At 70.7% G+C, this 41,812-nt stretch carries 33 protein-coding genes and 1 pseudogene; 29 read left to right on the forward strand and 5 right to left on the reverse strand.

Features of this window, described 5'->3' with window-relative positions; all coding sequences use genetic code 11:
* The first annotated feature begins 170 nt into the window (after positions 1–170).
* Positions 171–1,652, forward strand: coding sequence for a sensor histidine kinase (locus ACF08W_RS03840; RefSeq protein ID WP_392278301.1), 1,482 nt, complete (start codon positions 171–173; stop codon positions 1,650–1,652).
* Between the two features lie 80 nt (positions 1,653–1,732).
* Complete coding sequence (locus ACF08W_RS03845) at positions 1,733–2,437, forward strand: response regulator (protein ID WP_385215984.1); 705 nt, start codon at positions 1,733–1,735, stop codon at positions 2,435–2,437.
* Positions 2,438–2,596: 159 nt separating this feature from the next.
* Here ACF08W_RS03845 and ACF08W_RS03850 read toward each other — a convergent pair.
* Positions 2,597–2,878 (reverse strand): annotated as a pseudogene (locus ACF08W_RS03850) (phosphatase PAP2 family protein); the annotation flags it as partial.
* On the opposite strand from ACF08W_RS03850, the gene ACF08W_RS03855 reads away from it, so the two are divergent.
* Positions 2,856–3,035: a hypothetical protein gene (locus tag ACF08W_RS03855; RefSeq protein WP_385216088.1), complete on the forward strand. Its 180-nt coding sequence runs from the start codon at positions 2,856–2,858 to the stop codon at positions 3,033–3,035. The pseudogene ACF08W_RS03850 and the gene ACF08W_RS03855 overlap by 23 nt on opposite strands.
* A 628-nt stretch (positions 3,036–3,663) precedes the next feature.
* Here ACF08W_RS03855 and ACF08W_RS03860 read toward each other — a convergent pair.
* Both ACF08W_RS03860 and ACF08W_RS03865 read right to left on the reverse strand, forming a co-directional pair.
* Positions 3,664–5,094 (reverse strand): endo-1,4-beta-xylanase, encoded by a 1,431-nt coding sequence (locus ACF08W_RS03860; protein WP_392278302.1) that lies wholly within the window; start codon positions 5,092–5,094, stop codon positions 3,664–3,666.
* A gap of 786 nt (positions 5,095–5,880) precedes the next feature.
* Complete coding sequence (locus ACF08W_RS03865) at positions 5,881–6,957, reverse strand: lytic polysaccharide monooxygenase (RefSeq protein ID WP_392278303.1); 1,077 nt, start codon at positions 6,955–6,957, stop codon at positions 5,881–5,883.
* 869 nt (positions 6,958–7,826) lie between these two features.
* On the opposite strand from ACF08W_RS03865, the gene ACF08W_RS03870 reads away from it, so the two are divergent.
* Together ACF08W_RS03870 and ACF08W_RS03875 are read left to right on the forward strand one after the other, a co-directional pair.
* Positions 7,827–10,418, forward strand: coding sequence for a glycoside hydrolase family 9 protein (locus tag ACF08W_RS03870; protein ID WP_392278304.1), 2,592 nt, complete (start codon positions 7,827–7,829; stop codon positions 10,416–10,418).
* Entirely contained in the window at positions 10,415–11,572 is a 1,158-nt protein-coding gene (locus ACF08W_RS03875; RefSeq protein WP_392278305.1) for a glycoside hydrolase family 5 protein, read from the forward strand. The genes ACF08W_RS03870 and ACF08W_RS03875 overlap by 4 nt, the downstream gene beginning before the upstream one ends.
* Before the next feature lie 174 nt (positions 11,573–11,746).
* Here ACF08W_RS03875 and ACF08W_RS03880 read toward each other — a convergent pair whose 3' ends face one another.
* A complete protein-coding gene (locus ACF08W_RS03880) occupies positions 11,747–12,778 on the reverse strand; it encodes a LacI family DNA-binding transcriptional regulator (RefSeq protein ID WP_385215970.1) in 1,032 nt (343 codons plus the stop codon).
* Positions 12,779–12,919: 141 nt separating this feature from the next.
* Between ACF08W_RS03880 and ACF08W_RS03885 the strand changes: the two genes are divergently transcribed.
* From ACF08W_RS03885 to ACF08W_RS03975, 19 genes are all read left to right on the forward strand, one after another.
* Positions 12,920–14,221, forward strand: a complete 1,302-nt coding sequence (locus ACF08W_RS03885) for an ABC transporter substrate-binding protein (protein WP_392278306.1) — start codon at positions 12,920–12,922, stop codon at positions 14,219–14,221.
* A gap of 32 nt (positions 14,222–14,253) precedes the next feature.
* Positions 14,254–15,189, forward strand: a complete 936-nt coding sequence (locus tag ACF08W_RS03890) for a carbohydrate ABC transporter permease (protein WP_385215964.1) — start codon at positions 14,254–14,256, stop codon at positions 15,187–15,189.
* Complete coding sequence (locus tag ACF08W_RS03895) at positions 15,186–16,007, forward strand: carbohydrate ABC transporter permease (RefSeq protein ID WP_385215960.1); 822 nt, start codon at positions 15,186–15,188, stop codon at positions 16,005–16,007. Before ACF08W_RS03890 ends, ACF08W_RS03895 begins: the two co-directional genes overlap by 4 nt.
* Complete coding sequence (locus ACF08W_RS03900; RefSeq protein WP_392278307.1) at positions 16,004–18,475, forward strand: glycoside hydrolase family 3 N-terminal domain-containing protein; 2,472 nt, start codon at positions 16,004–16,006, stop codon at positions 18,473–18,475. Before ACF08W_RS03895 ends, ACF08W_RS03900 begins: the two co-directional genes overlap by 4 nt.
* Positions 18,476–18,636: 161 nt before the next feature.
* Positions 18,637–19,671, forward strand: coding sequence for a 3-oxoacyl-ACP synthase III family protein (locus tag ACF08W_RS03905; RefSeq protein WP_385215949.1), 1,035 nt, complete (start codon positions 18,637–18,639; stop codon positions 19,669–19,671).
* A 2-nt stretch (positions 19,672–19,673) separates the two neighbouring features.
* Complete coding sequence (locus tag ACF08W_RS03910) at positions 19,674–21,614, forward strand: HAD-IIIC family phosphatase (RefSeq protein WP_385215946.1); 1,941 nt, start codon at positions 19,674–19,676, stop codon at positions 21,612–21,614.
* The gene (locus ACF08W_RS03915; protein WP_352279086.1) at positions 21,611–21,838 is read left to right on the forward strand and encodes an acyl carrier protein; all 228 of its coding nucleotides are present in this window, start codon (positions 21,611–21,613) and stop codon (positions 21,836–21,838) included. Before ACF08W_RS03910 ends, ACF08W_RS03915 begins: the two co-directional genes overlap by 4 nt.
* Positions 21,835–22,635, forward strand: coding sequence for a 2-oxo acid dehydrogenase subunit E2 (locus tag ACF08W_RS03920; protein ID WP_392278308.1), 801 nt, complete (start codon positions 21,835–21,837; stop codon positions 22,633–22,635). The genes ACF08W_RS03915 and ACF08W_RS03920 overlap by 4 nt, the downstream gene beginning before the upstream one ends.
* A complete protein-coding gene (locus tag ACF08W_RS03925) occupies positions 22,632–23,732 on the forward strand; it encodes an alpha/beta hydrolase (protein WP_392278309.1) in 1,101 nt (366 codons plus the stop codon). The genes ACF08W_RS03920 and ACF08W_RS03925 overlap by 4 nt, the downstream gene beginning before the upstream one ends.
* Complete coding sequence (locus tag ACF08W_RS03930; RefSeq protein ID WP_385215936.1) at positions 23,729–24,523, forward strand: thioesterase II family protein; 795 nt, start codon at positions 23,729–23,731, stop codon at positions 24,521–24,523. The genes ACF08W_RS03925 and ACF08W_RS03930 overlap by 4 nt, the downstream gene beginning before the upstream one ends.
* Before the next feature lie 136 nt (positions 24,524–24,659).
* Positions 24,660–25,193, forward strand: a complete 534-nt coding sequence (locus ACF08W_RS03935) for a flavin reductase family protein (protein ID WP_385215933.1) — start codon at positions 24,660–24,662, stop codon at positions 25,191–25,193.
* 189 nt (positions 25,194–25,382) lie between these two features.
* The gene (locus tag ACF08W_RS03940; protein WP_352279078.1) at positions 25,383–25,601 is read left to right on the forward strand and encodes a DUF5988 family protein; all 219 of its coding nucleotides are present in this window, start codon (positions 25,383–25,385) and stop codon (positions 25,599–25,601) included.
* Positions 25,602–25,742: 141 nt separating this feature from the next.
* Positions 25,743–27,386, forward strand: a complete 1,644-nt coding sequence (locus ACF08W_RS03945) for an ABC transporter substrate-binding protein (RefSeq protein ID WP_392278310.1) — start codon at positions 25,743–25,745, stop codon at positions 27,384–27,386.
* A 32-nt stretch (positions 27,387–27,418) separates the two neighbouring features.
* Entirely contained in the window at positions 27,419–28,354 is a 936-nt protein-coding gene (locus ACF08W_RS03950) for an ABC transporter permease (protein WP_392278311.1), read from the forward strand.
* Positions 28,351–29,208, forward strand: a complete 858-nt coding sequence (locus ACF08W_RS03955; RefSeq protein WP_352279075.1) for an ABC transporter permease — start codon at positions 28,351–28,353, stop codon at positions 29,206–29,208. The genes ACF08W_RS03950 and ACF08W_RS03955 overlap by 4 nt, the downstream gene beginning before the upstream one ends.
* Positions 29,201–31,087: a dipeptide ABC transporter ATP-binding protein gene (locus tag ACF08W_RS03960; RefSeq protein ID WP_392278312.1), complete on the forward strand. Its 1,887-nt coding sequence runs from the start codon at positions 29,201–29,203 to the stop codon at positions 31,085–31,087. Before ACF08W_RS03955 ends, ACF08W_RS03960 begins: the two co-directional genes overlap by 8 nt.
* Positions 31,088–31,096: 9 nt before the next feature.
* On the forward strand, positions 31,097–31,393 hold the full coding sequence (locus tag ACF08W_RS03965) for a DUF6059 family protein (protein ID WP_385215919.1): 297 nt from the start codon (positions 31,097–31,099) through the stop codon (positions 31,391–31,393).
* Between the two features lie 116 nt (positions 31,394–31,509).
* Complete coding sequence (locus ACF08W_RS03970) at positions 31,510–31,983, forward strand: nuclear transport factor 2 family protein (RefSeq protein WP_352279070.1); 474 nt, start codon at positions 31,510–31,512, stop codon at positions 31,981–31,983.
* A gap of 185 nt (positions 31,984–32,168) precedes the next feature.
* Positions 32,169–33,203, forward strand: coding sequence for an LLM class flavin-dependent oxidoreductase (locus ACF08W_RS03975; protein ID WP_385215915.1), 1,035 nt, complete (start codon positions 32,169–32,171; stop codon positions 33,201–33,203).
* A 170-nt stretch (positions 33,204–33,373) separates the two neighbouring features.
* Here ACF08W_RS03975 and ACF08W_RS03980 read toward each other — a convergent pair whose 3' ends face one another.
* Positions 33,374–33,973, reverse strand: a complete 600-nt coding sequence (locus ACF08W_RS03980; protein WP_352279067.1) for a helix-turn-helix domain-containing protein — start codon at positions 33,971–33,973, stop codon at positions 33,374–33,376.
* 229 nt (positions 33,974–34,202) lie between these two features.
* Here ACF08W_RS03980 and ACF08W_RS03985 point away from each other — a divergent pair, with 229 nt between their 5' ends.
* From ACF08W_RS03985 to ACF08W_RS04005, 5 genes are all read left to right on the forward strand, one after another.
* Positions 34,203–35,696: an MFS transporter gene (locus tag ACF08W_RS03985; RefSeq protein ID WP_352279065.1), complete on the forward strand. Its 1,494-nt coding sequence runs from the start codon at positions 34,203–34,205 to the stop codon at positions 35,694–35,696.
* Positions 35,697–35,815: 119 nt separating this feature from the next.
* Positions 35,816–37,018 (forward strand): acyltransferase family protein, encoded by a 1,203-nt coding sequence (locus ACF08W_RS03990; protein ID WP_392278313.1) that lies wholly within the window; start codon positions 35,816–35,818, stop codon positions 37,016–37,018.
* An 81-nt stretch (positions 37,019–37,099) separates the two neighbouring features.
* A complete protein-coding gene (locus tag ACF08W_RS03995) occupies positions 37,100–38,335 on the forward strand; it encodes a cytochrome P450 (protein ID WP_392278314.1) in 1,236 nt (411 codons plus the stop codon).
* 76 nt (positions 38,336–38,411) lie between these two features.
* Entirely contained in the window at positions 38,412–39,917 is a 1,506-nt protein-coding gene (locus ACF08W_RS04000; protein WP_392278315.1) for an FAD-dependent monooxygenase, read from the forward strand.
* Between the two features lie 66 nt (positions 39,918–39,983).
* Positions 39,984–41,812: type I polyketide synthase (locus ACF08W_RS04005; RefSeq protein ID WP_392278316.1), on the forward strand; the 1,829-nt coding region annotated here is incomplete at its 3' end.

The raw sequence follows: 41,812 nt of genomic DNA on the forward strand, positions 1-41,812 counted from the left end.
AGTGCTGTCCTGCATGGCGCCGGCCATGGTCAATGACCTGGGACGACCGCTACGGAAGCTCCACATCAGCCGGACGACGACCGCCCCGGACGCGTTTCCGGGCCCCGGGCGGTTTCGGACATGACTTTCGACAGATCCGCTGAGGCGGCGGTCCTCGTAGGGTCGTGGGCATGAGGATGAGTGGGGCGGCGCTGCCCGTGGTGGCGTCGGTGTGTGTGGGGCTCGGTGTCACGAGCCTCTGGTGGGCGCTGCCGGCGATCGGTTTCTCCTTTCTGGCCGGGCTGCGGACGGAGCGGGTGCGGCCGGCGGCGGTGGTCTTCGCCGTCCTGGTGGCGGCCGGGGTGCTGGTGGTCGGCTTGGTGCCCTCCTGGCTCGTGCTGGGCCTGCGGTTCGTCGTGCTTGCCGTGAGCACCGGGATGGGGCCGTGGCTGCTGGGCCGGTTCTGGCGGCAGTCACAGGAGCTGGTGCGCGCCGGGTGGGAGCGCGCCGAGCGACTGGAACGCGAGCAGCAGTTGGTCGCCGAGCAGGCCCGGCTGCGGGAACGGGCCAGGATCGCCCAGGACATGCACGACGCTCTTGGACACGACCTCAGTCTGATCGCCCTGCGCGCCGGGGCGCTCAAGCTTGCCCCCGGTCTCGCCCCGCCCCATCGGGACGCCGTCCAGGAGATCCGGGCGGGTGCGGCCGCCGCCGTGGAGCGGCTCGGCGAGGTGATCGGCATCCTGCGCGACGGGGACGAGAGCGACGTCGGCGCGCCTGCGGTCCGGGGACCGGCCGACTCGGACATCCCGCATCTGGTGGCGGACGCGGCCGCCGCCGGTCTTGACGTCCGCTCGGAGATCACCGGCGCCCCGGACGGGTTCTCGCGCGCCACGGAGCACGCCGCGTACCGGGTGGTGCAGGAGGCGCTGACCAACGCGGCCAAGCACGCGCCGCGATCGGCCGTCGTCGTGGAGGTGGCGTACTCGGCCGACGGCGCCCGCATCCGGGTGGCCAACGGCCCCGCGCCCACGCCCGCCGCCCCCGCACCGGCGTCGGCGGCGCCCGCGCCAACCCCGCGTGGCGCGACTCCCACCCCTGCCTCCGCCCCGCCCTCTCCAGTTCGAGCCGGTGGTGGGCGCGGTCTTGTCGGGCTGACCGAGCGCGTCCGGCTCGCGGGCGGCACCTTCGCCCACGGCGTCCGCCCGGACGGCGGGTTCGAGGTCGTGGCCGCGCTGCCGCGCCGGGCCACCGGGCCCGTCCCGCCCGCCGCCCCGCCGTCGCCGGTGCGCGAACTGCGACGGGCCCGGCGCAGGGTCGGCCGGACGCTGGCCGGCGTGGTGCTCGTCCCGATGGCGACGGCCGCGCTGCTGACCGTGGCGCTGCGCGTGTGGACGGTCTATGTGGTCAGCCTGTCGGTGCTGGACCCGGAGGTCTACGCCACCCTCCAGGTGGGGCAGGACCAGGCTTCGGTCGAGCGGCTGCTGCCGGGCCACCGGCTGCCGTACCACCCGTCGAGCGGGGCGTCGACGCCCGCGCCGCCGTCCGGGGAAGGGGTCTACTGCACGTACTACGCCATCACCGCCGAACTGTTCGTGGACCGGGCGGGCGATGCCTACCGGCTCTGCTTCCAGGACTCCCGGCTGGTCTCACGGGAGGTGCTCCGCTCCTGACGCCCGCCGCCCCTCCCCCCTCCCCTCACCACCTCCCTTCCCTCACCACCTCCACACCGAGCGACCGACAGGAGCCGCCGATGACCACCGCACCGATCCGGGTGCTGCTCGCCGATGACGAACCCATGATCCGAGCGGGACTGCGCGCCGTGCTCACCACCGACCCGGGTATCGAGATCGTCGCCGAGACCGGGGACGGCCGGGAGGCCGTCGAACTGGTCCGGCGCCACCGGCCGGACGTCGCCGTCCTGGACATCCGGATGCCCGGGACGGACGGCATCACGGCCGCCGCCGAGATCCGCCGCAGCGGGCTGGCCGGCGGAGTACTCATGCTGACCACCTTCGGTGAGGACGACTACATCCTGCGCGCGCTCAGCGGTGGCGCGAACGGATTCCTGATCAAGTCCGGCGAGCCCGAGGAGCTGCTCGCCGGAGTGCACGCGGTGGCCGGAGGGGCGGCCTACCTCTCACCCAAGGTGGCCGCCCGGGTGGTCGCCCACCTGGCCGCCACCGGGGCCGGAGGCCCCGCCGACCGGCGTGCCGGCGCCCGGGGCCGGGTGGCCGCCCTGACCACCCGCGAACGGGACGTGCTGACGCTGGTCGCCGCCGGGCTGTCCAACGGTCAGATCGCCCGTCGACTGGGAGTGGTGGAAGGTACGGTGAAGGCCCATGTGAGCTCCATCCTGGCGCGACTGGGCGTGGCCAACCGGGCGGCCGCGGCCGTCCTCGCCCACGAGGCCGGGCTGGCCCTCGGCGAGACCTGCGTGGGCGGCCTGCGGGACTGAAGCCTCCGCGCCCGGGGCCGGTGGCGCCGACAGCAGCCGTCCGAGGCCCGGTACACCGGTCAGGGCCGACACGGCGGTGGTGGCCGCCGGCCGCAGAGCAAGGACCGCAGCCGCCGTGACCGTGGCGCCGAGCGCGGCGCCGGCGAGGACGTCGTGGGGGTAGTGCACCCCGGCCGCCACCCGCAGCACGGCTGTGGCCCCGCCGACGGGTACGACCAACAGGGCCCAGCGCGGGCGCAGCAGCACCAGCCCGGTCGCCAGCGCGACCGCCAGAGTGGCGTGGTTGCTGGGGAACGACCAGTCACCCGACGGCGGACACCCGGCGACCGCCGTGCTCGGCAACTCGACCAGTGCCCGGCATGGCCGCTCCTCGTCGAGGAGTACCTTCAGCAACTCGCTCGCCCCGTAGGCCAGCACTGTGCCGAACCCGACCAGCGCCACCCCCGCGACTTCCCCGGCGGCCCGTCGGGCCCGAGCCGTCCACCAGCACAACGCCAGCAGCAGCCCGAGCACCAGCAACCCGGCCTCGGTGGCCGGCTTCAGCAGCGCGGCCAACGCCTGCGGGGCATCGCCGACGGCCTCCGCCACCCGCCGGTAGCCGTCGGCCGACCACCCGGCCGATACCTGCGTCGGCCCCGCCCCACCACCCCGCTCCGGCGCCAGCCACGCCACCGCCCCGGCCCCCGCGCAGAGGACGGCCGCGGCAAGGACGGGCCTGGACCCGGCAGCGCCGCCTGTCGCGCCGGTCCTCCTTGAATTCCTGTGCGTGTATGTCATGGCCCGGACGGTAGAAGCCGAAGCGCTGTTTCCACCCGACCCGAAAGTCAAGTGGGCCCCTGACGATCGTCAGGGTTGACAGCACGTCGAAATCCTCCGGCAGGCTGGACCGTCCATGAGCAGCGACGCGGGCGCGGCAGCCGTCCCCGCCCCGTTATGTCCTTCGCGGTGATGAGAGGTCCGAGCACTGGCTTCGTTCGAGCCGGAAGAGCTCTCCGTCTACTGCCCCGGCGGGAGGGAACCGGCACCTATGACGGGCGTCGTACGGAGTCCACCCGTCGTGGCCCCGGCGGGCGCCGGATCCGGAGCGGGCAGGACAGCCGATCGCCCGGGCCGCCGCCGCGGTAGCGGCGGCGGCCCGGGGCCATCAAGGGTGCCTTCCCGGAGGGGCGGGAGAAGCCGCACTGCCGGCTCTCACGGTTTCGCCCTTTCGTCGGTTGCAGGTCCCGTCAGGTGCGGGTCCAGCGTTGGTTGCTGCTGTTCGAGCAGGAGTAGAGCTGGATCAGGGTTCCATCGGCGGTGCCGTTGCCGACGGCGTCGAGGCAGAGGCCGGACTGGACGCCGATGATGGAGCCGTTGGAGTCGAGGCGCCATTTCTGGTTGTCGCCGCCCCAGCAGCTGTAGATCTGGACTTTGGCTCCGTTGCCGGTACCGGCGGCATCCAGGCACTTGTTGCCGTAGACCTGGAGCTCCCCTGCGGCGGTGGAAACCCACTGTTGATTGGTGTTGCCGTTGCAGCTCCACAGCTGCAACCGCGTGCCATCGGCGGTGCCGGAGTTCGGCACGTCCAGGCACCGGCCCGAACCGACACCCCTGATCTCTCCGGAACCGGACGGCGGTGTGGACGAGCCGCCGTTGAGCGCGTTGAGGACGGAGGTGTAGGCGGACTTCTTGCTGCCGTCGTTGTTGAACAGCAGCGGTGTCTGCTCCGATCGCCAGGAGTCGCTGTCGCGCACGCCCCAGACGGTGATGCCGAGGCAGCGCGGGACGGCCAGGCAGTCGTTGGTCACGGCGGCGAACGTCGAGGCGGGGGCGCCCTGGATGTCGAGTTCGGTGATGGCCACATCGACGCCGAGGGCGGCGAAGTTCTGGAGGGTGGTCCGGAAGTTGCTGTTGTAGGGACTGCCGCTGTTGAAGTGCGACTGGAAGCCGACGCAGTCGATCGGCACGCCGCGCTGCTTGAAGTCCCGGACCATGGCGTACACGGCCTGGGTCTTGGCCCAGGTCCAGTCCTCGACGTTGTAGTCGTTGTAGCAGAGCTTGGCCGCCGGGTCGGCGGCGCGCGCGGTGCGGAAGGCGACCTCGATCCAGTCGTTTCCGGAGCGCTGGAGGTTGGAGTCCCGCCGGGCCCCCGAGCTGCCGTCGGCGAATGCCTCGTTCACGACGTCCCACTGGGTTATCTTGCCCTTGTAGTGGGCCATCACGCCGTTGATGTGGTCATTCATCGCCTGGCGCAGTGCGCTGCCACTGAGGTTCTGCATCCAGGTGGGCTGCTGGGAATGCCAGGCCAGGGTGTGACCGCGTACCTGCTTGCCGTTCTGCACCGCCCAGTTGTAGACGCGGTCGGCGGAGGTGAAGTCGAACCGGCCCTGCTGCGGTTCGGTGGCGTCGATCTTCATCTCGTTCTCGGCCGTCACCGAGTTGAACTCGCGGCCGGCGATCGTCGTGTACGCCGAGTCACCCAGCTTGCCCGAGGCGATGGCGGCGCCGAAGTACCGGCCGCTCTGTGCCGCCGCGCCGCCCAGCGTGCTCTCGGCGGCGTGCGAGACCGGCGGGGCCACCAGGGTCGTGACCACACCGAGGACACCGACGACCAGTGTCAGCAGCAGGCTGCGGATCTTCAGGCGGACAGGAGGTCTGGGAAGGGGATAGGAGCCCATGACTGTGCCTCCAAGCTAGAAATCACTGAACGGCGGGTAAGGAGAGCCCCATTCGCGCCCGGTCGGCGGACGGGACGGCCCGGAGCCCGGGCAGCACCGCATCACCGCACACCGCGGTCACGGCATGGGCGGGGACGGTTCATGGGCTCCCCGAGACCGGGGGACCGGAGTGTCCGTACGGTCGGCCGCCCAGACAGGAATGATTGAGGGGATGGCATGCATCGTCAATACCATCGACAGAAAACATTTCCTCGTTCGTTCCGAAAGTTTCGAACCCGACTGAGATGAACGGTTCACCCTGGCACGGCCGTCGGCGGATGCCATGCAGTCGGGGCCGGAGCGAGGGTGCGGATGACCGGCGAGCGGTGGATTCGGCCGGGGCTGCGCTGCGCGACCAGTGGGTCGGCCGGCCATGCGTCGGCCTTCGAACAGCGGATCCACGAGGTCACGCCGACCGGAGGGGCCTGTGGCCGCAGCAAGGAAGTGGTGCGGCGGTGCGGGTGCCGGAGGTCTGTTCTCTCCGGTCCGGCACGTCGGCACCGGCGCGGACTGCTGAGCTCTCGGCGGCTGTGCAGGCTACCCGCCCGGCGTCGAGCGCGATGCGGATCGGTCACCGCATGCCGGGGCGTGTGGCGTAGTCGTGCGCGGCTGCCGAAAAAGTTTCGGAGCGGGCAGAGGCATGCGCGAGAGGCGTCCACGCTGTTCATCGGCTCGGCGATCGAGTGTCACGCACGACAGAGGCCGGTTCCCGCCCACTGCGGGAACCGGCACTGCGCGCATCAGCGGCTACGGGGCTACGCAGCCGATCGAGCCGACCGGGAAGTTGTTGCCGGTCGATGTCGCCGTGAACCCGAAGGTGACACTGCCTTCCGGTTCGATGGTGCGGTTGTGGTCGAGGTTCCTGACCGTGAGCGTCCCATCCGGTGCTGTGGTCAGCGCGCCGTTCCACACACTGCCGACCTTGGTGTCCAGACCGGGTTTCCACTGCACGGCCCAGCCCTCACGCGCCGTCGTCCCGTGGTTCATGACCTCGACGGAGCCCTGGAAGCCGCCGTTCCAGGAGTTGGTCACGCTGTAGGAGGCCATGCACCCGGTGTGCGGGTCCGTAGGGGTCGGAGTGGGCGTCGGATTCGGAATGCCGCCCGAGCCGCGGATGCCGGTCACCTCGCCGTTGCCGCCGTCGAAGACGATGTCCGAGCAGGAGAAGAAGTTCTCCTGGCTGTCCGAGCGCACCCACTGGATGAACATGACCGCGTCGCCCGAGCGGCCCGAGGGCAGGTTCAGGTCCCAGTAGTAGTGGCCGCCCTCCGTCCCGGGCCCACCTGCCTGCGGCGGGTCGGTGACGGTCTGGATCAGTTCCAGGTCGTCCCAGCCCAACTCGGTGCTGGGCGAGTAGCCGGGCTTGGACAGGTACACCCGGAAGGAGCCCGGGTGCGCTGCCCAGTTGCTGTGCTTGACCTGAATCGTCTTCCCGGACGTCAGGTGCGTCCGGGGCCAGTCGGAGCGTGGGGCGTTGTAGGCGGTGAAGTTGTACGGTGACCGGTCACCCGCACTGCACAGCTTTCCGTCCGGGACGTAACCCGCCCCTCGTCCGCCCGCGTTGGAGTCGAGCACGGCGAACCAGTTGTACAGCGCCGTCGCGCCGCTCTCGTCGAGCGCGGCCCTGCATGCCGGGTTCGTCGGGTCCAGAGCTCCGGTGTCGGTCCTGGCGTCGAGCATGCAGAGGTAGGTACGCGATCCCGGTGTCATCGTGACGCCGTGTGCCTGCGCGTTGCCCTGGCCCATTAATGTCAGGCCGATTCCGCTGAGCAGGGTCGCGAACACCGTCGCCAGGGAGGCGAACAGTTTTTTGCGTCGGGCCATGAGGTCTCCTGTGCCTGTGTGGGATGGATTTCCGGTTGTGCTTCTCTCTTGCGGTCGCCGTCGGTCGAGGCGTCTCGGGGTATTTGGGGCAGGAGGGCGCCGGCCCCGGCGAGTGCGGTGGTTGGGATCGTCGTGGCCGGTGCGGGCCAGGGCCGTCGGTCCTGCCGGAGGTGAAGCTGCCGGAGCCGGGCCGCGGCCGCAGAGGGGGACCGGCTGCCGCACCGCAGGAGTCGACGACGCGGACCGGGAGGCGCGGTGCGGCGAGCATGACCGTGGTCCGCGCCCTGTACAGAGGCGGGTGATGGGGCGGGGCCGAGGGGCCGACGCCTACAGGAGCGATGGGCGGGCTGCGCGTGGGAGTGGGGGAGTGCGGTGACGCTCGCATGCGGGGCCTCCCTGGGAGGGGCGACCGGATGGGGCGACCGGATGGGACGAATACGGATTCTGCGGCGACCGGCTGCCGGCCAACAATGGGAGCGCTCCCACCCGTTGACACCACAGGACTGTAGGAGGATTGCCGTGCTCCTGACAACCCGTCGGTCGCCAGTCCGCCTTCGTCCCCGTCGGTGCGACGGTGCCGGGCCTCGCCCGCTCGGGGAACGGGCGGCCGTGGCGGGTCCGGGGGTTCGCCCATCACGACTCCGGCGGGGCGGCGAATTCTGTCCAATCGCTTGACGGAGCGTCCTGCGGCCTCGAACTTGGTGGGAGCGCTCCCACTCCTGTCCGTACCCCGCCGGACGCAAGCCGGTGCCCCAGTCGCCGCGTGCTCCGGCCCCTCCCGTAAGGACTTCGGCGTGCCGAGACACCAGTCGCTCGCTCCCCGCCCGTCCCGTTCGTTCCGCCGATCGGACCGCTCCAGACGCGTCAGCGTGTGGGTAGGTGCCGTAGCCACCGCAGGGCTGCTGGCCGGCACCCTCGCAGCACCCGTCGGCGCGGCCCAGCCCCCCGACGAGGCCCCCGAGCTCATCGTCAACGGGGACTTCTCCGCCGGCACCGCCCCCTGGTGGTCGACGGCCAACAGCCCCGTCACCGTCTCGGACGGACGCCTCTGTGCCGACGTACCCGGGGGCACGGCCAACGCCTGGGACGCCATCGTCGGGCAGAACCGGCTCGCCCTCGCCGCCGACGAGGAATACACCCTGAGCTACACGGCGACATCCACCGTGCCGGTCACCATCCGCACCAACGTGCAGATGGAGACCGAACCGTGGACCACGGAACTCGCCACCACGCAACCGGTCGGGGCGACCGCCGAACGCGTCACCGAGACCTTCACGGCCGGAACCGACCACGATGCGGCGCAGCTCGTCTTCCAGATCGGGGGCAGTGCCGAGGCATTCACCTTCTGCGTCGACGACGTGTCGCTGCGCGGCGGGACCGCGCCGCCACCGTACGAACCGGACACCGGATCCCCGGTCCGGATCAACCAGGTCGGATACCTCACGCACGGCCCCAAGTCCGGCACCGTCGTCACCGACGAAAGCGACCCGCTGCCCTGGACACTCGACTCGGCCGCCGGAACACGCGTGGCCGAGGGCATCACCACTCCGGCGGGCGTGGACGCCTCCTCGCGGCAGAACGTCCACACCTTCGACTTCAGTGCGGTGACGACCCCGGGGGACGGATACACCGTCACGGTCGCGGGGAAGAAGAGCGAGCCGTTCGCCATCGGCGACGAGCTCTACGCTTCGCTGCGCACCGACGCGCTCGCGTACTTCTACCACAACCGGAGCGGCATCGAGATCGACGCGGACATCGTGGGCGAACGGTACGCGCGGCCGGCCGGTCATCTCGGTGTGAGCCCCAACCAGGGCGACAACGACGTACCGTGCCGGCCGGGCGAGTGCGACTACCGCCTTGACGCCGCCGGGGGCTGGTACGACGCCGGTGACCACGGCAAGTACGTGGTCAACGGCGGTATAGCGGTGGCCCAGTTGATGTCCGTCTTCGAGCGGACCCTGTACGAGGAGAACGCCGACGCCGAACCGCTCGGCGACGGCGGACTCCGGCTGCCCGAGCACGGGAACGCCATCCCCGACATCCTCGACGAGGCGCGCTGGGAGCTGGATTTCCTCATGCGGATGCAGGTGCCCGCAGGAGAGCCGCTGGCGGGCATGGCCCACCACAAGCTGCACGACAGGGCGTGGACCGGACTGCCGCTCAGGCCGGACCGCGACCCCCAGCCCCGTGAACTGCATCCGCCGACCACGGCGGCCACCCTCAACCTGGCGGCCACCGCGGCCCAGTGCGCCCGCCTCTTCCAGGTCTACGACGCGGACTTCGCCGCGCGGTGCCGGGCGGCCGCGCGCTCCGCGTGGACAGCGGCCAAGGCCCATCCGGACGTCTTCGCCGATCCGCAGGACGCCACGGGCGGCGGCGCCTACAACGACGACGACGTACGGGACGAGTTCTACTGGGCGGCGGCGGAACTCTTCCTCACCACCGGCGAGGACGGTTACCGCCAGGAACTCCTCCGTTCCCCGTTGCACGGTGACACCGAAGCGGTCTTCCCGCGCGGCGGCATGTCCTGGGGTTCGGTCGCCGGGCTCGGCGCCTTGGACCTCGCGAGCGTCCCGGGCGGGCTGTCCGCCGAGGAACTCGCCACGGTACGCCGCACGGTGACCGAAGCCGCCGACGGATACGCGGCCGACTCGGACGGGGCCGCGTACGGTCTTCCGTACGCCCCCGACGACGGGCGCTACGTATGGGGATCGAACAGTCAAGTCGCCAACAACATGGTCGTCCTGGGCTCGGCGTACGACCTGACCGGCAGGACCGCCTACCGTGACGCCGTACTGCGCGGACTCGACTACCTTCTGGGCCGCAACGCGCTGAACCAGTCCTATGTCACCGGGTACGGCGAGCGGGACTCGCGCAATCAGCACCACCGGTTCTGGGCCAACCAGCTCGACCCCGCCCTGCCGCATCCCGCACCGGGTTCCCTGGCCGGCGGTCCGAACGCCTCCATCGAGGACCCGGTCGCGCAGGCCAAGCTGAAGGGCTGCGCACCGGCGATGTGTTACATCGACGACATCGAGTCCTGGGCCACGAACGAGATCACCATCAACTGGAACGCTCCGCTCGCCTGGGTCGCGTCCTTCGTGGATGATCTGGGCGACGGTGAGCCCGCGAAGAGTCAGTGCGAGGTGACCTACACCTCGCAACGCTGGAGCAACGGCTTCACCACCCACGTCGCGCTGAAGAACACCGGCGACCACACGGTCCGGCCCTGGCGGCTCGACTGGTCCTTCGCCGACCAGCAGCAGGTGACCGACGCCTGGGGCGCCGACATCGGACGGACCGGCCCGCGGGTCACCGCCGAAGCCCTGAACTGGAACGCCGCTCTCGCGCCCGGCGACACGGTGCGGTTCGGCTTCAACGGCCGGCCCACCGGTCTCGTGCACGACCCCCAGGTCTTCAGGCTGAACGGCAGGGCCTGCGGGACGGCATCACGACGATGAGCGGCCGACCCGTCCCACCGCGCACGAGGAGAATCGCTGTGAACCGATTGCTGACGCTACTGACCATCTGCGCGATGGTCCTGGGCCTGACGGCCCTGCTCGGCCCCCAGGCGGTGGCCGCCGCCGGATGCGGGGGCGGCCACCTGGCCAACGGTGTCGCCTGTACCAGCTCCGTGGCGGACTCTTCGCCCGCCGACCCGCCCGCGAAGCGCACCGGCACCCCCGTGGACATCAACGGGAGACTCCACGTCTGCGGCGTGCACCTGTGCAACCAGTACGACCGCCCCGTCCAGCTCCGGGGCATGAGCACCCACGGCATCCAGTGGTTCGGCAAGTGCTACAACGCCGCATCCCTGGACGCGTTGGCGGAGGAGTGGAACGCGGACCTGCTGCGCGTGGCCATGTACGTCCAGGAAGGCGGCTACGAGACCGACCCGGCGGGCTTCACCGGCCGGGTGAACGGCCTCGTCGACATGGCCGAGGCGCGCGGCATGTACGCGATGGTCGATTTCCACATCCTGACGCCCGGCGATCCGAACAACAACCTCGACCGGGCCAAGACGTTCTTCGCGTCCGTCGCGGCCCGCAACGCCGACAAGAAGAACGTGATCTACGAGATCGCCAACGAACCCAACGGAGTGGGCTGGACGGCCATCAAGGACTACGCCGAACAGGTCATTCCGGTGATCCGGGCCGCGGACCCGGATGCCGTCATCGTCGTCGGCACCCGCGGCTGGTCCTCACTGGGCACCTCGGACGGCTCCAACGAGAACGAGGTCGTCAACAACCCCGTCCGAGCGGACAACATCATGTATGCCTTCCACTTCTACGCCGCCAGTCACAAGGACCCCTACCGCGCCACGTTGAGCCGAGCAGCCTCACAACTTCCCTTGTTCGTCACCGAGTTCGGAACGGTGAGTGCCACCGGTGGGGGAGCGATGGACCGGGCGAGCACGACGGCCTGGCTGGACCTGCTGGATCAGCTGAGGATCGGCTACGCGAACTGGACCTACTCCGACGCGGACGAGAGCAGCGCGGCCTTCAGGCCGGGCACCTGCGACGGGGGCGACTACAGCGGCAGCGGGGTGCTGACCGAGTCGGGGGCGCTGATCAAGAACCGCATCAGCACCCCCGACTCGTTCCCCACCGGCTGACCGGCCGGCCAGGGCGGGACGGGTGCGAGGGCCTCGATCATCCACCTGAGGACAGGCGGCCGAAGGGCTGCCCGTCGCTCCGGACGGCATGGCGCCGTGGAACGCTGTCCCCCACCCGCCCGGGGGTCGTGGCCCTTCACCGGCCCGGGCCCTGGCCCTGGTCCCGCGCCGTGCTCAGTTCCCGGGCGGTGGCGCCGTGCTCTTGCGTACGACCAGGCTCGTGGCCAGCTCCAGCCGAGTGGACACCGGTTCCCGGGCCCGTAGCCGCATCAGCATCTGCGCGGCCTCCTCCGCCATCTGGCGCAGCGGCTGGTGGACCGTGGTCAGGGCCGGGCTGGCCCAGCGGGCGATGGACACATCGTCGTAGCCGACCACCGACAGATCGTGGGGGACGCGCAGGCCGTGCACCCGGGCGGCTTCCAGTACGCCGAGTGCCTGGAGGTCGCTGCCCGCGAAGATCGCGGTGGGCGGCTGGGGGCGGGACAGCATCTCGGTGGCGCGGTCGTACCCGCCCTCCACGTGGAAGTCGCCGAACAGGATGAGTCCGGGGTCCACCTCCAGTCCGGCCATGGTCATCGCCGACCGGTAGCCGTCGAGCCGGGCGCGGGAGCAGAGCATGTCCTCGGGTCCGGTGATGACCCCGATGCGCTGGTGCCCGCACTCGATGAGATGGCGGGTGGCGGCCAGCCCGCCATTCCAGTTGGCAGAGCCGACCGAGGGTACGTCGGGGTCGGGGTCGCCTGCCGGGTCGATGATGACGAACGGGATCGAACGAGCCCTGAGCTTCTGTTTGACCTCGCTGGGCAGGGCGGAGAAGACGAGGACGACACCGAGCGGCCGCCGCTGGAGCATTGCCTCCATCCAGTCGGGGCTGGGCGAGTGACGGGTTCCGCTTTCGGTGAGGACGACGCCGGCGCCGTGGTCCTTGGCGACGTTCTCCACCCCCCGGATCAGCTCCATCGCCCAGATGCTCTCCAGCTCGTGGAAAACGATCTCGATGAGGGGCGCCTCGCTGGCCGACCGGGTGGTGCGCCGGTAGGCGTGGGCCTCCAGCAGGCGCTCCACCTTGACCCGCGTGGGGGTCGCAACGTCCTGACGTCCGTTGAGGACCTTCGAAACTGTCGAAATGGAGACGCCGGCCCGCTCGGCCACTTGAGCCAGGGTGATGCGGCCCATTTTCTCGTCATCGCGCATGGCGAGGAGCATAAGGCACAGGACAACTGCCGCCCAGGCGTAACGCTTTGATAACGCGGTGACCGAGGGTTGACCCCCTGAGACGGGGAGTCCTAGCGTCCCGGTCCAGGAAGTTTCGAGAGCTGTTCCGAAATAGTTTCGAAGGGTGTGCCGATGAAACAACACGCACGGTTCTCGCGGACCGTTGCCGTCGGTGGTGCCGTGCTGTCCCTGGTGCTGTCCCTGTCCGGTTGCGGAGGAGACTCCGGTGCGGCCGGCGACGACACCATCCACGTCCTGGTCTACGGGGACGCGGGGAACAAGGTGGAGAAGGAGATCGTCGCCACCTTCAACAAGACGTCGAAGGTGAAGGCGGTCCTGGACACGGTCCCGGGCGCCGACTACCAGGCCAAGCTGCAGACGATCATCAACAGCAAGCAGGCGCCGGACGTCTTCTTCAACTGGGGCGGCGGCAGCATCAGGCCGTTCGTCCGGGCCGGCCTGCTGCTCCCGCTGGACCCCTTCATCGCCAAGGATCCCGACCTCAAGGCGAAGTTCCTGCCGTCCGTGTTCGACAGCGCGGTGGTCGACGGCACGTCCTACGGGATCCCCATGCGCGGCACACAGCCCGTGCTGCTCTTCAACAACGGCAAGGTCCTCGAGAAGGTGGGTGTCCAACCTCCGAAGACCTGGGACGACCTGCTGGCGGCGGTCAAGGCGCTGAAGGCCGAAGGCGTCACCCCGATCGCCCTGGGCGGCGGCGACCGGTGGCCGACGCTGATGTGGTTCGAGTACCTGTACGACCGCATCGCCGGCCCCGAGCTCTTCCGGAAGGCCCTGGACGGCGACCACGACGCCTGGGCGAGCCCGGACAGCCGGAAGGCTCTGAGCAGGATCAAGGAACTGGTGGACGCCGGAGCCTTCGGCACCAACTTCGATTCGGTGAAGTTCACCGACCAGGGTTCCCCCACGCTCCTGGCGACCGGCAGGGCCGGCTTCGAGCTGATGGGATCGTGGGAGTATGCGACGCAGCAGGACGCGTACCCCGAGTTCGCGAAGAGCGACCTCGGATACAGTGCCTTCCCCTCGGTCGGAGGCGGCAAGGGCGATCAGGCGAACCTCGTCGGCAACACCAACAACTTCTACTCCGTGCTGAAGAAGACGAAGCACCCACAGGCCGTCGCCGAGTTCCTGAAGCTCATGTACTCGGAACAGTTCGTCAAGGCGCAGCTCGCCATCGGCAACCTGCCGACCACGACGAACACCGAAGACTCCCTGGACGCCGCCGCCAGCCCCGCGTTCGCGAAGTTCCAGTACGGCATGGTCAAGGCGGCCCCGGCGTTCCAGCTCTCCTGGGACCAGGCGTATCCCCAGTCGGCGGCCACCGCGATGTACCAGTCCCTCCAGCAGTTCTTCAACGGCTCGATGGACGAGGACGCCTTCATCAAGGCCATGCAGGCGCTGCCGACCTCGTGAGCCCACTGAGATCCGGACCCGGAACACGTGACATGACCCGAACCGCACCTTCGTCCGCAGACGGTGATACGACCAGGAGGGCCCGCTCGTCCGGCAGTGGAGCGGGCCGCCCGGGAATCCTCTGGGCAGTCCCCGCCGCCGTCTTCTTCGGCTTCTTCGCCATCGTCCCGCTCATCATGGTCGCCGTACTCTCCTTCGCCGGCTGGGACGGTCTGAGCGACCCGGAATTCGTCGGCCTCGACAACTGGAGGACGCTTCTCGACGACCCCGTCGTGATCAAGAGCCTCTGGCTGAGCGTCCTGCTCACCGTGGCCGGGGCCGCCGTCCAGACCCCACTGAGCATCCTGCTCGGGGTCTGGGCGGCGGGGCACCAGCGCAACCGCGCCGTCCTGTCCGCCATCTACTTCGTCCCGATGCTGCTCTCCGTCGCGGCCGTGTCCGTGCTGTGGCGCGCCGTCCTCGACCCCAACCTCGGTGTCCCCGCGCAGGCCACCTGGCTGTTCGGCGACGGCAACCTGTTCGGGAAGCAGGCCACCGCGATCGGCGTCCTGGTCTTCGTCAGCACCTGGCAGTTCACCCCACTGCACACGCTGATCTACCAGGGCGCGGCACGTGCGGTGCCGCGGGTCCTCTACCAGGCGGCGCAGATCGACGGCGCGGGCACGGTACGGCAGTTCTTCCACGTCACGCTGCCGCAGCTGCGCAATTCGATCATCACCTCGATGATCCTCATGGTGGTCGGCGGGCTCACGACCTTCGACACCGTGCTCATCCTGACCCAGGGCGGACCGGGGAGCGACACCACCATCACCGCGTACTACATGTACCAGAAGGCGTTCAAGAGCTTCGACTACGGGGCGGCGTCCACCATGGCCCTTCTGCTGGTCCTCGTCTCCACGGTCATCTCGCTGATCATGGTGCGGCTCTCGGGGTACGACAGGATGCGCAGCACCATGGAGGGACTGTGAGGAAGAGCCGTCCCAACTACTTCGCCGGCTTCGGCTCGCTGGTCTGGCTCCTCGTGGTGGGGCTGCCGCTGTACGTGATGCTCGTCGCCACGTTCCAGACGCGCCCCGACTACGCGGCGAACGGCCCGCTGTCCTTCCCCGAGCACTTCACGCTCGACAACTACGCCAACGACCTCAACGGCGGCTTCGCGCAGTACTTCCTCAATACCGTCATCGTCACCGTGTGCGTGGTGGGCATCGTCGTCCTCCTCGTCCCGCCGCTGGCGTACACCATCGTCAGGAGCCGGGGCCGCGCCACCACCACGGTCTTCCGGCTGTTCCTCCTGGGTCTGGCGATCCCTTCGCAGGCGGTCATCGTCCCGATGTTCTTCGTCATCAGCGAGGCCGGCCTCTACGACCACCTGATCGGCGTCATCCTGCCGACGGCGGCCTTCGCCATGCCGGTGTGCGCCTTGATCCTCACAGGCGTGATGCGGGACATCACCCCCGATCTGTACGAGGCGATGACGATGGACGGCGCCTCGTCCCGGCGGGTCTTCTTCCAGCTGGTGCTGCCGCTGTCCAGGAGCGGGATCTCGACGATCGTCGTCTTCTCCGCGCTCCAGGCGTGGAACGGCTTCCTCTTCCCCCTCGTCCTGACACAGTCGGCGGAGACCAAGGTGATCACCTTGGGGCTCTACGACTTCCAGACGGAACACGGAGTCGACACCCCGGGCCTGCTCGCCGCCGTCGTCCTGTCCATGCTCCCCATCCTGATCGTCTATCTGTTCGCACGCCGTGCCCTGGTACAAGGGCTGATGGGAGTGGGAGGAAAGTGACCGCCAACATCGACAAAGCCGGCGCGCGGACACCCGCCGGGAACACCGGAACCGGGGCGCCGGTGTCCGGCGCCCCGGCGGACCGCCTCACCGGGCCCTGGCACGATGCCGCTCTCACTCCCGGGGCCAGGGCCGACGCCCTGATCGCCGCCATGACCCTCCGGGAGAAGGTCGCCCAGCTCTTCGGCGTCTGGGTCGGAGCGTCCGACGAAGGCGGCGAAGTCGCTCCGTTCCAGCACGACATGGAGGAGCCCGTCGCCCTCGACGACCTTCTTCCGGACGGCCTCGGCCAGCTGACCCGCCCGTTCGGAACGGCCCCGATCGACCCGGCCGTGGGCGCCCTCTCGTTGGCGCGCACCCAGGAGCGCATCGCCGGGGCGAACCGATTCGGCATACCGGCGATCGCCCACGAGGAATGCCTTGCCGGCTTCGCCACCTGGGGCGCGACCGCCTACCCGGTCCCGCTGTCCTGGGGAGCCACCTTCCACCCCGAGCTGATTCGCGAGATGGCCGCCGCGATCGGCCGTGACATGCGCTCCGTCGGCGTGCACCAGGGGCTCGCCCCCGTCCTCGACGTCGTACGCGACGCACGCTGGGGCCGCGTCGAGGAGACCATCGGCGAGGACCCGTACCTGGTGGGGACGGTCGCCACCGCCTATGTGCGGGGACTGGAGTCGGCCGGGGTCGTCGCCACGCTCAAGCACTTCGCCGGGTACTCCGCCTCACGGGCCGGCCGCAACCTCGCCCCCGTCGGCATGGGCGCGCGGGAGCGGGCCGACATCATCCTGCCCCCGTTCGAGATGGCCGTACGCGAAAGCGGCGTACGGTCCGTCATGCACGCCTACACCGACACGGACGGAATCCCCTCCGCGGCCGACAGACCGCTGCTCACCGGTCTCCTCCGCGACACCTGGGGCTTCGGCGGGACCGTTGTCGCGGACTACTTCGGGATCGCGTTCCTGAAGACGCTGCACGGTGTGGCGGGGACCTTCGGAGAAGCGGCCGCCGCCGCGCTCGGCGCGGGTGTGGACGTGGAGCTGCCGACCGTCAAGACATTCGGCGGCCCGCTGACCGACGCGATCACCGACGGCGTCGTACCGGAGGCGCTGGTGGATCGTGCGGTACGCCGAGTCCTCGTCCAGAAGGCCCAGTTGGGGCTGCTGGACGCGGACTGGAGGCCGGTTCCGCCGGTGCTCGCCGCAGGCGCGGACGGCTCGGCGGACGGAGACTCGGAGGCGCTGCGCGGGACCGTCCGGCTCGACACCGACGAGAACCGCGCGCTCGCCCGCCGCGTCGCCGAACAGGCCGTCGTGCTCCTGCGCAACGACGGCACCCTGCCGCTGGCGGCGGACGCGGCCGCCGGCGCCCCCGCCCGTATCGCACTCATCGGGCCCAACGCCGACACCCCGACGGCCGTCCTCGGCTGCTACGCCTTTCCCGTCCACGTCGGGGGCCGGCACCCCGAGACCCCGCTCGGCATCGAACTGCCCACCCTGCGCGAGGCGTGCGCGGCCGAGTTCCCCCACAGCGAGATCGTCACCACGCGGGGCGCGGACATCGACGGCCCGGACACCGACGGGTTCGGCGAGGCCGCCGAACTGGCCAGGAGCGCCGACCTCGTGATCGTCGCACTCGGCGACCGGGCCGGTCTCTTCGGGCGCGGCACGAGCGGGGAGGGCTGCGACGCCGAGCACCTGGCGCTCCCCGGCGTCCAGCAGCAGCTGCTCGACACGCTCCTCGACACGGGCACCCCCGTCGTCGTCACCCTGCTCGCCGGACGTCCCTACGCCCTCGGGCGGGCGGCGGACGAGGCAGCCGCGATCGTGCAGTCGTTCTTCCCCGGCGAGGAAGGAACGAGGGCCATCGCCTCGGTGCTCAGCGGCCGCGCCGAACCCTCCGGCCGGCTGCCCGTCAGCGTGCCGCGCCACCCGGGCTCCCAGCCCTGCACGTACCTGGCGGCGCGGCTGGGCCACTCCAGCGATGTGTCCAGTGTCGACCCGACCCCGGCCTTCGGATTCGGCCACGGACTGACGTACACCGCGTTCGAGTGGAGCGACCTCGTCGTGGAGCACGGACAGGCTTCGACGGAAGGGGAGTTCACGCTCTTCTGCACCGTCCGCAACTCCGGTGCCCGGGAGGGGACCGAAGTGATCCAGGTGTATCTGCACGACCCCGTCGCCTCCGTGGTCCAGCCCGTTCAGCGCCTCATCGGGTACGCACGCCTCGACCTGGGGCCGGGACGGGCGGCCAGGGTGCGCTTGACGGTCCCGGCGGACCTCGCGTCCTTCACGGGCCGCGACGGCCACCGGATCGTCGAGCCGGGCGATCTCGAACTGCGGCTGAGCGCGTCGAGCACCGACCCGCGCCTCACGGCCCGGGTCACGCTGACCGGGCCGGTGCGGACGGTCGACCACACCCGTCGGCTGCACATGGGCACCGCGACGGAGATTCTCATGGAGGCGCCGTAGCCCGGCGCACATCGGCGGGAGCGGCCTTCCGGGTGGCCGCGCCCGCGTCCCTCCACACCTCCGCCAGGACAAAACGCTCTTTAAGGCCACCGTAAGTCGGCCTTTAGGAACGCTCCGCACGATGACGCCGGGAGCCCATGAACACCTGAGGAAGGACCGCGATGGACATCCCGGACATCCATATACGCTCGGTCGGAAGCGCTCTTCCCGGCCCGCCCATCGACAACTCCGCCCTCGCCCGCCGCTTCGGCATGGACGCGCTGTGGGAGCAGTGGGTGGACGCGTTCATCGGCACCCGCTCCCGGCATCTGGCGATCGACCTGGACTCCGGTGAACTCGCGTTCTCCCTCACGGAGCTGGCGGCGGAGGCGGGCAGCCGCGCGCTGGCCGCGGCCGGGCTGGAGCCCGGTGAGATCGATGTGCTGGTCATGGGAACCGCCACCCCCGACCAGCTGATGCCGGCCACCGTCAATCTCGTCGCCGACCGCCTCGGCATCAACGACGTACCGACCTATCAGCTGCAGTCCGGCTGTTGTGGCGCCGTGCAGGCACTGGACGTCGGCCGTCGGATGCTGCAGTCGGCCGGGCACACCAACGCACTGGTGCTCGGCGGTGACGTGTGTGCCCAGTTCTTCGACCTCGACGCCGACCTGATGAGCCTGCGGCCGGAGGAGCTCGTCAACGCGGTGCTCTTCGGGGACGGGGCCGGGGCGGCCGTGCTCACCACCGAGTCCGCCCCCGGGCGCCCCGCCATCCGCGGGGTGCTCAACAGGCTCACCGGGCTCGGGCAGGAGCCGGGACAGGTCCTGCGATGGTACGGACCGGCCCAGGGCAAGCCCCCCGAGGGGGCCGGGGTCGCCGAGGACTACAAGGCGATCGAGGAGCGGGTTCCCGTGATGGCCGCGGAGATCATGGCGGAGCTGCTTGATGCGCTGGACTGGAAGCCGGACGACGTCGGTTATCTGCTGCCGCCGCAGCTCTCCGGCCGGATGACCGGGAAGATCGTCAAACAGCTGAACCTGCCGGGGGCCCGGGAGATCACCTGCGTCGCGGACACCGCCAACACGGGCAACGCGCTGCCGTTCCTCCAGCTCGAACGCCTCGTCGGTGTGCTGGAGCCGGGCCAGCGTGCCATCGGTATCGCTGTCGAGTCCAGCAAGTGGATCAAGTCCGGCTTCGCCCTGGAAGGGGTCTGAGCGTGTCCACCACGACCACCGGGCCCACCGAGGCGGCCGAGGAGCTGCGGTCCCTGTTCCGCTCGGGCCGTCTCGCCGCCGCCTACCCCGACCTGCCCCGGCTGCTGAAGGAACTGCCCGAGGACCAACTGCTGCCCGCCGGGCAGCTTCTGAGCCGGATCGGGGCCGACGAGGTACTGCGGGCGCACCCCGGCCAGCCGACGATCACGATCGCGGTCACCGGCCATGGCACCCTCTCCTCCCTCGTCCCGGCGCTGACCGTGGAACTGGCCCGGCACGGGGTGCTGTTGCGGCCCTTCGTCGGTGAATTCGACTCGTACGTCTTCGAACTCGCGGACCCCGGCAGCGCGCTGTACGCGGCCGCGCCCGCCCTGGTCGCCTGTGTACTGGACGCGAAGGCCGTCTTCGACGAGGTGCCACTGCCCTGGACGCCGGGGGACGTGGCCGGGGCCCTCGAGGACAAGCTGAGCCTCATCGAGCAGCTGGCCGCCCGCTTCGAGGCGGACGGCCGCGGCACGCTGCTGCTCAACACCCTGCCGCTGCCGCACTCCTTCGCCGCCCAGCTCGTCGACCACCGCTCACGTGCGGTCCTCGGTGCCGTCTGGCGCGAGGCCAACGCCCGGCTGCTGAGGCTGGCCGAGCGCAACCAGGCCGTCGTGGTGCTCGACCTCGATCCGCTGATCGCCGAAGGCGTGCCGGTCAGCGACCCCCGGATGAGCGTCTACGCCAAGGCCCACCTGTCCACGGAGCTGCTGGCCCGCTACGCCCGCGAGGCCGCCCACCTGGCGCGCGGGCTGCTCGGCCGTACGAAGAAGGTCCTGGTCGTCGACCTGGACGAGACACTGTGGGGCGGGATCCTCGGTGAGGAGGGGCCGGACGGCATCGAGGTGGCCGGCAGCTACCGCGGCGAGGCCTTCCACTCCTTCCAGCGCGTCCTCAAGCAGCTCGCCTCCCAGGGCGTACTGCTGGCCGCGGTGAGCAAGAACGAGGCCGAGCCGGTGCGCCACGTGCTGCGCGACCATCCGGACATGGTGCTCCGCGAGGACGACTTCGTCCGCGTCGTCGCCAACTGGCGGCCCAAGTCGGAGAACATCAGGGAGCTGGCCCAGGCGCTCAACCTGAGCGTCGACAGCTTCGTGTTCATCGACGACAGCCCCTACGAACGCGGCCTGGTGACCCGCGAGTTGCCGGAGGTCGCGGTCATCGCGGTGGACGGGGAACCGGCGCTGCACCCCGCGCGACTGCTGAGCGACGGCTGGTTCGACACCCGGGACGTCACCGACGCGGACCGCGGCCGCACCGAGAAGTACCGCGAGGAGCTGGTGCGCACGGACTTCCTCCACACCTTCTCCTCCCTCGACGACTACCTGCGCGAACTGGGGGTGACGGTACGGCTCGCGGCCGTGGCCGAACGGGAGCTGCCCCGCGTCTCCCAGATCACCCTGCGCACCAACCAGTTCAACCTGACCACCCACCGCCTGCAGCAGGCGCAGGTACGGCAGCTGGCCCAGGGCCCGGACACCCGGGTGCTGGCCATCCACTCCGCCGACCGGTTCGGCGACAACGGACTGGTCGGCGCGGTCTTCACCCGCACCGTCGGCGAGCGGCTGTACATCGACAACTTCCTGCTCAGCTGCCGGGTCTTCTCCCGCGGCATCGAGCAGGCGTGCCTGGCGGCCGTGATCCGGCAGGCCGCCGGCTCCGGGGCCCGAGCCGTCGTCGGTACGTACCGCAAGTCGGCGAAGAACGGCGTGGTCAAGGACTTCTATCCGCGCCACGGGTTCACTCCCGTCGACCGCACCGCGCTCGCGGAGCCGGGCGGGGCTGCCATGGAGGAGGACGGCGACGACACGACGGAGTACTTCGTGCACCGCCTCGTCGACCCGCCGGCCGTGCCGGACCACATCAGCTTGACCGAGAGCTTCGAAGGGGACGCCTGGTGAACAGTATCGATGAGCTCATCGCGCTGCTGCGCGACGAGCTGGGGCTGCCGATCGGCCCCGAGGACGCCACGCGGAGCCTGGACGAGCTGCCGGGCTGGGACTCGCTCCACCTGCTGTGGCTGATCACTTCCCTGGAGAAGCGGACCGGCCGCGCCCTGTCCATTCCCGACGTGCTGGAGGCCGAGAGCGTCTCGGCCGTGTACCGGCTGGCGGTGGACGCGTGAGCGCCGCACCCGTCGCCCGGCAGCGCCGCCACACCCTCTACTTCCTGGACGAGATACGCGGCCACAAACCGGTGTTCCTGGACACCGAGGTCGACATGACCAGGATCGAGGAGCACCGCACCGCCGGCCGCCGGACCTCCGTCCTCAGCTATGTGCTGTACGCGGCGTCCCGGGTGCTGGCCTCGCATCCCGAGGCCAACGCGGCCATCCACGGCCGACTGCTGCCGAGGATCGCGCGCTACTCCTCGGTCAGCGGAAAGATCGCGCTGGACAAGCGCGTCGGCGGCCGGCGGGTGGTGCTGGCCGCCGTACTGCCGCGCCTGGAGGAGACCGCCCTGAGCGAGATCCAACGACAGGTGGAGTACTACCGGGACGGCGACCCCGCCACGCTGCCCGAGTTCGCCGGGGTGCACACCCTGCACCGGCTGCCCTGGCCGGTGGCGCGGCTGGCCTACACCCGCACCGTCCGCCCCCTGTCCCGGCGCGCGGGGAAATTCGGGACGCTCGCCGTCAGCTCGCTCGGTCACCGGCCGGTGGACGGGTTCCACTCGGTCGGCGGCACCACCCTCACACTCGGCCTCGGCCGGGTCACCGACCGGCCCGTCGTGCGTCGCGACGCCGTGACGATCGCCCCGGTCATGCGGCTCAACCTCGCCTTCGACCACCGGGTGATCGACGGCGCGGAGGCGGCCGACATCCTCGGCGAGATCAGGGCGGCGCTGGAGGACTTCCAGGAGGACGCGCCGCCCGGTCCGGCGGCGTCGGCCGTGGTGGCCGGGAAGGGAGGCGAACGGTGAACGACGTCGACGAGCTCAAGGAGTTCGTGATCGTGCACACCCGGGCCCAGAACCTGGACCCGGAACGCTGCCGGGCGCTGCTCGGCCGGATCGACAACGACCATGACGGCGCGGCCGGTTCCTGGGCCGCGGAGTGGAGCCGGGACGCCGCCGAACTGGAGCGGGACGGCGATCTCCTGGAAGCCTGCCGCTACTACAACATGGCCCGCTTCCCCTACGTGGACGGCGCCGCTCGTGGCGCGGCGCTCGACAACTGCGTACGGGTCTTCGACCAGTGGCGGCAGGACCACCCCGACATCCAGCGGCTGGACGTGGAGCTGGACGGCGGGCGGGTGCGCTGCTGGACCTCGGGCCTGTCCCGGGCCACCCCCCGGCCGCTGCTGCTGTTCATGGGCGGCATCGTCACCATCAAGGAGCAGTGGGCACCGGTCCTGGTGCAGGCCCGGCGGCTCGGCATGGCCATGGTCGTCACCGAGATGCCCGGCGTCGGGGAGAACACCCTGCGCTACGACGAGGACGGCCCGCGGATGCTCGGCGCCGTCCTGGACGCCCTGGCCGACCGGGCGGACGTCGGACACACCTACGCCGTCGCGCTCAGCTTCAGCGGCCATCTCGCGCTGCGTCATGCCCTGGACGACCGCCGGATCCGCGGCATCGTCACCTCGGGCGCTCCGGTCAGCGACTTCTTCACCGACACGCAGTGGCACTCGACGCTGCCCCGGGTCACCGTCGACACCCTCGGCCATCTCGCCGGGACCAAGGGCGAAGAGGCCCTGGCCCGGATGACCGACTGGGCCCTCACGGACTCCGAACTGGCCTCGCTGGACATCCCGGTGGCCTATCTGGCCAGCCGGCGGGACGAGATCATCCCGCCGGGGGAGACCGCACGGCTGCGCCGCGGGCTGCGCCACCTCGACATCCTGGAGAACGACGACGTGCACGGATCACCCAACTACGCGGTCGAGGCGCGGCTGTGGACGGTTCTGTCGGTGCTGCGCATGCGCAGGGTGCACAACCTCCAGCGGGCGGCTCTCTCCGCCCTGCTGCGGCTGAGGCTGCGCGGCGCCCGGCGCCGGACGGCCGGAGCGGGCGCATGACCGGGGCGGGCCGCGGGGGGACCGCCCCGGTCGGCCTCGGCTTCGACAACTATCTCGCCGCACCGCCGCCGGACGACGGCAGGCTCCGGCTGTTCTGTTTCCACCACGCGGGCGGCGGCGCCACGGCCTACTCCTCCTGGCAGCAGGAACTGGGCCCCGACGTGGTGGTGCTGCCGGTCCAGCTCCCGGGCCGCGAGACCAGGGCCAGGGAACCTCGGATCACGGACATGGCCGAGCTGACCGGCGTGCTGGACCGGGTGCTCGGTCCGGCACTGCGCGCACCGTTCGCGTTCTACGGCCACAGCATGGGGGGTGCGGTCGCCTACAACCTGACGCTGGCGCGTCAGCGGCGCGGCGCGAGCCTTCCCGAACGGCTCCTGGTGGGGGCCTTTCCGGCGCCGCATCTGCCCGCGGTACTCGCTTCCACGGAGGAGATGTCGGACGAGGAGATGGCGCGGGTACTCGTCGGCATCGGCGGGATGTCCGAGATGATGCTGCGATACCCGGACTGGCTGACGGCGGCCACCGATCAGGTCCGTGACGACCTGCGGGTCTGCACCAGCTACGCCCGCACGGAGCTGCCGCTGCTCGCCTGCCCGGTCGAGGTCTTCTCCGGTGTGGACGATCCGCTGCTGCCCGGCGCGGACGCCGAGGCATGGGAGTCGCACGCCCCGGCTGGCTACCGGCTGCACAGGATCCCCGGTGGGCACTTCTTCTTCCGCGAGTCGCCCGGCGAGTTCTTCCACGCCCTGCGCGGCGCGGTGGCCCGGATGGCCACGGCGCCGCGCTGAGCGGTCCGCACGGGGCCGGTGCCGCCGGGCGGGCACCGGCCCATTGAAAAACGGAGGCACCCTCCGTATTGTGGGGGGCATGCGATGTCAAGGATGGGCGCGCCATGCGTCCGGCGATGACGAAGGGCGGACCCGCATGCCGAACCAGCAATCCTCAGCGCTGCGCGTACCCGAGGCGGACGCCTCCGTGGACCCGGCCGAATTCCGGCGGGTGATGGGGCACTTCGCGACCGGCATCGTGGCGGTGACCGCGCACGATCCGCTCGACGGCGAGCCGGTGGGCCTGGCGGCCAACTCCTTCACCTCGGTCTCGCTCTCCCCGGCCCTGGTCTCCCTGTGTGTGGCCCACACCAGCACGACCTGGCCGCGCATACGCCGCGGCGGCCGCTTCTGCGTCAACATACTGGGGGAGCGTCAGCAGGCGGCCTGTGCCCAGCTCGCGCGCAGCGGGGGCGACAAGTTCCGTGATCTGGACTGGTCGGTCGCGCCCGGCGGTCTGCCCGTGCTCCCCGGCGCACTGGCCCGCCTCGAATGCTCGGTGACGGCCGAACATCCCGCCGGCGATCACGTCATCGTCGTGGCCCAGGTCCACGCGATGGAGGCCGGACCGGTCGGCGGCGACGGACCGCTGCTCTTCTACCGCGGTGGCTACGGAGGATTCCGCGGCTGACGCCGTGCGGTGCCGGGCGCGTGGCGCCCGCGGTTCCCTGGCGCACGGCCGTCCCGGTCGACTGCTCCTGTGCGAGCACTTTGAGACACATTGTGGAGGTAAGAACCGCTTTAGTTCTCCTGGGCATGCTGGTGCTCGTCCTCACAGGTCCAGCCGCCGCGGTGAGGCCGCGCGGGAAGGAGCATTCGGATGTCCGTGAAAGAGGTCAGTGTCCTGCTGTGCGGAGGCCCCCTGGAAGGTGCCCCGGAGTCCGAGCGACTGGTCCGCGTCAGCGACCCGCAGCAGACCTTCAAGCTCTTCAAGGGAAACCGCTACGAGCACTTCCTGCCGTCGTCGGAGTCCCGTGTGGTGAGCGGCCAGGAGGTACCGGTCTTCCTCTGGAGCCACCGCACCTTCGTGGCCGAATAGCCGCCCCCGGCCGGTCGGCCCGTACATGGCGCGTCCGGTGACCCGTCCCCACCGTCCGCTCCCGTGGCGGCGCGACCGCCGACCGGCCGTGCGGCACACCGTCTTAGATCGGCTTTAGACACGCTGCCCACCATCGGGCAGATGAGGAAATGGACCTTGGGGCGCTCGTCCGCCGGCGGCAGACGGGTCGGCACCCTGCTCGTGCTCGCCCTGCTCGCCGGGGCGGCGGGGACCGGATGCGGAACGGACAGTGGACGGGCGGCGGGAACGGGACTGATGGTCGCGGTGGAGGCCGAACCGGAGTGTCTCGACCCACAGGTGAGCCCCATGGACGTCACCGCGCTGGTCGACCGGAACATCTTCGACTCGCTGGTGGACATCACGCCCGACGGGACGGTCCACCCATGGCTGGCCGAACGGTGGACCGTCTCCGGGGACGGCCTGATCTACACCTTCCACCTCCGGGCAGGTGTGACCTTTCACGACGGCACACCGGTGAACGCGGCGGCGGTCAAGGCCACCCTCGACCACGCGGTCGACCCGGAGACCAAGTCCAACTACGCGGCGGGGCTGATCAAGGGCTACGCCGGTGCGGAAGCGGTCGACGAGCACACCGTACGGATCACACTCAGCCGGCCCAACGCCGCGTTCCTGCAGGCACTGAGCACCGCCTACCTCGGCATCCAGTCGCCGCGCTCGATCCGGGAGAACAAGGGCCGGCTCTGCACCAACCCGGTCGGGTCAGGACCGTTCCGGTTCACGGGCTGGACCAAGGGGCGTGAGATCACGCTTCGGAACTTCCCGCGGTACCAGTGGGGCCCGACCTCGTCCAGCCACACCGGTCCGGCCCGGATCGACGGCCTCACCATCGCCTTCATCGCCGAGAACAGCGTGCGCTACGGCGCGCTGGCCAGCGGGCAGACCGATGTGATCGACGCGGTGCCACCGGAGCGGGTCAAGTCCCTCAGGACCGACGAGGACCTGCGCTACCAGCGCTTCGAAGCACCCGGCGGGGTCTACACGCTCTTCCTCAACACCGAGGGCGGACCGCTCGCCGACGAACGGGTGCGGCAGGCGCTGCGCAGCTCCGTGGACGTCGGCGCCCTGGTACGGGCCGTCTACTTCGACCAGTACCGGCGGGCCTGGAGTCCGCTGAGTCCGTCGACACCGGGTTACGAACCGAAGACCCGCGACTCCTGGGACTACGACCCCGGGCGGGCGGACCGGCTGCTGGACGAGGCCGGCTGGACGGGGCGGGACGACGACGGCTACCGCACCAAGGACGGCCGCACGCTCACCCTGCGCTGGCCCGCCACCGCCTCCCTCCAGGCCGCCCAGCGCAACAGCCTGGCCCAGGGCATCCAGGCACAGGCCAAGGAGGCCGGCATCAAGATCGACTACGCGACGAAGGACGTCGGCACGTACACGAGCGAGGTCCTCGAACGCCGGCTGGACATCTTCGCCAGCAGCAACATCCGTGCCGACGCCGACATCCTGCGTACCAACTTCGCCTCGGACCAGAAGCCGATGCAGGGCGGCGGCAACATCTTCCACGCCGCCGACCGGCAGCTGGACCACTGGCTGAACGGCGGGATCACCGCCCTCGACAAGCGCTCCCGGGCCGCCGAGTACCGGGCGGCACAGCGCTACCTCGTCGACCGGGCCTTCGTCATCCCGATGTACGTGCCCGCCCACCTCGTCGGCAGCTCCGCCCGGGTACGCGGCATCACCGCCGACGGCCAGGCATACCCGCGGTTCTACGACGTCACCTTGGAGGAGCGATGAAAGGCGGGAACGTAGAAGGGAGGACGGCGCGGATGAGCGGACCCGCACGCTGGCTCGTGCGGCGGCTGGCACTGTCCGTGCTGGTCGTGTTCGGCGCCTCCACGCTCGCCTTCTTCGCACTGCACCTCGTGCCCGGCGATCCGGTCCGCACCATGCTGGGACCGACGATGTCCAGCCCGGAACTGGTCTCCCAGGTCCGCCACGAGCTCGGCTTCGACCAGCCCCTGGCGGTCCAGTACGGGATGTTCCTGGGCCGGCTGCTCCAGGGCGACCTGGGCACCTCCTACCAACACCAGAGCTCGGTATGGGAGTTGCTGACGAGCCAGCTCGGCCCCACCGTCGAACTCGCGCTGGCGGGATTCGGCATCGCGTTCGTCGCGGCGCTGGTGCTGGCCGTCGCCACGGCGGGCCGCCGCCCCGCCGTACGCCGGCTGTCCTCGCTGCTGGAACTGGCCGCCACCTCCAGCCCAAGCTTCTGGGTCGGCGTCCTGCTGCTGAGCCTGTTCTCCTTCCGGCTGCGGATCTTCCCGATCGCCGGCGAGGGGGGACCGGGAGCGCTGGTGCTGCCCGCGGTCACGCTGGCCCTCGGCATGGTGGGCGTCTTCGCCCAGGTCATGCGCGACGGCATGGAACGAGCCCTGGAGGAACCCTTCGTGCTCAGCGCACGTGCCCGCGGCACCGGCGAGACCCGCATCCGCGTCCGGCACGCCCTTCGGCACACGATGGTGCAGATGGTGACCCTCGCGGGCTGGTCCGTGGGGTCCTTGCTCACGGGCGCGGTGATCATCGAGACCGTCTTCAGCCGCCAGGGCGTCGGCCGGATCCTGGCCACCGCCATCGAGAACCGGGACCTGCCCGTGGTGACCGGAGCCGTGGTGGTCTCCGCACTGGTCTTCGCACTGATCAACCTGGCCGTCGACGCCCTCTACCGCGTCCTCGACCCGCGCGTGAGGGAGGTGACGGCATGACCGCCGTACAGCGGGCAGCCGCACTGCCCCGGCCGCGAATCCGCCGGATCCGGCCGGGCACCGTCCTCGCCTCGGCCGTTCTCGTCCTCCTGGTCGTCGCCGTGTTCGTACCCGGCCTGCTCACGGGCTACGACCCCGAGGCGGTCGACCCGGCGAACGCCCTCGCGCCGATCAGCGGCGACCACCTCTTCGGCACCGACCAGCTCGGCCGCGACGTCTTCAGCCGGGTGGTGTACGGAGCGGGCCCCTCGCTCTCCATCGGGATCGGCGCCACGGTGTTCGCGGTGGTGGCCGGAGCACTGCTCGGGGTCCTCGCCGCGATCGGCGGCCGGGTCGTCGACGAGTGCGTCATGCGGGTGACCGACGTCCTCATCGCCTTCCCCGGACTGCTGCTCGCGCTGCTGATGGTGGCGGTGCTGGGCCCCAGCTCCTTCAACGCCACGCTGGCGATCGGCTGTTCGGTGCTGCCGGGCTACGTCCGGCTCGCCCGCGGGCAGGCGCTGGTGGTGCGCCGCTCCGACTTCGTGCGCGCCGCCGTGACGCTGGGCCGCCCCGGCTGGGACATCGGACTGCGGCACCTGCTGCCCAACGCACTGCCACCGCTGATGGTGCTGTCCCTGGTCAACGTCGGCACCGCCATCGTCGCCGGCTCCTCGCTCAGCTTCCTGGGCATGGGGCCCAAACCGCCGGCGCCGGAGTGGGGCGTGATGCTCTCGGAGGGCCGGGACTTCGTGGACAGCGCCTGGTTCGCGGCGTTCTTCCCCGGCGCGGCGCTGGCCGTCTCGGTGATGGCCCTCAACGTCGTCGGCCGCCGACTGCAACACCGCTTCGAGGGGAGAATCACCGATGTCTAGCCAGAGCGACCGGCCGACGACGGGCCGGGATTCCGGCGCGCTGCTCACCGTCGAGGGGCTGCGGGTGTCGTTCGCGGCCCGGGGCGGCCGCACGGACGCGGTGCGCGGCATCGACTTCACCCTGCACGCCGGGCAGTGCCTGGCGATCGTCGGCGAATCGGGATCCGGCAAGAGCGTCACGGCCCGCACCCTGGTCGGACTGACCGGACCCGGTTCCCACGTACGGGCGGACCGCCTGGAGCTGGCCCGACCCGAGGCGGGCGCCGCGCCGTGGGACATCACCGCCCTGTCCGCGCGTGACTGGCGCGCGGTGCGCGGTCGCGCGATCGGGCTGGTGCTCCAGGACGCCCTGGTCTCGCTCGACCCGCTGCGGCGGGTCGGCGCGGAGGTCGGCGAGGCGCTGGGGAACCATACCGCCCTGCGGGGTGCCGCCCGTAGCCAGGAGGTGGCCCGGCTGCTCACACGGGCCGGTGTGCCCGAGCCCGAACTGCGCGCCCGGCAGTATCCGCACGAACTCTCGGGCGGTCTGCGGCAGCGCGCCCTGATCGCCTCCGCGATGGCCGCCGCGCCGGCCGTGCTGGTGGCCGACGAGCCGACCACGGCACTGGACGTGACGGTGCAGGCCAGGATCCTGGAGCTGCTCGCCGAGCAGAAGGCGGCGGGTACGGGCGTGCTGCTGATCAGCCACGACCTCGCGGTGGTGGCGAAACTGGCCGACCGGATCGCCGTCATGTACCGGGGGGTCTTCGTCGAGGAGGGCCCGGTCGAAGAAGTGCTCGGGGCACCGGCCCATCCGTACACCGGGCAGCTGCTGGCCTCGGTGCCCGCCCGGCGCCCCAAGGGCGCACGGCTGTCGGCGCTCCGGACCAACACGTCGGCCGACGGGTCGGTACGGGCCGACGGCTGCCGCTACGCCGCGGGGTGCCCGCTGGTCACCGACGAGTGCCGGGAGACCGAGCCGTCCCTGCGCCCGGCCGGAACCGGACGGCTCGCACGGTGTCTGCACCTCGGCCGCGTGCACCCGGTGCCGGAGGACGCCCAGGTGCCGCCCCTCCGGGCCGTCGCCCCGGCCACGGAGCGGAAGCCGGTCCTGGAGATCGACGGAGTCACCAAGCGGTACCGCGGACCAGGCCGGACGGTGCGGACCGCGGTGCGGGACGTCTCGTTCGTCCTGCACGAGGGCGAGTCCCTGGGCGTCCTGGGGGAGTCGGGGTCGGGCAAGTCGACGCTCGCGCAGCTGGCCATGGGGCTGTTGGAGCCGGACGCCGGAACCGTACGGCTGCTGGGGCGGCCGTGGTCGGGGCGGCCCGAGTCCGAGCGCCGGGCGCTGCGCCACCGCATCCAGCTCGTCCAGCAGGATCCGCTGAGCTCGTTCGACCCCCGCCACACCGTCGAGCGGATCCTCGGGGAGGCCCTGGGCGCCCCGGGGCGCAGGTCGGCGCGGGCGAGCCGGAACCGTGCCGCCGAACTGCTCGACCGGGTCGGCCTGGACACGGGGCTGCTCGGCCGGCGCCCCCGGCAGTTGTCCGGCGGCCAGCGCCAGCGGGTCGCGATAGCCCGCGCGCTGGCACCGAAGCCCGAAGTCATCGTCTGCGACGAGCCGGTCTCGGCCCTCGACGTGTCGGTACAGGCGCAGATCCTCGATCTCTTCAACGGTCTGCGAGCCGATCTCGGTGTCTCGCTGGTGTTCATCTCCCATGACCTCGGGGTGATCTACCACACCAGCGACCGGGTGATCGTCACCCGGGCGGGCCGGGTGGTGGAGCACGGGGACGTCGAGGCGGTGTTCCGCGCGCCCCAGGATCCGTACACCAAGGAGCTGCTGTCGGCACTGCCCCGGGCCAGTACCCCGTTCGACACGGGCCGGGCGCGGGCGTAGGGGGAACCGATGAGCAACTCCGGCCGTCTGCGTGCCTGGTGGGACTCCTTCACGGCGGCGACGGGCCGCGGGCTGATCGGCCTCGGCGGCTACTGGTGGACGGGTCTCGGCCTGCCTCCGCTGGAAGGCTGTCCGGGTACGTGCCCCGTGCCGGGGTGCGGGGCCCCCGACTGCCCCGGCGATGCCGGGCGCGAACCGGTGCCGCGGCTGGAACGGCCGCCGGACGGGCACCCCGAGCGCCTCTGCGCCGACCAGCCGCTGACGGCGGACGAGCTGGTGTTGTGGAAAGGGATTCTGGGCAAATGACCGATCATTTCTGCCCTTTGGCCACGCGGCGGCCGCAGATGCGAAAGAAATGACGCACGGCGTCCCACTGCCACGCCGTCAGCCCGTCAGTTCATGATTTCTCCAGGAGGATCCCCTTGTCGAAGATATCCGCGGCCGATGTCGTCGAGATCCATCAGGTGCTGGGCCTGTTCACCCATGTGATGGACAACATGGAGCTGGACGCGTTGCATCTGGTGGTCACCGAGGACGTGGTCATCGACCCCGTGGGGGAGGGCGAGTCCGACCCCGAGCCCATCCATGGCCGGGAGACCTTCCGTGGTCTGGTGGCACTGCGGACCGGAGCGGCTGCCGACCACCACACGCTCGATCCGGTCGTGCTGGTCGACGACGACGGCACGGTACGGGCGCGCAGCCGCTTCCTGGCGGTGGGACCCGACGGCTCGGTGAGCAACGGCGAGTACCGCGATGTGCTGCGCCGCACCCCTGAGGGCTGGCGGATCAGCTACCGCCGGGCCTTCCACCGAAAGCCGCTGGTCATTGCCCCGTCGGCGGGGCTCCCCAGCGGTGCGTGGGGGGCGCACGGCGGGAACGTCCCCACGCTTTCGTGATGGCGTGGCGTCGCCACCATTGTCAAGCGGAGGATGCCTCCGTATAGTCCTTCGCGAAGGCTCGAAGTCGCGTTCCCCGGTTGTTGGGACGAGTTTCTCCTGTTGCCCGTTGCATGCCATCACCCGGGCAGACGCGCGCCCTGCCGAGCACCCTGACCGTATGCCGTACCGACGGAGAAACTGATATGAGCGAATCGCGGCGAATACCGCTGTCCGTGCTCGACACCGCCCCGGTGTTCGAAGGGGCCACTCCTACGCAGGCCCTGCGCGGCTCCCTCGCCCTCGCCCCGGAGGTGGAGCGTCTGGGCTACACGCGGTACTGGTTCGCCGAGCATCACAACACTCCCAGCCTGGCCACCTCTTCGCCGGCCGTTCTCATAGGCCGCGTCGCGAGCCTGACCAGCACGATGCGCGTCGGCTCCGGCGGTGTCATGCTTCCCAACCACCCGCCGCTGGTGGTGGCCGAACAGTTCGGCACCCTGGAGGCCATGCATCCGGGGCGGATCGACCTCGGCATCGGGCGGGCGCCGGGTACCGACCCGGTCACCGCCAGGGCGCTGCGCAGGGACGCGGCCTTCGACTTCCCCCAGCAGATAGCCGAGCTGGTCGAGTACTTCACCAACTCCGGCTCCGGCCGTCCCGCCTCCGGCATCGCGGCGATCCCCGCCCAGGAGAACCAGCCGCCCCTCTGGATGCTCGGCTCCAGTCCCAACAGCGCGCGATTCGCCGGCGTGCTGGGACTCCCGTTCGCTTTCGCCTTCCACTTCAGCCCGCATGCGGCCGAGGCCGCGCTCGCCGCCTACCGCGACGCCTTCCGTCCCTCGGTGCATGTCGACCGTCCGCACGCGATCCTCGCGGGATTCGGGATCGTGGCGGAGAGCGACGAGGAGGCCGAGTGGCTGTCCGGGCCGGTGAAGCTGTTCACGGCGCGCGGCCGGCTGAACCCCCGCGGACTCTTTCCGCGCCCGGAGGAGGCGGCCGCGTACACCTACTCCGGTGAGGAGCGCGCGCTGATCCGGGAGTTGTTCGGCCCGCAGCTGATCGGCTCGCCGGAGACCGTGCGCAAACAGGCCGTCGAACTGCTGGCCCGCACCGGTGCCGACGAGTTGATGATCGCGACCTCGGTCCACGATCACACCGCGCGGGTGCGCTCCTACGAGTTGCTCGCCGAGGCGCTGGCCCCGGAGGGCATCGGCGGCGGTCTGCGGACCGACATCTAGGGCGTGCTCCGGAAGTAGCGTCGTCCGCCCCGGGCGGACGGGACTTCGGATCCGCTCGTCCATGGCATCGGCGAACAGGCCGTGTGCCGTCCCTGAACGCCAGGGCCCCTGCCCGTCTCCCCCGTCGGGCAGGGGCCCTGTGCTGTGTGCGGGCCCGGGCCCTCCGGTGTTCAGGGCGTGCGCAGCCCCTCCATGGTCAGGGTGAGCAGCCGTGCGGCCAGCGGTCCGCTCTCACTTCTGGACGTGCTGGTCTCCTCCGCGGCCCAGGCCACGGAGTTGGCCAGTGTGTAGAGGTCGGCCGCCGAGACGTCCGGCCGGATCCGGCCCGCCCGCTGTGCGCGCTGGAGGAGTTCGGCCCCCGCGGTGAGTACCGCGCCGCAGGACGGGGAGAGCGGTGATTCCTCGTCGCGTACACCGAGGAGGAGCGCCGCCGCCAGTCCCCGGTATCGCGTCGCGTGCAGGGCCACCGACCGGAGCCAGTCCAGCAGTGCGTCGGCGGGGGCGGGGTGATCCAGCAGTACGACCGCCTCGCTGTGCAGCGCTTCGAGGCGATCGTGCAGGACGGCCTGGAGCAGCGCCTGCCGGGTGGGGAAGTGGCGGTAGAGGGTGCCGATGCCGACACCGGCCCGGCGGGCGATCTCTTCCAGCGGGGCGTCGGTGCCGTATTCGGCGAAGGCGTCCCTGGCCGTGGCCAGCAGTCGTTCGCCGTTCCGGCGGGCGTCGGCCCGCTGGGGGCGGGGCGGGGTGTCCGGTGCGGGGGAAGGGGTCATCGGAACTCTCCTGAGCCTGTTGCGAATCGGAGGCTGCCTCCGTATGCTACCTAACCGGAGGGTTCCTCAGATTACTGCGCAGTGTCCAGGCCCTCCATCCGCATCGCGTTCTTACAGGTCTGCTCCGCGGCGCGGCGTCGCGGAGCTGCCGATGACGTCAGTGCCGGGCGCACCCCCCGCGCCGCACTTCCCGCTTCCCCGTTACGTGTTGTTCGTTGGAGGTAATTCGATGTCGACCAGCCCGACATCCAAGGTGTCCCCGGCCGCCGGTGGCTCACCACAAGTCAAGCAGCGCACCGGCCTCGTGCTCGCTGTCATCGTCATCTCGCAGCTGATGATCATCCTCGACACCACCGTGGTGACCATCGCGCTGCCGGATATCACGGAGAGCCTGCACCTCTCCGCCACCAGCGGCTCCTGGCTCATCAACGCCTACACCCTCGCCTTCGGCGGACTCCTGCTCCTCGGCGGCCGGGCCGGCGACATCCTGGGCCGAAGGCAGGTCTTCATCGCGGGCATCGCCATCTTCACCGCCGCCTCACTGCTCGGCGGCTTCGCCCAGAACGCGGGCTGGCTGCTGGCCTGCCGCGCACTGCAGGGCCTCGGCTCGGCCCTGGCATCGCCCACCGCGCTCGCGCTGATCGCCACCAACTTCGAGGAAGGCACGCCGCGCAACCGCGCCTTCGGCCTCTACGCCGCGGTCTCCGGCGCCGGCACGGCCATCGGCCTGATCCTGGGCGGTGTGCTCACCGAACTCGTCTCCTGGCGCTGGGTGTTGTTCATCAACGTCCCCATCGGCGTGCTGGTGCTGCTCGGCGCCGTGTCCATCCGCAACTCCGAGCGTATCGCCGGCCGCTTCGACCTGGGTGGAGCACTCGCCTCCACCGCTGGTGTCACCGCTCTGGTCTACGGGTTCATCCGCATCTCCGAGGAGGGCTGGGGCGACGGAATGGGGCTCGGCGCCATCGCGCTGGGTGTCGTGCTCCTCGCGGTCTTCGTCGCCATCGAGCAGAAGGCCCGCCAGCCGATCACACCGCTGCGGCTGTTCGCCAACCGCAACCGCGCCAGCTCGTACCTGATCATGCTGCTGCTGGTGGCCAGCATGCTCGGCATGTGGTTCTTCCTGACCCAGTTCCTCCAGGAGGTCCTCGGCTTCAGCCCGATCAAGGCCGGCTTCGCCTTCCTCCCGCTGACCGCCGCGATCCTGGGCTTCACCCAGGCCTCCACCAAGCTGATCGCCCGCTACACCCCCAAGGCGCTGATCGCCACCGGCGCGGCCATCATGCTCGTCGGCATGGGCTGGTTCACCCGGATCTCCGACGACAGCACCTACCTCTCCGGCGTACTCGGCCCGATGCTGCTCCTCGGCATCGGACTCGGTCTGCTCTTCGTCCCCGCGACCGCCACGGCCATGTCCGCCGTCGCCCCCGAGGACAACGGCGCTGCCTCCGGCCTGGTCAACGTCATGCAGCAGATCGGCGGCTCGCTGGGCCTGGCGATCCTCGTCACCGTCTTCGGTACCGCCACCCGCAACTCCGCCGAACATGTCCCGGCGGGCTCCACCCCGGAGGAGGCGAAGAAGTTCGTGCTCTCCGACGCCATCTCCACGGCCTTCACCGCCGGCGTCATCTTCAGCGCCGCCGTCCTCCTCGTGGCCCTGTTCGCCATCAGCAACAAGAACCAGCAGGCCGCTCACGAGGAGGCGGCGGGCGCCCCCGCCTGATCCACCCGCTTCCCCCGTGCGCAAGACCGGCTTTGGCGTGAGCGAAGGCCGGACTTAGCCCGCCCCTCCACTGTGGGTGCCGACAGCAGACCGGCAGCGACAGGGAGGGGCGGAGCAGCATGTCTGTGCAGCAATCCACCGAACGGGACGTCGAGAGGCCGGCCGGACCGGCCCCCGGCAGCCGGCTTCCCTCCCTGACCGGCCTCCGCTTCGTCGCCGCGGCCCTGGTCTTCCTCCACCACGCCATCTACACCAACGTCTTCGCCGACCCCGACGTGGTGCGCGTGTTCCACGATCTGTTCATCAACACCGGACAGATGGGCGTGGCCTTCTTCTTCGTCCTCAGCGGATTCGTCCTGACCTTCGCCGTGCGGCCCGGCGACACCACGCGCCGCTTCCTGCGCCGCCGCCTGGTGAAGATCTACCCCAACCACGTCGTCACGTTCCTGCTCGCCGCCGTCCTCATCATCCCGGCGCTGCACTGGACCGAAGTGGTTCCCAACCTGCTGCTCGTGCAGACCTGGTGGCCGCGGTACGAGAACCTCTTCAGCGGCAACCCGCTCAGCTGGTCGCTCGCGTGCGAGGTCTTCTTCTACCTCGCCTTCCCGCTGCTGCTGCGCGCAATCCGGCGGATCCGTCCCGAACGGCTGTGGTGGTGGGCCATCGGCACGATGGCGGCCATCGTCGGCGTCACCCTGATCGTTTCCGTCGCGGTACCCGCCACGCCCGCCATGCCCGACGGCCAGCCCGTGGGACTGGTCCAGTTCTGGCTGATCTACACCTTCCCGCCGGTGCGCGCCCTGGACTTCCTGCTGGGCATGCTGCTCGCCCGGATCGTGCTGACCGGCCGGTGGATCCGGCTCGGAACGGCCCCCGCCACCTTGCTGGTACTCGTCGCCTACCTCGCCGGCATGCGACTGCCGTACATCTACGGCCTCAACGCGCTGACCATCGTCCCACTGGCGTTCCTGGTCGCCGCGGCGGCCACCGCCGACCGGGAAGGCCGCACCGGTCTGCTGGGCAGCCGCCCGGCCGTCTGGCTCGGCGAGATCTCCTACGCCTTCTACCTGCTGCACGGCATGCTGCTGATCTGGGGCCGACAGCGATTGGGCACCGGGAACGTCTACGGTCTGCCCGCCGGCATCGGACTGCTGCTGCTCGCCCTCGTAGTGACCGTGCTGGCCGCAGCGGCCCTGCACGCGTTCGTCGAGCGTCCCATGATGCGGCGCTTCAGCTCCCCGCGCCGCGCCCCCGCACCGGAGCCCACCGAGCCCGTCGAGCCCACCGAGCCAGGCTTTAGGGCGCGCCAAGAAGTCCCTTAGCGCCCGTGAAGACGGTGCTTAGCCGCACCGCACAGGGTGGAAGCAAGCGGATGAACGGCACGTAGAACACAGGGAGTTGATATGCCGGAAGCGGTGCAGAAGGACGAGGCGGCGGCCCAGGCGCCGAAGGAGCTGGAAGAGCGGATCCGTCGTTGGAGCGTCTTCCAGCCGTGGCTCCAGGAGGACCCCATCCCCTTCTGGAAGGAGCTGCGCGAGCACGGGCCGATCGTACGGTCCGAGGAGTTCGGCGGCTTCTGGATCTTCACTCGCCTGGAAGACATCGAGTGGGCCGCCCACCACCCCGACATCTTCTCCAGCAACGAGCCGACCATCCCCTACCGCACGATGTTCCGGCACAAGCGCATCCCCATCGAGCTCGACGGGGTCGAACACACCGAATGGCGCCGCACCCTCGACGCCGTCTTCAGTACCTCCTTCGTCGACCACTTCACCCCGCAGATCGCCGAGGCTGCCGCCGGTCTGGTCGACGCGATCGTGGCCCGGGGCCGCACCGAACTGATCGACGAGTACGCCTTCAAGCTCCCCGCCGAATCCTTCCTGATCACCTTCGGCGTGGGCCGCGAGAAGCTGCCCGAACTGCTGGAGCGCCGCGACTGGGTGCAGCGCAACTGGCTCAACGCCACATCGGACGAGGAACTGTTCGACGCCGCCGCCCCGCTGCACGACTTCATCCGCGCCTCCGTCGAGCGCCGCCGCGCCGAGGGCACCGCCGGCCGCCATGACGTCATCAGCCGGCTTCTGGAGTCCACCCACGACGGCCGCACCCCCACCGACGACGAACTCGTCAACGCACTCGTCGACTCCATGATGGCCAGCCTCGACATCACCAACGCCATGCTGGGTCTCGCCTTCCTCCAGCTCGCCGAACGCCCCGAGCTCCAGGCGCGCGTCGCGGGCGCCACCCCCGACAAGCTCCCCGCCATCGTCGGAGAACTGGCCCGCCACGAACCCGTCATGTCCACCGCCCGTGTCCTGACCCAGGACATCGAGCGGCACGGCATCACCCTCCACAAGGGCGAGCGGGTCTTCCTCTCCTGGGGCATGGCCGGCCTGGACCCCGAGGTCTTCGAGAACCCCGACGAGATCGACTTCGACCGCCCCCAGGAGCGCGTTCCCTCCTTCGGCATCGGCGCCCACCGGTGCCTGGGTGAGAACCTGGCCCGGCGGATCTTCGCCGTCGCACTGCGCGAATGGCACGCCAGGATCCCCGAGTACCACGTCACCGAAGGCACCTCGCCCACCCACTTCTACAGCGGGCTGCGCCGCCTCGGCAGCCTTGACATCAGCTTCGGCTGACGGCCCCGACCGGGCCCCGACAACCCCGCCGCGCCGCCCAGGGCCGGACCTGATGCGAACCACCGAGGAGTAATCAATGAGCAGCCCTGTCCTGATCGCCGGCGGCGGTCCCACCGGCCTGATGCTCGCCGGTGAGCTGGCGCTGGCCGGCGTGCGGAGCGTGGTCCTGGAGAAGCTGGCCACACCCCCGCAGGAGTCGCGCGGCATGACCCTGCACGCGCGCGCCATCGAGACGCTCCAGCAGCGCGGCCTGTGGGACCGCTTCCCCAAGGAAGACATCCCCGAATGGCACCGCGTCCACTTCTCCCTCTTCTGGCTCGACCTGGACGACCTCGGGGAGCACGAGTACACCCTGCTGCTGCCGCAGTGGCGCACCGAACGCTTCCTGGAACAGCGCGCCCTCGAACTGGGCGTCGACATCCGCCGCGGCCACGAGGTGCTCGGCTTCGAGCAGGACGCGGACGGCGTCACCGTACGCGTGGCCACCGCCTCCGGCGAAGAGGAACTGCGCGGCAGCTACCTCGTGGGCTGCGACGGCGGCGGCAGCACCGTACGCAAACTGGCCGGCATCGACTTCCCGGCCAGCGGACACACCTACTACGGCGTCGTCGGCGATGTCGAGATCCCCGATGGCGGCGGCGACCACGTCGCCCCCGGCCTCTACCCGGCCGGAACCTTCGGCATCACCGTCACCTCGCCCGGCCAACACCGCCTGACCGCGATCGAGTTCGACGGAAACCCGCCGCCCAGGGGAACACCGGTCACCCTCGACGAACTGCGGGGCGCCATCCGGCGGGTCATCGACGACGAACCGAAGATCGACAAGGTGCACTGGCTCTCCCGCTTCGTCAACACCACCCGCCTCGCCGCGCGGTACCGCGCCGGCCGGGTCTTCCTCGCCGGCGACTCCGCCCATGTGCACTTCCCCGCGACCGGCCAGGGCCTCAACGTGGGCATGCAGGACGCCATGAACCTCGGCTGGAAACTCGCCGCCGAGATCAACGGCTGGGCCCCCGACGGCCTGCTCGACACCTACCACAGCGAACGGCACCCCGTCGGCCGCGAGGTCTGTATGAACACCCAGGCCCAGATGGCCCTGATGCACCCGCTCGACCGCATCGGCCCGCTGCGTGAACTCTTCGGCGAGCTCGTGCAGTTCGACGAGGTCAAGCGCCACCTCGTCAACATGGTCACCGGCCTCAGCAGCCGCTACGCCATGGACTACACCGACCGGCCGGGCGACGGACCCGAGGCCCATCCACTGCTCGGTCGCCGCGTCCCCGACGCCCCGCTGGAGACCGCGGGCGACGGCCCGGCCACCGTGTCGCAGACACAACACGCCGGCCGTCCCGTGGTGCTCGACCTCAGCGGCGGCACGGCGGAACTCGGCGATCTCAGCGCCTGGGCCGACCGCGTCGAGGTGGTGACCGCCGCCCCCGCACCCGCGATCGAGGCCGCGGTCCTGGTCATCCGCCCCGATGGCCATGTCGCCTGGGCCGACCGCACCGGCTCCGACACCGCGGGCCTGCACCTGGCGCTGGGCGCCTGGTTCGGGTCGGCCACCGCCGCCCGCGGCCGGTAACACCTTCCGGCCCCACGCCCGATCACGTCCCCCGTACCACGTGAACTTGAAGCGGATGGATGCCCCATGGCGAACGAGGACAAGCTTCGCGACTACCTGAAGCGCGTCACAGCCGACCTCGCGCAGACCCGCAAGCGCCTGCGCGAGGTCGAGTCGGAACGAGCGGAACCCCTTGCCATCATCGGCATGGCCTGCCGCTACCCCGGCGGAATCGCCTCGCCGGAGGACCTCTGGCACCTGGTGGCATCCGGGGGCGACGCGATCGGCGACTTCCCGGAGGACCGGGGCTGGGACCTGGACCGGCTCTACGACCCGGACCCGGCCCACACCGGCACCTCGTACGCCCGGGAAGGCGGCTTCCTCTACGACGCCGCCGACTTCGACCCCGAGTTCTTCGGCCTCAGCCCCCGCGAGGCGCTGGCCACCGACCCGCAGCAGCGACTGCTCCTGGAAGCCTCCTGGGAGGCCGTGGAGCGGGCCGGTATCGACCCGGCCACCCTGCGCGGCAGCCGGACCGGTGTGTTCGCCGGTGTCATGTACAACGACTACGCCTCGCGGATCCAGGAGATGCCGCCAGGTCTGGAGGGCTACCTCGGCAACGGCAGCGCCGGCAGCATTGCCTCGGGCCGGGTGGCCTACGTCCTGGGCTTCGAGGGGCCGGCCGTGTCCGTCGACACGGCCTGCTCTTCCTCCCTGGTCTCCCTGCACCTGGCCGGCCAGGCCCTGCGCAACGGGGAGTGCGACCTCGCGCTGGCGGGCGGCGTCACCGTCATGTCCACCCCTTCGACCTTCATCGAGTTCAGCCGCCAGCGCGGCCTGGCCCCCGACGGACGCTGCAAGCCGTTCGCGGCGGGCGCCGACGGCACGGGCTGGGGCGAGGGCGTCGGCCTGCTGCTCGTCGAGCGGCTCTCGGACGCCCGTCGCCACGGCCACGAGATCCTCGCCGTCGTCCGCGGCTCGGCCACCAACCAGGACGGCACCAGCAGCCAGCTCACAGCCCCCAACGGTCCGTCGCAGCAGCGGGTGATCCGGCAGGCCCTGGCGAGTGCCCGGCTGACGGCCGCCGATGTGGATGTGGTGGAGGCGCATGGGACGGGTACGCGGTTGGGTGATCCGATCGAGGCGCAGGCGTTGCTGGCGACGTACGGGCAGGGCCGTGCGCCGGGGAGGCCGTTGTGGCTGGGGTCGGTGAAGTCGAACATCGGTCACACCCAGGCCGCGGCGGGTGTGGCCGGCGTGATCAAGATGGTGCAGGCGATGCGGCACGGGGTGCTGCCGGAGACGCTGCATGTGGATGAGCCGTCGCCGCACGTGGACTGGTCGGCGGGGGCCGTCGAGCTGCTGACGGAGGCGCGGGAGTGGCCCGAGGCGGAGGACCGTCCGCGCCGGGCTGCCGTCTCGTCCTTCGGTATCAGCGGGACCAACGCCCACGTCATCCTCGAACAGGCGCCGGCCGAGGAAGCACCGGACGAGGAGGCGCCGGCCGAAGAGCCGCCGGCCGTCGGTGACGGCTCCGCAGCGCTGCCTGTCGGAGGCGTGGTGCCGTGGGTCCTGTCGGCCAGGAACGGCGCCGCCCTGGCCGGCCAGGCCCAGCGGCTCCACCGGCACCTGACCGGTTCCACGGCCCGGCCGATCGACGTCGCGCACTCGCTGCTTGCCACCCGCACACTCTTCGCCGAACGCGCCGTGGTCCTCGGCACCACCCCGACCGAGTTGCTCGACGGACTGGCCGAGGTCGCCGCCGGCGAGCGGAGCCGGAGCCGCTCGGTGGTACGGGGAGCCATCGGATCGGGTGGTATGGCGTTCTTGTTCGCTGGTCAGGGGAGTCAGCGGGTGGGGATGGGGCGTGGGTTGTATGCGTCGTTCCCGGTGTTCGCGGAGGCGTTCGACGCGGT

This window comes from Streptomyces sp. NPDC015144, from assembly GCF_043079735.1.
Taxonomy (GTDB): domain Bacteria; phylum Actinomycetota; class Actinomycetes; order Streptomycetales; family Streptomycetaceae; genus Streptomyces.

Coding starts and splice junctions, on each gene's coding strand:
- ACF08W_RS03985 (WP_352279065.1), top strand. CDS start 34,203: ATGTCGACCAGCCCGACATCCAAGGTGTCCCCGGCCGCCGGTGGCTCA.
- ACF08W_RS03875 (WP_392278305.1), top strand. CDS start 10,415: ATGAGCGGCCGACCCGTCCCACCGCGCACGAGGAGAATCGCTGTGAAC.
- ACF08W_RS03980 (WP_352279067.1), bottom strand. CDS start 33,973: ATGACCCCTTCCCCCGCACCGGACACCCCGCCCCGCCCCCAGCGGGCC.
- ACF08W_RS03885 (WP_392278306.1), top strand. CDS start 12,920: ATGAAACAACACGCACGGTTCTCGCGGACCGTTGCCGTCGGTGGTGCC.
- ACF08W_RS03840 (WP_392278301.1), top strand. CDS start 171: ATGAGGATGAGTGGGGCGGCGCTGCCCGTGGTGGCGTCGGTGTGTGTG.
- ACF08W_RS03960 (WP_392278312.1), top strand. CDS start 29,201: ATGTCTAGCCAGAGCGACCGGCCGACGACGGGCCGGGATTCCGGCGCG.
- ACF08W_RS03940 (WP_352279078.1), top strand. CDS start 25,383: ATGTCCGTGAAAGAGGTCAGTGTCCTGCTGTGCGGAGGCCCCCTGGAA.
- ACF08W_RS03965 (WP_385215919.1), top strand. CDS start 31,097: ATGAGCAACTCCGGCCGTCTGCGTGCCTGGTGGGACTCCTTCACGGCG.
- ACF08W_RS03905 (WP_385215949.1), top strand. CDS start 18,637: ATGGACATCCCGGACATCCATATACGCTCGGTCGGAAGCGCTCTTCCC.
- ACF08W_RS03975 (WP_385215915.1), top strand. CDS start 32,169: ATGAGCGAATCGCGGCGAATACCGCTGTCCGTGCTCGACACCGCCCCG.
- ACF08W_RS03860 (WP_392278302.1), bottom strand. CDS start 5,094: ATGGGCTCCTATCCCCTTCCCAGACCTCCTGTCCGCCTGAAGATCCGC.
- ACF08W_RS03955 (WP_352279075.1), top strand. CDS start 28,351: ATGACCGCCGTACAGCGGGCAGCCGCACTGCCCCGGCCGCGAATCCGC.
- ACF08W_RS03935 (WP_385215933.1), top strand. CDS start 24,660: ATGCCGAACCAGCAATCCTCAGCGCTGCGCGTACCCGAGGCGGACGCC.
- ACF08W_RS03945 (WP_392278310.1), top strand. CDS start 25,743: ATGAGGAAATGGACCTTGGGGCGCTCGTCCGCCGGCGGCAGACGGGTC.
- ACF08W_RS03880 (WP_385215970.1), bottom strand. CDS start 12,778: ATGCTCCTCGCCATGCGCGATGACGAGAAAATGGGCCGCATCACCCTG.
- ACF08W_RS03950 (WP_392278311.1), top strand. CDS start 27,419: ATGAGCGGACCCGCACGCTGGCTCGTGCGGCGGCTGGCACTGTCCGTG.
- ACF08W_RS03995 (WP_392278314.1), top strand. CDS start 37,100: ATGCCGGAAGCGGTGCAGAAGGACGAGGCGGCGGCCCAGGCGCCGAAG.
- ACF08W_RS03890 (WP_385215964.1), top strand. CDS start 14,254: ATGACCCGAACCGCACCTTCGTCCGCAGACGGTGATACGACCAGGAGG.
- ACF08W_RS03865 (WP_392278303.1), bottom strand. CDS start 6,957: ATGGCCCGACGCAAAAAACTGTTCGCCTCCCTGGCGACGGTGTTCGCG.
- ACF08W_RS03845 (WP_385215984.1), top strand. CDS start 1,733: ATGACCACCGCACCGATCCGGGTGCTGCTCGCCGATGACGAACCCATG.
- ACF08W_RS03990 (WP_392278313.1), top strand. CDS start 35,816: ATGTCTGTGCAGCAATCCACCGAACGGGACGTCGAGAGGCCGGCCGGA.
- ACF08W_RS03930 (WP_385215936.1), top strand. CDS start 23,729: ATGACCGGGGCGGGCCGCGGGGGGACCGCCCCGGTCGGCCTCGGCTTC.
- ACF08W_RS04000 (WP_392278315.1), top strand. CDS start 38,412: ATGAGCAGCCCTGTCCTGATCGCCGGCGGCGGTCCCACCGGCCTGATG.